The 56,869-nt window shown below is 65.0% G+C and carries 53 protein-coding genes and 1 tRNA gene (2 of these 54 cut by a window edge); 29 read left to right on the top strand and 25 right to left on the bottom strand.

Annotation, left to right across the window (positions count from 1 at the left end; all coding sequences use genetic code 11):
- Positions 1-82 carry the beginning of a large conductance mechanosensitive channel protein MscL gene (gene mscL / locus JI739_RS18225; RefSeq protein WP_201685357.1) on the bottom strand. 350 nt of this gene lie to the left of the window's left edge, so only the first 82 of its 432 coding nucleotides appear in the window; its start codon is at positions 80-82; its stop codon lies off the left edge, out of view.
- 127 nt (positions 83-209) lie between these two features.
- Between mscL and petA the strand changes: the two genes are divergently transcribed.
- The 6 genes from petA (at position 210) to JI739_RS18195 (ending at position 4,407) form a co-directional block, all read left to right on the top strand.
- Positions 210-806, top strand: coding sequence for a ubiquinol-cytochrome c reductase iron-sulfur subunit (gene petA, locus JI739_RS18220; RefSeq protein ID WP_201685356.1), 597 nt, complete (start codon positions 210-212; stop codon positions 804-806).
- A 1-nt stretch (position 807) separates the two neighbouring features.
- Positions 808-2,220 (top strand): cytochrome b, encoded by a 1,413-nt coding sequence (locus tag JI739_RS18215; RefSeq protein WP_201685355.1) that lies wholly within the window; start codon positions 808-810, stop codon positions 2,218-2,220.
- A 30-nt stretch (positions 2,221-2,250) separates the two neighbouring features.
- Positions 2,251-3,006, top strand: a complete 756-nt coding sequence (locus tag JI739_RS18210) for a cytochrome c1 (protein WP_201685446.1) — start codon at positions 2,251-2,253, stop codon at positions 3,004-3,006.
- 108 nt (positions 3,007-3,114) lie between these two features.
- Positions 3,115-3,726 (top strand): glutathione S-transferase N-terminal domain-containing protein, encoded by a 612-nt coding sequence (locus JI739_RS18205; protein WP_201685354.1) that lies wholly within the window; start codon positions 3,115-3,117, stop codon positions 3,724-3,726.
- Between the two features lie 55 nt (positions 3,727-3,781).
- A complete protein-coding gene (locus tag JI739_RS18200; protein ID WP_201685353.1) occupies positions 3,782-4,300 on the top strand; it encodes a ClpXP protease specificity-enhancing factor in 519 nt (172 codons plus the stop codon).
- A gap of 31 nt (positions 4,301-4,331) precedes the next feature.
- Positions 4,332-4,407: transfer RNA gene (locus JI739_RS18195), tRNA-Thr, on the top strand.
- Positions 4,408-4,422: 15 nt separating this feature from the next.
- On the opposite strand, the gene JI739_RS18190 is transcribed toward JI739_RS18195, so the two are convergent.
- Positions 4,423-4,797, bottom strand: coding sequence for a TraR/DksA family transcriptional regulator (locus tag JI739_RS18190; protein ID WP_201685352.1), 375 nt, complete (start codon positions 4,795-4,797; stop codon positions 4,423-4,425).
- A 60-nt stretch (positions 4,798-4,857) separates the two neighbouring features.
- Positions 4,858-5,178 carry a hypothetical protein gene (locus JI739_RS18185; RefSeq protein WP_201685351.1) on the bottom strand — a complete coding sequence of 107 codons (321 nt, stop codon included), beginning with the start codon at positions 5,176-5,178 and terminating at the stop codon, positions 4,858-4,860.
- Positions 5,179-5,358: 180 nt separating this feature from the next.
- Between JI739_RS18185 and secA the strand changes: the two genes are divergently transcribed.
- The gene (secA, locus tag JI739_RS18180) at positions 5,359-8,151 is read left to right on the top strand and encodes a preprotein translocase subunit SecA (RefSeq protein WP_201685350.1); all 2,793 of its coding nucleotides are present in this window, start codon (positions 5,359-5,361) and stop codon (positions 8,149-8,151) included.
- Positions 8,152-8,355: 204 nt separating this feature from the next.
- Entirely contained in the window at positions 8,356-9,675 is a 1,320-nt protein-coding gene (gene cqsA / locus JI739_RS18175) for an alpha-hydroxyketone-type quorum-sensing autoinducer synthase (RefSeq protein ID WP_201685349.1), read from the top strand.
- Here the strand turns inward: cqsA and JI739_RS18170 are convergent.
- Positions 9,660-10,637 (bottom strand): response regulator, encoded by a 978-nt coding sequence (locus JI739_RS18170; RefSeq protein WP_201685348.1) that lies wholly within the window; start codon positions 10,635-10,637, stop codon positions 9,660-9,662. The genes cqsA and JI739_RS18170 overlap by 16 nt on opposite strands.
- Positions 10,634-11,983, bottom strand: a complete 1,350-nt coding sequence (locus JI739_RS18165) for a sensor histidine kinase (RefSeq protein ID WP_201685347.1) — start codon at positions 11,981-11,983, stop codon at positions 10,634-10,636. Before JI739_RS18165 ends, JI739_RS18170 begins: the two co-directional genes overlap by 4 nt.
- A 154-nt stretch (positions 11,984-12,137) precedes the next feature.
- Here JI739_RS18165 and JI739_RS18160 point away from each other — a divergent pair, with 154 nt between their 5' ends.
- Together JI739_RS18160 and JI739_RS18155 are read left to right on the top strand one after the other, a co-directional pair.
- A complete protein-coding gene (locus JI739_RS18160) occupies positions 12,138-12,749 on the top strand; it encodes a helix-turn-helix transcriptional regulator (RefSeq protein WP_236589842.1) in 612 nt (203 codons plus the stop codon).
- 15 nt (positions 12,750-12,764) lie between these two features.
- A complete protein-coding gene (locus JI739_RS18155) occupies positions 12,765-13,535 on the top strand; it encodes a type III pantothenate kinase (protein WP_201685346.1) in 771 nt (256 codons plus the stop codon).
- Between the two features lie 12 nt (positions 13,536-13,547).
- On the opposite strand, the gene JI739_RS18150 is transcribed toward JI739_RS18155, so the two are convergent.
- The gene (locus tag JI739_RS18150) at positions 13,548-14,747 is read right to left on the bottom strand and encodes a M20 aminoacylase family protein (protein WP_201685345.1); all 1,200 of its coding nucleotides are present in this window, start codon (positions 14,745-14,747) and stop codon (positions 13,548-13,550) included.
- A gap of 304 nt (positions 14,748-15,051) precedes the next feature.
- Between JI739_RS18150 and JI739_RS18145 the strand changes: the two genes are divergently transcribed.
- Positions 15,052-16,077, top strand: coding sequence for an aminopeptidase (locus JI739_RS18145; protein ID WP_236589841.1), 1,026 nt, complete (start codon positions 15,052-15,054; stop codon positions 16,075-16,077).
- Here the strand turns inward: JI739_RS18145 and JI739_RS18140 are convergent.
- The 3 genes from JI739_RS18140 to JI739_RS18130 all read right to left on the bottom strand — a co-directional run bounded on the left by JI739_RS18140 (position 16,066) and on the right by JI739_RS18130 (position 17,672).
- Positions 16,066-16,320 (bottom strand): acyl-CoA-binding protein, encoded by a 255-nt coding sequence (locus JI739_RS18140; RefSeq protein ID WP_201685343.1) that lies wholly within the window; start codon positions 16,318-16,320, stop codon positions 16,066-16,068. The two genes, JI739_RS18145 and JI739_RS18140, sit on opposite strands and share 12 nt — an antisense overlap.
- A 49-nt stretch (positions 16,321-16,369) precedes the next feature.
- Positions 16,370-16,825, bottom strand: a complete 456-nt coding sequence (locus JI739_RS18135) for a hemerythrin domain-containing protein (RefSeq protein ID WP_201685342.1) — start codon at positions 16,823-16,825, stop codon at positions 16,370-16,372.
- Between the two features lie 70 nt (positions 16,826-16,895).
- Entirely contained in the window at positions 16,896-17,672 is a 777-nt protein-coding gene (locus JI739_RS18130; RefSeq protein WP_201685341.1) for a tetratricopeptide repeat protein, read from the bottom strand.
- A 316-nt stretch (positions 17,673-17,988) separates the two neighbouring features.
- On the opposite strand from JI739_RS18130, the gene JI739_RS18125 reads away from it, so the two are divergent.
- Positions 17,989-19,152, top strand: a complete 1,164-nt coding sequence (locus JI739_RS18125; RefSeq protein WP_201685340.1) for a glycosyltransferase — start codon at positions 17,989-17,991, stop codon at positions 19,150-19,152.
- Here the strand turns inward: JI739_RS18125 and JI739_RS18120 are convergent.
- Genes JI739_RS18120 through JI739_RS18060 form a run of 13 tightly spaced genes read right to left on the bottom strand, consistent with a single transcriptional unit; the run spans position 19,070 to position 33,880 of the window.
- Complete coding sequence (locus tag JI739_RS18120; protein ID WP_236589840.1) at positions 19,070-20,260, bottom strand: glycosyltransferase family 4 protein; 1,191 nt, start codon at positions 20,258-20,260, stop codon at positions 19,070-19,072. The two genes, JI739_RS18125 and JI739_RS18120, sit on opposite strands and share 83 nt — an antisense overlap.
- Positions 20,260-21,114 carry an NAD-dependent epimerase/dehydratase family protein gene (locus tag JI739_RS18115; RefSeq protein WP_201685338.1) on the bottom strand — a complete coding sequence of 285 codons (855 nt, stop codon included), beginning with the start codon at positions 21,112-21,114 and terminating at the stop codon, positions 20,260-20,262. Before JI739_RS18115 ends, JI739_RS18120 begins: the two co-directional genes overlap by 1 nt.
- 22 nt (positions 21,115-21,136) lie before the next feature.
- Positions 21,137-22,171 (bottom strand): GDP-mannose 4,6-dehydratase, encoded by a 1,035-nt coding sequence (gene gmd / locus JI739_RS18110; protein WP_201685337.1) that lies wholly within the window; start codon positions 22,169-22,171, stop codon positions 21,137-21,139.
- A gap of 16 nt (positions 22,172-22,187) precedes the next feature.
- On the bottom strand, positions 22,188-23,243 hold the full coding sequence (gene galE, locus JI739_RS18105; protein ID WP_201685336.1) for a UDP-glucose 4-epimerase GalE: 1,056 nt from the start codon (positions 23,241-23,243) through the stop codon (positions 22,188-22,190).
- Positions 23,240-24,055 (bottom strand): class I SAM-dependent methyltransferase, encoded by an 816-nt coding sequence (locus JI739_RS18100; protein ID WP_201685335.1) that lies wholly within the window; start codon positions 24,053-24,055, stop codon positions 23,240-23,242. Before JI739_RS18100 ends, galE begins: the two co-directional genes overlap by 4 nt.
- Entirely contained in the window at positions 24,052-24,381 is a 330-nt protein-coding gene (locus tag JI739_RS18095; protein WP_201685334.1) for a hypothetical protein, read from the bottom strand. Before JI739_RS18095 ends, JI739_RS18100 begins: the two co-directional genes overlap by 4 nt.
- A gap of 10 nt (positions 24,382-24,391) precedes the next feature.
- Positions 24,392-26,470, bottom strand: a complete 2,079-nt coding sequence (locus JI739_RS18090; protein ID WP_201685333.1) for a hypothetical protein — start codon at positions 26,468-26,470, stop codon at positions 24,392-24,394.
- The gene (locus JI739_RS18085; RefSeq protein ID WP_236589839.1) at positions 26,467-27,549 is read right to left on the bottom strand and encodes a glycosyltransferase family 2 protein; all 1,083 of its coding nucleotides are present in this window, start codon (positions 27,547-27,549) and stop codon (positions 26,467-26,469) included. Before JI739_RS18085 ends, JI739_RS18090 begins: the two co-directional genes overlap by 4 nt.
- A 27-nt stretch (positions 27,550-27,576) precedes the next feature.
- On the bottom strand, positions 27,577-28,749 hold the full coding sequence (locus JI739_RS18080; RefSeq protein WP_201685332.1) for a methyltransferase domain-containing protein: 1,173 nt from the start codon (positions 28,747-28,749) through the stop codon (positions 27,577-27,579).
- Between the two features lie 13 nt (positions 28,750-28,762).
- Positions 28,763-30,091 carry an ABC transporter ATP-binding protein gene (locus tag JI739_RS18075; protein WP_201685331.1) on the bottom strand — a complete coding sequence of 443 codons (1,329 nt, stop codon included), beginning with the start codon at positions 30,089-30,091 and terminating at the stop codon, positions 28,763-28,765.
- Complete coding sequence (locus JI739_RS18070) at positions 30,081-30,911, bottom strand: ABC transporter permease (RefSeq protein WP_354003751.1); 831 nt, start codon at positions 30,909-30,911, stop codon at positions 30,081-30,083. Before JI739_RS18070 ends, JI739_RS18075 begins: the two co-directional genes overlap by 11 nt.
- On the bottom strand, positions 30,908-32,875 hold the full coding sequence (locus tag JI739_RS18065) for a glycosyltransferase family protein (protein WP_201685329.1): 1,968 nt from the start codon (positions 32,873-32,875) through the stop codon (positions 30,908-30,910). Before JI739_RS18065 ends, JI739_RS18070 begins: the two co-directional genes overlap by 4 nt.
- Positions 32,876-32,887: 12 nt before the next feature.
- The gene (locus tag JI739_RS18060; RefSeq protein ID WP_236589838.1) at positions 32,888-33,880 is read right to left on the bottom strand and encodes a GDP-L-fucose synthase family protein; all 993 of its coding nucleotides are present in this window, start codon (positions 33,878-33,880) and stop codon (positions 32,888-32,890) included.
- A 278-nt stretch (positions 33,881-34,158) separates the two neighbouring features.
- On the opposite strand from JI739_RS18060, the gene JI739_RS18055 reads away from it, so the two are divergent.
- Positions 34,159-35,265: a glycosyltransferase family 4 protein gene (locus tag JI739_RS18055; RefSeq protein ID WP_201685328.1), complete on the top strand. Its 1,107-nt coding sequence runs from the start codon at positions 34,159-34,161 to the stop codon at positions 35,263-35,265.
- A 1-nt stretch (position 35,266) separates the two neighbouring features.
- Here JI739_RS18055 and JI739_RS18050 read toward each other — a convergent pair whose 3' ends face one another.
- Positions 35,267-36,685, bottom strand: coding sequence for a mannose-1-phosphate guanylyltransferase/mannose-6-phosphate isomerase (locus tag JI739_RS18050; RefSeq protein ID WP_201685327.1), 1,419 nt, complete (start codon positions 36,683-36,685; stop codon positions 35,267-35,269).
- A gap of 147 nt (positions 36,686-36,832) precedes the next feature.
- Here JI739_RS18050 and argB point away from each other — a divergent pair, with 147 nt between their 5' ends.
- From argB to JI739_RS18000, 10 genes are all read left to right on the top strand, one after another.
- The gene (gene argB, locus JI739_RS18045; protein WP_201685326.1) at positions 36,833-37,723 is read left to right on the top strand and encodes an acetylglutamate kinase; all 891 of its coding nucleotides are present in this window, start codon (positions 36,833-36,835) and stop codon (positions 37,721-37,723) included.
- A gap of 90 nt (positions 37,724-37,813) precedes the next feature.
- Positions 37,814-38,506 (top strand): response regulator transcription factor, encoded by a 693-nt coding sequence (locus JI739_RS18040; RefSeq protein WP_201685325.1) that lies wholly within the window; start codon positions 37,814-37,816, stop codon positions 38,504-38,506.
- A gap of 64 nt (positions 38,507-38,570) precedes the next feature.
- Positions 38,571-39,977, top strand: a complete 1,407-nt coding sequence (locus tag JI739_RS18035; RefSeq protein ID WP_201685442.1) for a sensor histidine kinase — start codon at positions 38,571-38,573, stop codon at positions 39,975-39,977.
- A 77-nt stretch (positions 39,978-40,054) separates the two neighbouring features.
- A complete protein-coding gene (slmA, locus tag JI739_RS18030; RefSeq protein WP_201685324.1) occupies positions 40,055-40,741 on the top strand; it encodes a nucleoid occlusion factor SlmA in 687 nt (228 codons plus the stop codon).
- 102 nt (positions 40,742-40,843) lie between these two features.
- A complete protein-coding gene (locus JI739_RS18025; protein WP_201685323.1) occupies positions 40,844-41,482 on the top strand; it encodes a TetR/AcrR family transcriptional regulator in 639 nt (212 codons plus the stop codon).
- Between the two features lie 26 nt (positions 41,483-41,508).
- Positions 41,509-43,305: an acyl-CoA dehydrogenase C-terminal domain-containing protein gene (locus JI739_RS18020; RefSeq protein WP_201685322.1), complete on the top strand. Its 1,797-nt coding sequence runs from the start codon at positions 41,509-41,511 to the stop codon at positions 43,303-43,305.
- Entirely contained in the window at positions 43,302-45,707 is a 2,406-nt protein-coding gene (locus JI739_RS18015; RefSeq protein ID WP_201685321.1) for a 3-hydroxyacyl-CoA dehydrogenase/enoyl-CoA hydratase family protein, read from the top strand. The genes JI739_RS18020 and JI739_RS18015 overlap by 4 nt, the downstream gene beginning before the upstream one ends.
- A 223-nt stretch (positions 45,708-45,930) precedes the next feature.
- Positions 45,931-47,136 (top strand): acetyl-CoA C-acyltransferase, encoded by a 1,206-nt coding sequence (locus JI739_RS18010; protein ID WP_201685320.1) that lies wholly within the window; start codon positions 45,931-45,933, stop codon positions 47,134-47,136.
- A 15-nt stretch (positions 47,137-47,151) separates the two neighbouring features.
- Complete coding sequence (locus JI739_RS18005) at positions 47,152-47,919, top strand: enoyl-CoA hydratase (RefSeq protein ID WP_201685319.1); 768 nt, start codon at positions 47,152-47,154, stop codon at positions 47,917-47,919.
- A 134-nt stretch (positions 47,920-48,053) separates the two neighbouring features.
- Positions 48,054-48,500 (top strand): VOC family protein, encoded by a 447-nt coding sequence (locus tag JI739_RS18000; RefSeq protein WP_201685318.1) that lies wholly within the window; start codon positions 48,054-48,056, stop codon positions 48,498-48,500.
- Positions 48,501-48,525: 25 nt separating this feature from the next.
- Here JI739_RS18000 and JI739_RS17995 read toward each other — a convergent pair whose 3' ends face one another.
- Both JI739_RS17995 and JI739_RS17990 read right to left on the bottom strand, forming a co-directional pair.
- A complete protein-coding gene (locus JI739_RS17995) occupies positions 48,526-49,611 on the bottom strand; it encodes an AI-2E family transporter (protein WP_201685317.1) in 1,086 nt (361 codons plus the stop codon).
- A 35-nt stretch (positions 49,612-49,646) separates the two neighbouring features.
- Entirely contained in the window at positions 49,647-50,111 is a 465-nt protein-coding gene (locus JI739_RS17990; RefSeq protein WP_236589837.1) for an acyl-CoA thioesterase, read from the bottom strand.
- Between the two features lie 44 nt (positions 50,112-50,155).
- On the opposite strand from JI739_RS17990, the gene JI739_RS17985 reads away from it, so the two are divergent.
- The 6 genes from JI739_RS17985 to JI739_RS17960 all read left to right on the top strand — a co-directional run.
- A complete protein-coding gene (locus JI739_RS17985) occupies positions 50,156-52,012 on the top strand; it encodes an ABCB family ABC transporter ATP-binding protein/permease (RefSeq protein WP_201685316.1) in 1,857 nt (618 codons plus the stop codon).
- Between the two features lie 228 nt (positions 52,013-52,240).
- Positions 52,241-53,176 (top strand): LysR substrate-binding domain-containing protein, encoded by a 936-nt coding sequence (locus JI739_RS17980; protein WP_201685315.1) that lies wholly within the window; start codon positions 52,241-52,243, stop codon positions 53,174-53,176.
- A 114-nt stretch (positions 53,177-53,290) separates the two neighbouring features.
- Positions 53,291-54,706, top strand: a complete 1,416-nt coding sequence (locus JI739_RS17975) for an aspartate ammonia-lyase (RefSeq protein WP_201685314.1) — start codon at positions 53,291-53,293, stop codon at positions 54,704-54,706.
- A gap of 174 nt (positions 54,707-54,880) precedes the next feature.
- Positions 54,881-55,780: a transporter substrate-binding domain-containing protein gene (locus JI739_RS17970; RefSeq protein WP_201685313.1), complete on the top strand. Its 900-nt coding sequence runs from the start codon at positions 54,881-54,883 to the stop codon at positions 55,778-55,780.
- An 89-nt stretch (positions 55,781-55,869) separates the two neighbouring features.
- Positions 55,870-56,589, top strand: a complete 720-nt coding sequence (locus JI739_RS17965; protein WP_201685312.1) for an amino acid ABC transporter permease — start codon at positions 55,870-55,872, stop codon at positions 56,587-56,589.
- Between the two features lies 1 nt (position 56,590).
- A protein-coding gene (locus JI739_RS17960) for an amino acid ABC transporter permease (RefSeq protein ID WP_201685311.1) crosses the window boundary here: on the top strand, positions 56,591-56,869 show its beginning. The gene runs 390 nt beyond the window's last position; 279 of the gene's 669 nt are visible here — the first part of the coding sequence; it begins with the start codon at positions 56,591-56,593; the stop codon falls past the right edge of the window.

Raw genomic sequence — 56,869 nt, 5'->3', positions numbered from 1 at the left:
CGGCGCCGATGATCACGCCCACCGCAAGGTCGACCACATTGCCCTTGATGGCGAACTCGCGAAACTCCTTGGCGATGCTCATCGTTTTCCTTCGAAGTGGGAAGGTCTGCAGTATGGCGCGGCGCCCGCTTCTCGCGGGCGGAAGGGCGTTGGCGCTCCGCTACAATCGCTGGTTGACCTAACTTCTGCGATTCCCTCGAGGACCCCCCATGAGTGACACCCCAGTCGACGCCAGCAAGCGTACGTGGTTGATCGCGTCCGGCTGCGCGGGCGCGGTGGGCGGCGCGTTCGTCGCCGTCCCGTTCGTCAGTAGCTTCCAGCCGTCGGAGCGGGCCAAGGCGGCGGGTGCGCCGGTGGAGGTGGACATCTCGGCGCTGCAGCCCGGCGAGAAGATCACCGTGGAGTGGCGTGGCAAGCCCGTGTGGATCATGCGCCGCACGCCCGAGCAACTGGCGGCCTTGCCCAAGCTCGATGACCAGCTCGCGGATCCGCTGTCGACGCGCACGGCCTACCCCACGCCGGAGTACGCGCGCAACGTGCATCGCTCCATCAAGCCCGAGATCTTCGTTGGCGTCGGCATCTGCTCGCACCTGGGCTGCTCGCCGATCGACAAGTTCCAGCCGGGTGCCCAGCCCTCGCTGCCGGCGGACTGGGTGGGCGGCTTTCTTTGCCCCTGCCACGGCTCCACCTTCGATCTGGCCGGGCGGGTGTTCAGCAACAAGCCGGCGCCAGACAACCTGGAAGTGCCGCCGCACACCTACCTCTCTGACACGCGTCTGCTGATCGGCGAAGACAAGGCTGCTTGACATGGCTGAATTCAAGGAAATCTCCCCCAACGCAAGCGCCGGCGCCAAGCTGTCCAACTGGTTCGAGAACCGTTTTCCCTCGGCCATCAGTGGCTGGAAGTACCACGTCTCCGAGTACTACGCGCCCAAGAACTTCAACTTCTGGTACTTCTTCGGCTCGCTGGCGCTGCTGGTGCTGGTGATCCAGATCGTCACCGGCATCTTCCTGGTGATGCACTACAAGCCGGACGCGGCCCTCGCGTTCGCCTCGGTCGAATACATCATGCGCGACGTCCCCTGGGGCTGGCTGATGCGCTACATGCACTCGACTGGCGCCTCGGCGTTCTTCGTCGTGGTCTACCTGCACATGTTCAAGGGCCTGATCTACGGGAGCTACCGCAAGCCGCGTGAGCTGGTGTGGCTGTTCGGCTGCTCGATCTTTCTGGTGCTGATGGCCGAGGCCTTCATGGGCTACCTGCTGCCCTGGGGCCAGATGTCCTACTGGGGTGCGCAGGTGATCGTGAACCTGTTCTCCGCCATCCCGTTCATCGGCCCCGACCTCGCGATCCTGATCCGGGGCGACTACGTGGTGAGCGACGCCACCCTGAATCGCTTCTTCAGCTTCCACGTGATCGCCGTGCCCCTGGTGCTGCTCGGGCTGGTCGTTGCCCACCTGCTGGCGCTGCATGACGTCGGATCCAACAATCCGGATGGCGTCGAGATCAAGGGTCCGAACGCTCTCAAGGACGAACAGGGTCGGCCGGTCGACGGCATCCCCTTCCACCCGTACTACACGGTCCATGACCTGTTGGGTGTCTCCGTCTTCCTGATGGCGTTCTCCGCGGTGATCTTCTTCGCCCCGGAGTTCGGTGGCTACTTCCTCGAGTACAACAACTTCATCCCGGCCGATCCGCTGAAGACGCCGGCGCACATCGCCCCGGTGTGGTACTTCACGCCCTACTATTCGATGTTGCGCGCCGTCACGTCGCAGATGGTGTACGCGCTGGTCGCGATCGCCGTCGTCGCGGCCGCCGTCGTGATCCTGCGTGGCCGCCTGCCGGGCCTGGTGAAGATCGGTGTCGCGGTCGTCACGGCCATCGCGATCGCGCTCCTGCTGGCGATCGATGCCAAGTTCTGGGGCGTGGTGGTGATGGGCGGCGCGGTCATCATCCTGTTCTTCCTGCCCTGGCTCGACGCAAGTCCGGTGAAGTCGATCCGTTACCGCCCGGGCTGGCACAAGTGGGTTTACGGCGTGTTCGTGGTGAACTTCCTCGTGCTGGGATACCTGGGCGTGCAGCCGCCCTCGCCTGGTGGCGAGCGCATCGCGCAGCTCGGCACGTTGTTCTATTTCGGCTTCTTCCTGCTGATGCCATGGTGGAGTCGCCTGGGCGAGTTCAAGCCTGTGCCCGAGCGCATCACCTTCGCCGCGCACTGAGCCCCCGAAATCGCAGCCATGAAAAATTGCATCTACTCCCTCATCCTCTCGGTCGCGATGGCGCTGGGCCTCGCCGGTCCCGCTCGCGCAGCCGGCGAGGGCATCAGCTGGGACAAGGCGCCGGCCAGCACCAATGACTTGGCGGCCTTGCAGCACGGAGCCAAGCTGTTCGTCAACTACTGCCTGAACTGCCACTCGGCGGCGTTCATGCGCTACAACCGTCTGACCGACATCGGCCTGAGCGAGCAGCAGATCAAGGACTACCTGCTGTTCGCCACCGATCGGGTGGGTGACACCATGAAGGCGAGCATCGATCCGCGCCACGCCAAGGAGTGGTTCGGGGCCAACCCGCCGGATCTCACGCTGATCGCCCGCTCGCGCTCCAGCCACGGTGGCACGGGTGCGGACTACCTCTACACGTTCCTGCGCACCTTCTATCCGGACGCGACCAAGCCCACCGGATGGAACAACCTCGCATTCCCCAACGTCGGCATGCCGCACGCCCTGTGGGAGTTGCAAGGCAAGCGCGAGCCGATCTTCGAGACGGTGTCCAGCCACGGCCATGACACCCAGGTTTTCAGGGGCTGGAAACAGGTCACCCCTGGCACCATGAGCCCGCGCGAGTACGACGAGGCGGTAGGCCACTTGGTGGCCTACCTGCAGTGGATGGCCGAACCGGCGCAGAACACCCGCGTGCGGGTGGGCGTCTGGGTGCTGCTGTTCCTCGGGTTCTTCACCTTCCTGGCGTGGCGACTCAACGCCGCTTTCTGGAAGAATGTCCGCTGACCGGATGATCTGAGGTCCGCCTTGGCGGGCCAGTTGCGATTGTTCGATACGAGAGTGGGCCGCCCCTGCGGCGGAGCCCACTCTTTCTGATTTCAAGGAGCCACCGCCATGATGGTGCTTTATTCGGGAACGACCTGCCCCTTTTCCCACCGCTGCCGTTTCGTCCTGTTCGAAAAGGGCATGGACTTCGAGATCCGCGACGTCGATCTGTACAACAAGCCCGAGGACATCAATGTGATGAACCCCTACGGGCAGGTGCCGATCCTGGTGGAGCGTGACCTGATCCTGTACGAGTCGAACATCATCAACGAGTACATCGACGAGCGCTTCCCGCACCCCCAGCTCATGCCTGGCGACCCGGTTGACCGTGCACGCGTGCGACTGTTCCTGCTCAACTTCGAGAAAGAGCTGTTCGCGCACGTGAGTACGCTCGAATCGCGTGCTTCCAAGGGCAACGAGAAGGCGTTGGAAAAAGCCCGCAGCCACATCCGGGACCGGCTGACCCAGCTGGCGCCGGTGTTCCTCAAGAACAAGTACATGCTGGGCGAGAACTTCTCGATGCTCGATGTGGCGATTGCCCCGCTGCTCTGGCGCATGGACTACTACGGCATCGAACTGTCGAAGAACGCCGCCCCGCTGCTGAAGTACGCCGAGCGCATCTTCTCGCGCCCGGCCTATATCGAGGCGCTGACCCCGTCTGAGAAGGTCATGCGCAAGTAAGGCAGTCGCCGGGCTGCTACGGCCCGGCGCCCGTCAATCAGCGCGACAGTCCACGATGAACGCACTCGAATCCACGTCGACCCGTCCTTACCTGATCCGGGCCCTCTACGACTGGTGCACCGACAACGGCCTCACGCCGTACATCGCCGTGCTGGTCGATGACACGGTGCAGGTTCCGCGCGAGTACGTGAAGAACGGTGAGATCGTCCTGAACATCAGTTTCGATGCGACCAGCTCGCTCAAGCTGGGCAATGATTTCATCGAGTTCAAGGCGCGTTTCGCGGGCATGGCCCGGGACATCATGATCCCGATTGGCCGAGTGCTCGCCATCTATGCGCGCGAGAACGGACAGGGGATGGCGTTCCCGGTGTCCGCCGCCGCACCTGATGCCACGGCGCCCGCGCGCGGGTCGCCGTTGAGCAGCGTTCCTGCCGCGGGTGGAGAGCAGGACTCGGCCGACCGCACGGTTCAGCGGATTACCGGTGAGGTGGCGCCCCCCGGTGCCGAGACCGAGCCGCCGCCCAAGCCGCCGGCCGGTGGCGGTCCACGTCCGGCGCTCAAGCGCATCAAGTGAGCGGGCGTACCCCGCATAGAATTTCCGGTCTGCCGGTTTAGCTCAGTTGGTAGAGCAACCGCCTTGTAAGCGGTAGGTCATCAGTTCGAATCCGATAACCGGCACCACCCTCACATCCTTCGTCAGGGCGCCGTGCCCGCTCGCTCGCGGCGCTCCTCGTCTTGCACGCAGTAGCGGGTCGCCGGCATGATCTTCAGGCGTTCGAAGCGAATCGGTTTTCCGCAGTCTTCGCACACGCCGTAATGACCCTCCCGCACCCGCTGGCGGGCCTCGCGCACTTCGTGCAAGGCGACCTCGTTGCGCTGCAACTGGCTCAGGTCCAGCGAGGCCATCATGCGAGCGTCGCCGTCCTCCACCGCGTCGCGCACCTCAGGCCAATCGTCATTGCCTGAGGCGGCAAAGCCTTGCCGGGCGGCATGTACCGCGGCATCCAGTTCGGCCTCCTGTCGCTGCAGCATGCCGTCGAGCTCGGCGATCTGATCGTCCTTGAGTGTCATGAAGAACTCCTTGGCCCGACGATAGGCCAGCGCGGCACCCCGCGTGTTGCAAAAGGTGGCTCAGGTCCAGTCGTTCTGGACCTTGATGCGAATCTGGCCGACCTCGCAGCCTTTCGTGCGAAGGTGCGCCTGCAGGGCCGGCAGCAATTGCCGCAACTTCGCCGCGGCCGCGTTGCCGCGCACCAGGAGGCACCACTGGCCATCTTCCAGTGGCCCGGCACTCACCGCCGAACGCAGCGAAGGCGGCAGCTGGCTGCGCACGAGGTCCAGCCGCTGTGAAGACGCCTGTACCAGGTGCAGGAGCCGCGAGAGAGAAGGAGACTGCTCCGCGGCCTGGGCGAGGGTGACCGGGTGGTGGCGGCGAGTGGGATCGTGCGGCATGGAGCGGGCGGGCCTAGGCCGGCCATTATGGGGCGGCCCCGGCTCCTGGAGGCGACGCTTAAAATGCCCGTCTTCGCCATCCGTGCGCCAGTAGGGCATGCGGGTGGCCGTCTCCTTGCACAACGAGAGGATTGCGCTGCCCTGCTGGCCCCGGTGGGCTGGCAGGGCAGCATCGCGTTCATGGCCAAGAATTTCCTGACTCAGATTTTCGGATCTCGTAACGACCGACTGCTCAAGCAGTACCGCAAGACCGTCGAGCGGATCAATGCGCTGGAGGCGGATCTCGAAAAGCTGAGCGACGAGGCACTGCGCGCCAAGACGCAGGAGTTCCGCGACCGCCTGGCCCAGGGGGAGACGCTGGACGACCTGCTGCCCGAGGCTTTCGCGGTGGTCCGGGAAGGTTCCAAGCGCGTCATGCGCATGCGGCACTTCGACGTGCAGTTGCTCGGCGCCATGGCTTTGCACAACGGCAAGGTCGCCGAGATGCGCACGGGCGAAGGCAAGACGCTCACCGCCACGCTCGCGGTGTACCTGAACGCCTTGCCCGGCAAGGGCGTCCATGTGGTCACGGTCAACGACTACCTGGCCAACCGCGACGCCCAGTGGATGGGCAAGCTCTACAACTTCCTGGGCATGTCGGTGGGCGTGAACCTGCCCCAGATGCCTCGCGAGCTCAAGCAGGCGGCCTATCGCAGCGACATCACCTACGGCACCAACAACGAGTACGGCTTCGACTACCTGCGCGACAACATGGTGTACGAAACGCAGGACCGCGTGCAGCGCGGGCTGCATTACGCCATCGTCGACGAGGTCGATTCGATCCTGATCGACGAAGCGCGCACCCCGCTGATCATCAGCGGCCAGGCCGAGGACCAGACCGAGCTGTACGTGGCCATGAACCGCATCGTGCCGCAGCTGACCAGGCAGGTGGGAGAGGCCGATCCGCGAACGGGCGAGGGCGTGATCACACCCGGCGATTTCACGGTCGACGAGAAGACGCGGCAGGTCTACCTCACCGAGCGTGGTCATGAGACCGCCGAGCGCATCCTTGCAGGCCTGGGGCTGATTCCGCAGGGCGCCTCCCTGTACGACCCCGCCAACATCGCCCTGGTCCATCACCTGTACGCGGCCCTGCGTGCGCACCACCTCTATTTCCGCGACCAGCACTACGTGGTGCAGCCGGGAGAAGACGGCACGCCGGAGGTGGTGATCGTCGACGAATTCACGGGGCGGCTGATGTCCGGCCGCCGGTGGAGCGAAGGCCTGCACCAGGCCGTCGAGGCCAAGGAGGCCGTGCCGATCCAGCCTGAAAACCAGACGCTGGCCTCCATCACCTTCCAGAACTACTTCCGCCTGTACGGCAAGCTCGCCGGCATGACCGGCACGGCCGACACCGAAGCCTACGAGTTCCAGGAGATCTACGGCCTTGAAGTGGTCGTGATCCCGCCGAACCGGCCCAGCCGGCGCGACGACCAGTTGGATCGGGTCTACAAGACCACGCGCGAGAAGTACCAGGCTGCGATCGAGGACATCCGCGAGTGCCATGGACGGGGACAGCCGGTGCTGGTGGGCACGACATCGATCGAGAACTCCGAGATCATCAGTCAGCTGCTGCAGGAGGCGGGCCTGCCGCACCAGGTGCTCAACGCCAAGCAGCATGCGCGCGAGGCCGAGATCGTGGCGCAGGCCGGCCGGCCGAAGATGGTCACCATCGCGACCAACATGGCGGGGCGAGGCACGGACATCGTGCTGGGTGGCAACGTCGAAAAAGCCATTGAGGCCGTCGAGGCGGACGAATCGCTGGACGAACCGGCGCGGCAGGCGCGGATTGCCAAGATGCGCGACGAGTGGAAGCGCGACCATGAACTGGTGGTGTCGCTCGGTGGCCTGCGGATCATCGCGACCGAACGCCACGAGTCGCGCCGAATCGACAACCAGCTTCGCGGCCGCTCGGGTCGCCAGGGGGACCCGGGTTCCTCGCGGTTCTACCTGAGCCTGGATGATCCACTGATGCGCATCTTCGCCGGCGAGCGCGTCAGGGCCATCATGGACCGGCTGAAGATGCCTGAGGGTGAAGCCATCGAGGCGGGCATCGTCACGCGCAGCATCGAGAGCGCGCAACGTAAGGTCGAGGCGCGCAACTTCGACATCCGCAAGCAGCTGCTCGAGTACGACGACGTGGCCAACGACCAGCGCAAGGTCATCTACCAGCAGCGCAACGACATCATGGAAGCGGCCGACCTGTCGGCCCAGATCGCAGGATTGCGGGAAGGCTGCTTCACCGACCTCGTCCACCAGTACGTGCCGCCGGAATCGGTCGAAGAGCAGTGGGACCTGCCAGGGCTGGAGCAGGTGCTGGCCGCCGAATGGGGCATCCATCTGCCGCTGGTGCAGCGGGTGCAGGAGTCCGCCGCAATCACCGACGAGGACCTCCTCGAGATGGTGGTCCAGGCCGCGCATGAAGCCTTCGAGGCCAAGGTGGTCATGGTCGGCCTGGAGAACTTCACCCAGTTCGAACGCGTGGTCCTGCTCCAGAGCATCGACACCCATTGGCGCGAGCACCTGGCCGCGCTGGACTACCTGCGCCAGGGTATCCACCTGCGCGGGTACGCCCAGAAGCAGCCGAAGCAGGAGTACAAGCGCGAGGCGTTCGAGCTGTTCGGCCAACTCCTGGACTCCGTCAAGAACGAGGTCACCAAGGTGCTCATGACGGTCCGCGTGCAATCCGGAGACCAGCTCGGCCAGGCGGCGGACGATATCGAGGAGCGTGCCGAGCACATCGCCAACGTCACGTACTCGGCGCCCACGGTCACCGGCGAGGTCGAGACCATGCTGGACGCCCGCACGGCCCGGGGCTTCGCCGGCGCGGCCGCGGGCGCCGCTGTGGCGGACGTGCCGCGGGTTGGTCGCAACGACCCCTGCCCGTGTGGCAGTGGCAAGAAGTACAAGCAGTGCCACGGCAAGCTGGCTTGAGCCGGCGCGCTTGACCAGGCAGCAAACTGCTGCTTGGTGTGTACTTCAGCGGTACCGGGTGCACATCTAAGCGCTGCAGTAGCAGATTTCTTTTGAAACACCTGTAACTGTCGCGCACCTGACTGACAGCAATGACAGGGGTCGACGCCGCTGAACGGGCCCATGACTCTTCAATGGCAGGCTTTCACACCCGAGCGAGCCATCATGAACCGAGTCAATGCAGTTTCCGACGTCCTTCTGACCGCGAATGTTCACACGGGGACGGGCGACGGCGTCGTCGCATCCCCCGCAGCACCGCAGCGCCGCAGCGGCCCCGGGCTGTCCAGCCACCTCAAGCAGCGCATCGCTCGGGACTTCCAGGAACGTTTCCAGCGCGAGTGGGGCGGCAAGTTCGTGACCCAGGGCATCGCACCCGGCACCAACGCCGTGCGCCTGGACGGCAATGACTACCTGAGCGTGACCGGGCACCCCTCCATCGTGCAGGCCCAGGTGAACGGCCTGCGATGCAGCCAGGACTACATCGTGCAATCGGGCGTGTTCCTGGCGGAAGGCAGCCCCACCGGACGCTTCGAAGACGCCTTGTCGGGTTTCATCGGCCACGCTGGTGGCGTGCTGTGCCAGTCCGGCTACACCGCCAACCTGGGCCTGCTGCAGGTGATCGCGGACCGCGAAACGACCGTCTACGTGGACAGCCTGGCCCACATGTCCCTTTGGGAGGGCGTGCGCGCCGCCGGTGCCACGGCCCAGGCCTTCCGTCACAACGATCCCGAGCACCTGGCGCGCATGATGAAGCGTCACGGCCCGGGGCTGGTGATCGTGGACTCTGTGTACAGCACCACCGGTGCCGTCTGTCCGCTGCGTGAAATCGTGGAGATCGTGGAAGCCAATGAATCGATGATCCTGGTGGACGAGTCACATTCGTTGGGCACCCACGGACCTGGGGGGCGTGGGCTGTGTGCCGAGTTGGACTTGACCCATCGGGTGCATTTCATCACCGCCAGCCTCGCCAAGGCCTTTGCAGGGCGCGCCGGCTTCTTCACCCTGCCGGATGAACTGCGCAACTACCTGATGTGCCACAGCTTCCCCAACATCTTCAGCTCTGCCTTGCTGCCACATGAGGTGGCCGGCCTGTCCGCCACCCTCGATGTGATCAAGCAGAGCGACCGGGCTCGTGAGCAATTACGGCACAACACGCGTCGCATTCGCTCCAGCCTGTCGGAACTGGGCTATCCCATTCACCAGGGGACCGAGCAGATCATTTCACTGGAGGCGGGCCCCGAGGTGGACACCCTCGCGCTGCGCGACTCGCTCGAGGGACACGGGGTCTTTGGTGCCGTGTTCTGTGCTCCCGCGACCAGCCGCAATCGTTCCATGGTTCGGCTCACCTTGAATGCGTCGCTGACCGAGGCCGAGATGAGCCATGTCGAGCAGGTGGCTGCCGAGATCGCGCCCAAGATCAAGCCGTGGGACTGGCCCATTGCCCGTCGGCAACGCGGTCGCGAAGCCGATCAATCCTCGACTTGACGAGGCTCCTGCACGTCCAGCCAGCTGCGGTAGCTGGTGATGGGCGCTGGCAGCGCAGAGGACGGCACCGGGAACAAGGCCGCCAGCACGGATGGATCCTGACCTGGCGAGAACGCCGGCAGCAGTTCGCAGGTGCCACTGAGTCCGAGCGCTTGCCGCAATTCGAGGCTGACCAGCTTGCGACCAGCGCGGATGTCCGCAATGCCTTCGCCATCCACGCCTTCGAGTTCCGCGAGTTCGGCCAAGGCGTTGAGTCCTTCGCGCGTCTCGAGCTGGAGCCAGCTGACGCGGCCGTCTTCGTCCAGGCCCAGGATGCCGAAGGGGTCGCCGATGGCGACATGTTCAACCCAGCGGGCCCGGGCGAAATCGGCGAGTGCCTGCTGTACGCCTCCCTGGCGCAACAACTCGTGCTGCTCCGGGCGGAACGTGGCGCGCCAGATCTGCGCGTGGCGAGCGTTTGGCGTCGCCAGGAGCGTTTCGACCGAGTCGACCAAGCGGCGCGCGATGTCCGGCAATTGCTTGGGGATGAACTGGTCGATGAGCCCACGGTTGAAGGCGCGAACCGCGATCTGCTCGTCGGCCTGGCCCGTCAGGAGCACGCGGGCGCCCTGCCATTCCGTCAGTTCGCTCAGCACCTGCAGGCCGTCCATGCCCGGCATCGAGAAATCGACTGCGCAGAGGCGGCTGAGGCCATAGCGGTTGATCGAACGGGCCCAGTAGCCGAGGATTTGCGGAATGAGCGGCTTGCCTTGTCGCCACTGGTCGACCAGCAACTGCTGGTTCCATGCGTCGATTTCCCAAAGTGGGAGCTCGCGCAACAGCTGCTGGATGCATCGGCCAGGACGCAGGTGCAGGCGCACATTCCAGTGCCGCGGCAGGACCATGGCCAGCATCTCGAGGTAGTCGGCGTCGTCATCGAGGAAGACCACCGAGCCGGGGCGTCGATAGAGTTGAAAGCTCATGGGTGTGATCGCTCAAGCGTCCTTGTGGCAATGGGTTCGGGTGCAGCCAGTGGCAGCTCGATCTTGAAGCGCGCGCCTCGACTGTAGCCGGGGTCGATGCGGATGGTGCCGCCGGCTGCGTGGACCACGCGATGGCAGAACGCCAGGCCCAGGCCATGTCCCGTTCCGCTGTGGGTGGATGCGAACAACTGGAACAGGCGCGCCTGCATCTCGGGCTCGATGCCTTGTCCCCGGTCGGTCAGACAGATGAGGCCGCGCCGGCCCGCCACGTCCACGCTGATCACCAGGTCACCCGGACTGGTCGGGGTGGGCTTTGCCGCGAGCGAACGCAGGGCATTCTTCATCAGGTTATCGATCACCTGCAGGAACAGCGACTCGGCGCCCTTGAAGGTGAAATCGGCATGCACATGGACCTGCACGCATTCACGCTCGCGCTCGCTGCGGAAGGGAAAATTCGCCACGGCGGTTCGCGCCAGGGCGGCGGCCGACAGGTGGTCTCCCCCGGTAGGCAGATGCATCAATTGGGCATTGGTCATCTGTGTGTCGATCTGCCGGTTCATGTTGCGCACCAGCAGGTGCAGGCGGCTCGCCAGCTTCTCGATGACCGATGCGTGCGCGGCTGGGAGTGCGTGGGCCTCGCTGCGCATCGCGTCACCGATGAGGGCCATCGTGGCCAGAGGCGTCCTCAACTCGTGGGCCATGATCCCCATGGTGCCCAGTGCCTGCTTCAGTTGCTCGCGCCGCAGGTTCGAAGACGAAATGCCCAGCATGAGCGCCATGTACCAGGCGAAGCAGAACACCACCACGTGCATGCTGAGTTCTTCGGGTGGCGGCAGTGGCAACCCGGTACCGAAGGCTTCTGCAAGCAACCAGCCAAAGGGCAGGCCCGTTGCAATGCCGACGGTGGCGATCCGCCAATCCGTCAGGTGGTAGTAAATCAGGAACATGGCCGCCATCGTTGCGAGCCACACCGCGTTGGCGCCATTGCAAAAATACATCCACGTGAAATAGACCGGCAGGGTGATCCAGAAAATGGTGCTGAATGCGAATGCCGCCCGGCGACCCGGAGGGTGCGCCTTGAATTGCGGGGCGACCAGCAGCACCAGGCCCAGGAAACTCATCAAACCACGTTGCCACAGGCTTTCATAGGGCTGCGGCAGCCAATACGTCCACACCCAATAGAACAGCGGATGGCCGATGGCGGTGGAGAGGCCCAGCGCACGAATCCGCCACTCGGACGGATGCAGGATCGGTTCGACCACCGGTTGCAGCATCGCGCCGGCCACTCTTCGAGGCATGCTCGCCCGCATCAGATTGCCCCGTCGCTTCCAGAACGCTGCCAGCATCGACTCCCAATTCGAGGTGTCCGCGGGCGCCGTTCTATGGCCGAGCGCGGTGGCTAATGATATGGTGTCGGCCGTCGTGGGAGGAATGCCAAAACTTATGGGTGATCCTGTTAACTTTGACAGCGTTAGCCTGGACGCCATCTTGAGTGATTGGATGGCGGCCCTCAAGGAATTCTCGGTCGAGGCCGTTGCAGTTCTCGGGCCCGATCCATTTGGTGGCTATGAGGATCGCCATGTCCTTTGTGTTCACCCGCCGATCGCCAGCGATGCGGCGATGGCATTGGCGGCTAGTCACGATTTCGGTGCCCCCTGGCGCGACTCGGACGCGCCGTTGGTGGCCTGGCAGCACATCGCCAGGAGCGGCCCGCTGGAGGCCAGTCGGTGGCGCATGCTCGCCCTCGCGCATGGCTACCAGACCATGGTGCGGGTGGAGTTTCCGTTGCCAGCGGGTCGCGCTTTCGAGTGCTTCATGTTCAGCCCGCGCGAGCTGGCTGATCGCTCGGAGGCGGCTGCACTGGTTTGGTCCACCTTGAACGTGTGGCCGGTGGTCAAGCGGTGCATCTCGCAGGAACGCTCGACCTTGAGCCCCCGTGAACGGCAGTGCCTGATGCTCGCCTTCAATGGCTTGACCGCGCGCGAGAGCAGCTTGCAGATGTCCTGCACCGAGCGCACAGTCAACTATCACCTCGCCAATGCCATGGCCAAGCTCAAGGTCGACAACAAGCTTGCCGCCGTCCAGCGCGCCTGCTGGATCGGCGCCATTTGAACGCGGGGCGGGCGCATGTTCCTGGGTATCGACGTTGGCAACACGCGGCTCAAATGGGCCCTTTACGAGCAGGCCGAGCCCGGTGCACGGCTGATCACGCAAGGCGCCGAATTCCTGGAGAACATCGACAAGCTCGCAGACGGTGCCTGGGGCGATCTGCCGACGCCCACGCGCATGCTCGGCTGCTCGGTAGCGGGCGACGCGGTCAAGCTGAGGGTTGCGGAGCAGATGGAGGAGTTGTGGGAGGTCGTGCCCCAGTGGGTGCATGCCAGCCCTGCAGAAGCCGGCCTGAGCAATGGCTACGACCACCCGTCGCGCCTTGGGGCGGACCGTTGGGTGGCGATGATCGGCGCATGGCATCGCATGCTGGCCGTGAGTCCGCCGCGACCCTTGGTTCTGGCCATGATCGGTACCGCCGTCACGGTCGAGGCCATCGATGCACACGGGCGTTTCCTGGGCGGATTGATCCTGCCAGGACACGGCATCATGTTGCGCGCGCTCGAATCTGGCACGGCGGGTCTTCATGTGCCCACCGGCGAGGTGCGCGAGTTCCCCACCAACACCAGCGATGCCCTCACCAGCGGCGGCACCTACGCGATCGCGGGGGCCATCGAACGCATGATCCAGCACGTGCGGCAGCGCTGTGGCGCCGAGCCTGCCTGCTACATGACCGGCGGCGCCGGATGGAAGATGGCGCCCTTCATGTCGGTGCAGATGGAACTCGTCGACAGCCTGATCTTCGATGGCCTGCTCGAGATTGCCGAGCGGCGCGCACGGCAGGCTTGATCCCAAGCCGACTCAGCCGCGCACTTGTGGCGCGAGCCAGGCTTCGGCCAGCTTGACCCAGTAGGTCGCCCCCAGGGGGATCAGTTCGTCATTGAAGTCGTAGCTGGGGTTATGCAGGGCGCATGGGCCTTCGCCGTGTCCGCTTGCACGATGCTCGCCATCGCCGTTCGAGATGAAGCAATAGGCGCCCGGCTTGGCCTGCAGCATGAACGCGAAGTCTTCCGCTCCCATGGTGGGCTCCTGCGTGTCCACGTTCTCCGGGCCCACGATGGACGTCATCACCTGTCGTGCCAATTCGGCTTCGGCCGGCGAATTCACCGTGGGTGGGTAGCTGCGAGTGAACTCGAACGTGCAGCTGGCTTCGTGCGCTGCGCTGACATGCTCGGCCACCTGGCGCATGCGCCGTTCGACCAGGTCCAGCAGCTCGGTGGAAAAGGTCCGCACCGTGCCTTGCAGTTCGCACGACTCGGGTACCACGTTGGTGGCCTCGCCAGCGTGGATCATGGTCACGGAGATCACGCCCGGATCGAGCGGCCTTCGATTGCGCGTGATGATCGTCTGGAACGCCTGGACCATCTCGCATGCGATGGGCACCGGGTCGACGCCGTTGTGCGGCAATGCGGCGTGGCTGCCCTTGCCGCGAATGGTGATGCGGAACTCGTTGGCCGACGCCATGACCGGTCCTGCGCTCACCGCGAACCGGCCCACCGGCGCCCCCGGCCAGTTGTGCATGCCGAACACCGCATCCATCGGGAACTGCTCGAACAGCCCGTCGCGCATCATCTCTCGCGCGCCGCCGCCACCTTCTTCGGCAGGCTGGAAGATCAGGTAGACGGTGCCGTCGAAGCAGCGGGTGCGCGCCAGGTGCTGTGCCGCCGCCAGCAGCATGGCCGTATGGCCGTCATGGCCACAGGCGTGCATGCGGCCTTCATGACGGCTGGCGTGGGAGAAGCGGTTGATCTCCTGGATCGGCAAGGCATCCATGTCGGCGCGCAAACCCACGGCGCGCGTGCTGCTGCCGTGGCGCAGGATGCCCACCACCCCTGTGCGGCCCAGGCCGCGATGCACGGGAATGCCCCACTCCGCCAGCCGTGCGGCAACCACATCCGACGTGCGCCGCTCCTCGAACGACAGCTCCGGGTGGGCGTGCAGGTCGCGGCGGATCGCGGCCAGGGAAGGAGCCTCCGAGAGAATGGAATCAATGATGTTCATACGGCCTCGGCGGTGATCAGCGGGTCCAGTCTATCGGTGTGCGCGCAGACGGGCAGGCGCTGCCATCTGGTCCGGGAAACAGCCGACTGGACGGCGGCGCGGGTCCGGGTCGATGATCGCACCGGTGCAGGGGAACTTCCCCGTCGCGGCAGCCTCAACAGCCCACCGGCAGCGGGTCACCATGAGGCTCGGCGCAGCGGCGGGTCGCAACAAACAGACGGGAACGCAGGTGAGATCGGGACGCAGGCGATTGGGGTTGGCGGTAGCGGTTGCGCTAGGGGGAGTCGGCTGTGCCAGCCTGGACATGGAGTACTACTGGCAGTCGGCCAGCGGGCACATGGCCATGCTGAACGCTGCCCGATCCGTGCCGGAGTGGTCACGGGCTGATGAGGCGGCGCCCCGGCTGCGCCAGCGCCTGGAGCTGAGCCAGCGGATCCGCCGCTTTGCCAGCGATGAGCTCGGGCTGCCGGACAACGCCAGCTACACCCGCTACGCCGACCTCGGCCGCCCGGCCGCCGTGTGGAACGTGGTGGCCGCCCCCGAGTTGTCGCTCAAGCTCAAGACCTGGTGCTTTCCCGTCGTGGGCTGCGTGGGCTACCGCGGCTACTTCGACGAAGCGGCTGCCCGTGCCGAGGCGGCCCGCCAGCGGGCGAACGGACTCGAGGCGAGCGTCTACCCCGTGCCGGCTTATTCCACGCTCGGGTGGATGAACTGGGCGGGGGGTGACCCGCTGCTCAACACCTTCATCAACTATCCCGAAGGCGAGCTGGCCCGGCTCATCTTCCACGAGCTGGCCCACCAGGTCGTCTACCTGAAGGGCGACACGACCTTCAACGAGTCGTTCGCGACCGCGGTCGAGCGGCTGGGCGTGGCCCGCTACCTCGTTCACGCGCAGACCGAAACGGCCTCGCAGGACTATGCCCACTTCCTGGAACGCCGGCGCGTCTTCCGGGCCTTGGTGCGGGCCACGCGGGAACAGCTCAAGGCCATCTACGACGGCGACTTGTCCCCGCAGGAGCAGCGTGTCCGCAAGGACGATGTGATGCGGGTATTCAGGGCCGAGTACGCCCGCATGCGCGCGGGTTGGCCAGGTGACCCGGCGCGGTTTCGCACCACCGACCGGTGGGTGGCCGAAGCCAACAACGCGTCCTTCGGCGCGCAGGCTGCCTACGATGAACTGGTGCCTGGCTTCGAAGCCTTGTTCGACCGCGAAGGACAGGACTGGCGCCGCTTCTACCAGGCGGTCCGAGGGCTGGGCCAGCTGACCAAGTCCGAACGCCACGCCTTTCTCAAGGACCTCGGCTCGACCTGGACACCCTCACTCCAGTGAGTCGATCAACTCGACGTATCGTCTTTTCGCCTCCTCGGGCGGCGTGCCCCTGAGGGTGCTCCACGCGTCCCATTTGGCCCGACCGACCAGGTCGCCCATGCCGGGCTTGGGCTGGTCCACATCCCCGAGCGTCGCCTGCTTGTACAGGCCGTAGATTTTCAGCAGGGTGGCGTTGTCGGGACGCGCGGAAAGCTGGCGCGAGCGCACCACGGCTTGATCGAATTCGGAGGACAGGTCGGACATGGGGCGGTGACTGCGAAGGGGCTGGGGGCCCATCGTAGCCGCCGCATCCTCAAGAGGCTTCCGACTCCTTCTGTATCAGGCGATCGAACTCTTCACGGTACTGCAGGGCCAGCCCGATCTTCTGCTCCGCCGACAGCACGCGACCGGCGGCCTGGAAGAACTTGTCCTCCTCTTCGGCGAGGTGGTGCTCGATCTTGTGCACGAGCTTGTGCGCAAGATCGCTCCAGGCGTCGGATCCTTCGTCCAGCCCTTCAAGCTCTTCCACCATCTCGTCCATCTCGTGGTGCTCGGCGATGGCGTGGCGCGACGGATCCACGGTCTCATCGTGCTCCCACAGCGGGATATAGAAGAAGCGCTCTTCGGCCGTTTCGTGGGCGGCGAGCTCGGCTTTCAGGTCCAGGAAGGCTTGATGGAGATCGCCTCGGCCTTCGTCGGCGGCAATCAGGCGGCGGCTCAGCTTGCGCTGTTGATCGTGGCTGACCCGCAGGGCGTCAAAGATGTTCATGGCCGGCAGTCTTGCCGAGCGGGGCGGTCGGGCCTGTAGTCAACCGAGGCCAGCACTCGCAGGACGGCGGCTACTGGTCCCGCAGTTCCTGCCGCGCGCGTTCGACGTTCAGGCGTTCGAGGGCATCCAGCGGCTCGCAATTGGCGGCCTGCTCGTACAAGCGGGTCGCGCGGGGCAGGGCGGCCTCGCCCTGGAGCATCAGCAGCCCGCTGGCGACTTCGATCATGGCGATGGCAGAGCCTGGATTCAGGCGCAGGCCTTCCTCGAACATGCGCAGGCCGACTTCGCGTTTGGCCCCGTAGGTCATGCCGCCGATCAGCTCACCGACCTTGTCGATGACTTCGGCGTGGAAGGTGCCCAGGGCGATGTGGGCATCCGCATGGAGGGGCTGCAGCTCGATCACCCGCTCGAGGGATGTGCGCACCTTGCCGCCAAGCCCTTGCGCCAGCGCCTTGGCCACGCTCACGCCTTGGCTGTAGCGGCCGAGGCAGTAGGCGTGCCAGAACCAGGCGTTGGGGTTCTGGGGGTCTTGCTGGGCTTGTGCCCAAGCGCGCTCAGCTGTCTGCAGGAACAACTCGAGGCGAACATCCTCGCGGTTCTCGAGGTGCGTGGCGTGAACGGCGGATGCTTTGTTCGCGAGCGTGATGCCGGCGCCGCCGGCGGCAAGGCCGACCTCGACGGCTTTTGCGAACTCGCCTCGGTGGAACAGCACCCAGCCGGCGAGGACCGCCTCGGATTCAGGAAGTGGCTCCGCATCCCCCGCGTGCAGACGGGACCAGAGCTCTAGCACGCGCTTCTCATCGAACTGGTACTCGCGTCCGTATGGATTGACATTCCATCCTGGCATCGGTGCTTCCTACCCTGGCTCCTGCCAACGAGATTACCAGCAGATGTCTCATGCACCTAACGAGCGGACACCGATGCGATATCCGTCCGAACGACCGATGCCGAACAAGAAGCCGGCGCGGGCGCTTAGCGAGCGGTCGGGCATAATTTTCAGTCGCCGACCACGACCCGTCCCAGTGGCGACTGCTTCGTCCGAGGCTCTATCAGAGTAGACGATGCAGCGTTCGGCGCAGCAGCTAGCCAGAAGTTTCGAAGCTTTCCCCGTTTTCTCGCACACAGATGATTCAGACCTCGCTTTGGAACGCTGATCCAGTCCTATGAATGGTGCGCTACCGCTGGAGCGGCCGCTCAGGGTGCTGCACGTTTACAAGAGCTACTACCCTGACACCGTGGGCGGAATTGAACAGGTGATCGCGCAGCTCGGCAGGGGGCTGAACGGCCTTGGCGTGGAGAGCCGCATCTTCACTCTCAGCCGGGATCCTCAGCCGCCGGTGATCGAGTTGCCCGAGGGAAAAGTCCATCGGACCCGGCAATCGTTCGAGGTCGCATCCAACAATGTCTCGGTCTCGGCGCTCCGGGACTTTGGCCGACACGTGGATTGGGCTGACGTGGTTCACTACCAGTTTCCCTGGCCGTTCGGCGACGTTCTGCACTTGCTGGCTGGCCATCGTAAGCCCAGCATCGTGTCCTACCAGTCGGACGTTGTTCGGCAACGATGGCTCATGCGGGCTTATCGGCCATTAATGAACCGATTCCTGGGGTCCGTCGACCGTGTGGTCGCCACCTCGCCTGAGTATTTGCGCAGCAGCGCGGTCCTCGCCAACCTCTCCACGCCCGTCACAGTCATACCCAACGGGGTGGACGAGGGCGCCTACCCCCAACCCGATTCACAAGCCATTGGCCGCTGGCGAGCTCGGCTAGGCGAAGGGTTCTTCCTCTTTGTGGGCGTGCTTCGCTACTACAAGGGCTTGCACGTGCTTGTCCAGGCTGCGCGGAACTTCCCAGGTCGGGTGGTCATTGCGGGTGAGGGGCCGGAGCGCCCAGCGATCGAGAAAAAGGTCCGTTCGCTCGGCCTCGACAATGTGACCCTGCTTGGCCGGGTGAGTGATGAAGACAAGATGTGCCTGCTACAGCTTTGCCGGGCCTTCGCGTTTCCTTCGCACCTTCGGTCCGAGGCATTTGGCATGTCGCTCGTTGAAGCAGCCATGTGCAGCAAGCCCATGATCAGTTGTGGCATTGGCACGGGCACCAGCTTCATCAACCTGGACGGTCAAACCGGGTACGTGGTGGAGCCTGAGAGCCCGCAGGCGCTTCACGATGCCCTGGTGCGCCTGCAGCAGGATGCATCACTAGCAAGCGCGATGGGAGCGAGGGCGCGCACGAGGTACGAAAACTTCTTCACCGCGTCAGCGATGGCGACCGCCTATCTGGAAGCGTATCGGCAGGTCTTGCCGGCGCCAGCGCCAGCTGGTACGCGCTGACCGTCTCCTCGACGCATCGGGTCCAGCTGAACTGCCGGCTGCGCGCCAGCGCGCGAACCGACAGGGTTTGTCGCAACTCGGGGAGCGTGAGCAGGTCCTGCAGGTGGCGGTTCAGCGTGTCTATGTCCTGCGGCGCCATCGTCAAGGCCGAGTCCCCGACGACCTCGGGAAGCGACGAGGTGTTGGAGGTGACCGAGGGCACGCCGCAGGACATTGCTTCGAGCGGCGGCAGGCCGAAGCCTTCGTACAGTGAGGGATAGACCAGTGCCAACGCGCCGGCGGTGATCAAGGCCAGCTCCTCGCGCGGCAGGTATCCGAGCTGGCGAACCTCGCCGGCGTCTACCAGCGGCGCCAGCTCCTGTTCGAGACCACTTGTTTTCCAGCCTCTCATGCCGATGACCACCATGGGGTGGCGCGCACGCAGCGACGCCGGCAGGGCACGGTACGCCTTGAGGGCGGTGGAGAGGTTCTTTCGCGGCTCCAGGGTGCCTACGGCCAACAAGTACTGGCCATGGATGAGCCCCAAGGTCTCGAGCACGGGACGTGTCTGCTCGGCACTCCTCGGCGAGAATAAGGCTTCAACGCCGAGAGGTATGGCACGGATGCGATCGGCCGGAAAGCCGAACTCCTGGATGATCTCGTGCCGCACGAACTCCGAGTCCGTCAGCACCACCTGGGATCTCCGCAGGCCAGGCTCGAAGTGCCGATCCATCGTCCGAACTCGTTCGTCAGGATGCGACTCCGGATGGCGGATCCATGACAGGTCGTGCACCGTCAGGACAGTGGGCCCATCGAACGGTAGCGGAAGAATGTTCGGTTCGTGGTAGACCTCCACGCCCCGTCGCCTGGCCTGCGCCGTGAAGCGACTTGCCTGTAGCAGGCGCCGCACCGCATACGCGCCAGGAATCCAACGTCCGACAGCTGCCAGGCGGCCGATACTGGCTGCCGTGCGGGTAGGTTCTGGAACGCTCTGGCTCCAGCGCCCGCCCAGGAAAAGGAGGGGGTCGATATCTTCGCGAGCCGAAAGGCCAAGTGCCAATTGCCGGGTGTAATGGCCGATGCCGGTCAGGGGTGACAGAAGGCAAGTGGCGTTGAGGGCAACACGCATCACGAATCCATGGCCCCGAGCATCCAAGACAGCGTGTCTTCGATGCTGAAGCGTGGCAGCCCGCTCACCGTGCGCGCCAGCTTGCCGGGGTCTCCATACAGGGACCGAATCTCGTTCGGCCGCACGAGGGCGGGTTCTATGGCCAAGGCGATTCGGTGATTGCTCAAACGCTCGAGGACTGAAATCACATGCTTGACGGTGAGCGCCTGCCCAGTACAGATGTTGTACGTCTCGCCGGGCTCGCCGTGATTCAGCAAGCCGATGTAGGCCTCGCTGACGAACCTCACGTCGTTGAACTCGCGCTCCACGTCCAGTTTGCCCAGCTTCAGTTGAGCAGCGCGGTGGTAGAAGTGCTCGACCAGCTTCGGAATGAGGAACTCCGTGGACTGGCCGGGGCCCGTGTAATTGAACGGCCGAGCGATGACGATGGGGAGCCGATCAGCGAATGGGCGAGCGGCAAGTTCCATCGACAGCTTGCTGATGGCGTAATGATTGCTCGGGTCGCTCCGTTGGTCCTCCGAGATCGGCGAGTCCGCATGGGCGCCATAAACCGTCGCACTGCTGGCGAGCACCACGCGCTGGGGCGTGATTGGCAACTGGCACAAGCCCTCCAGAAGATGAATCGTTCCGAACAGATTGACATCGTAAAAGGCCTTGAGGTCGGGATGCCCGACTTGGCTGATAGCGGCCAGGTGGATCACATGCGTGGGCGCGAGTGCCCTCAACTCCTCGGCGACAGCCGAGCGCTGCATCACGTCGGCCTCCAGGGCCGAGACCTTGATGCCGCGCCCAAGAGCTGCCTCGATCAGATGCCGGCCGGTGAAGCCGCTCGCACCCGTGACCACAAGATTCATTGCTTGTCTGTCCGTCGCGTCGTCAGAACGACGTGCCCGCCTCGACGCGACGAAGGTCGGCTTTCACCATCATGTTGCAAAGCTGCTCGAGGGTGGTCCTCGGTTGCCAGCCGAGCTTGTCCTTTGCTCGCGCTGGGTCGCCGATCAGGAGGTCCACCTCGGCCGGCCGGTAGTAGCGCGGGTTGATTCGCACCACTGTCTTTCCGGTGGCCTGATCGACGGCCGCCTCGTTCTCGCCTTCGCCGCGGAACTCGAGCTGCACGTCCGCGGCTGCGAACGCCATGCGCACGAACTCGCGGACCGCCACCGTCCTGTTGGTGGCCAGAACGAAGGTGTCCGGCTCGGGCGCCTGCAGCATGCGCCACATGCCTTCCACGTACTCCTTGGCAAAGCCCCAATCGCGCTGCGCATCCAGGTTGCCCAGTTCCAGGCAGTCGAGCTTGCCGAGCTTGATGCGGGCTACGCCGTCGGTGATCTTGCGGGTGACGAACTCGCGGCCGCGCAGCGGGCTCTCGTGGTTGAAGAGGATGCCGCTGCTGCCGAAGATGTCGTAGCTCTCGCGGTAGTTCACCGTCATCCAGTGCGCATAGAGCTTGGCCACGCCGTAGGGGCTGCGCGGATAGAAGGGCGTCGCCTCCGTCTGCGGAATCGCCTGGACCTTGCCGAACATCTCCGAGGTGGACGCCTGGTAGAAGCGGATCTTCCGGTCCAGCAGGCGAATGGCTTCCAGCAGGTTCAGCGCGCCGAGTCCCGTGATCTGCGCCGTCGTCGTGGGCTGCTCGAAGCTCACGCCGACAAAGCTCTGCGCCGCGAGGTTGTAGATCTCGTCAGGCTGGGTCTGCTGAACCAGGGCGATGCTTGCACCCTGGTCCGTCAGGTCGTACTCGACCAGCTTGAGATTCGGGTGGGCATCGATCCCGAGCTCCTCGATGCGCCAGAAGTTCACCGAGCTCGTTCGACGGTATGTGCCGAAGACCCTGTACTGCTTTTCGAGCAGCAGTTGGGCGAGGTAGGCCCCGTCCTGCCCGGTGATGCCCGTGATGATTGCCGTCTTCACTGTGTTTCCCTGTAGTTCATGACGCACGGCCGCGCGGCGTTGGCGCGCTGCCTTCTTGTTGATGAGATTCCTTATGCTGCTGCCATCGCCATTGGTCGGCGCACATCCTATCGAGTGGCAACCGGGCGCTCCATCCCAGCAGCTCTTGGGCTGCGGTCGGGTCGGCAAAGCACTCGGCCACATCTCCCGGGCGTCGTGCCACGATCTTGTGCGGAATCGGACGGCCGCTTGCGCGCTCGTACGCCCGGATCACTTCGAGCACGCTATACCCCCTGCCGGTGCCGACATTGAGCGTAAAGCCGGGGTTGCCGCCGAGCAAGTGTTCGAGCGCTGCCACATGGGCCTCCGCGAGGTCCATCACGTGAATGTAGTCCCTCACCCCGGTCCCATCGGCCGTCGGATAGTCCCCGCCGAATACGGAAACGTACGGGCGCAAGCCGACAGCTACTTCGGCGATGTAGGGCATGAGGTTGTTCGGTGTTCCCTTGGGCTTCTCGCCGATCAGTCCACTGCTATGCGCGCCAACTGGATTGAAGTAGCGGAGCACGCCGATCGACCATGTGGAGTCACTCCGGTGAAGGTCGGCGAGTATTTCTTCGACGAACAGCTTGGATCGCCCGTACGGATTGGTGACGCTCACGCGTGCCGACTCTTGGATCGGCACAACTTCCGGTTGTCCGTACACCGTGGCGGATGAACTGAAGATGAGTCGTTTGACCTGGGCCAGCGACATCGCCTGGAGCAGTGTCACGGTGCCGTGCACGTTGTTGTCGAAGTAGGACAGCGGTTGTGCGACGGATTCACTGACCGATTTGAGACCCGCAAAATGCAACACCGCCTCGACCCGTCGGCCCGCGAGCACCTCGGAAAGCGTGCGCGTATCCCGCACGTCGGCTTGCATGAAAGGAATGGGGCGCCCCGCGATCTCGCGAACCCGCTCGAGTACATCGACGGTGCTGTTGGAGAGGTTGTCGAGGCCGATGACCTCGAAGCCACGCTGGAGCAGCAGCACGCAAACATGCGAGGCGATGTACCCAGTTGCGCCGGTGACCAGCACAGTCCTCTGGTTCAAGATGCTGCCCCGTCGCCGGCCTTACCGCGCAAGGGCGCGCGCCAGAGCGAAATGGTCGCGAACGACAACTTTCGTCCGACCGCGCTGTCCCAGAAGCAGCGATCCAGACCGAACATGGTTCGCACCAATGCCTGGCCGCCTCGATTCAGCGCCGGAAATGCGTCCGGGTTGTACCAGAGCACGTATGAGATCAAGCCTGCGGCGATTTCGTCGATTTTCTCGTAGCCGGCCTTCTGGAAATGGGCCAGCAGGTCTTGGCGCTCGTAGCCCTGTTCGGTGTCGACGTCGAACAGGGGGTTGCTCGCATAGATTCGCTGGCGCGTTCGGCGAGCGAGCCAGTTGTCGTGGGTAGGCTCGAAACTCAGGAAGTAGCCGCCTGGCTTGAGTGCTGCCGTAAGCGTCTTGATCGCTTCGCCGGTACGGGAGTAAACGTGGTGCAGTCCGCCGATCAGTACGATCAGATCGACGGGGGGAATTGGGGAGCTAAAGGTGGTGACATCGCCTTGCTCGATGCGCAAACCCGGCCGAGCCTTGCGAGCGATCTCGACCATGGCCTCGCTGTAGTCGAACCCGAGATAACTGAAGCCAGCGATTCCGGCATAGCGGCTTACGATGTCATAGCCCTCCGCCATGCCGCACATAGGTTCAAGAACGCTCTTCACTCCATTCATCAGCGGCACATGCCGCTGGAAAAAGTGCGTCCAGATCAGCCGCTTTAGTTCCAGGTGGTTGGGGTGCTTTCTTGCCGCGAAGTACTGCTCCGCGATGGAGTTGAAGTGCTCCCGCTGCTGTTCCAATAGGTCGGTGGTCATGCGTTTCTCCCCATCGCCGTAAAGTAGATACCGAGGATGATCAATGCAGCGCCGCTCGTTTGCATGAGCGATATGCGCTCACCGAGGAAGACCCTACCCGTCAGCATCGTGCAGACGATGAGCCCACCGGCTGCTATTGGGAATGCTAGCGAAAGTGGCAGCAACCGAAGCAACACGAGCCACAGCACCGCACCAGTGCCGTACAGCGCGACGCCGGTCACGAACCCGATCGACTGCCAGACATTGGCGGCTTTGATCAGGTAGAGGCCCAGGCAACTCGTCAGGACATAAACCACGACCAGGAATGCGGATAAGTAGCCTTTCATGGTGTTCCAGTCATGGTGTGGTCTGCCGCGCTGGATCGGGGCTGAGCGCAATTCGGGCGGCTAGTCGCCTCTTATCTCTATTGATGTTCATCTCCTTGGGAACAAAGGAGCGAGACACGTTGAATTTCCACTCCGTGTCGCCCACGGAGTCGGCGGCGGCCAGATTGATCACCAGTTCGTCCGGTGTGCCGACCTCGATCGTTTTGAAGGGCTCATCGTTCCGCGAAATTGCCAGTGTGACCGGCAAGGTGTGGGCCGGTACACTGAACTTCACCGAGAGTGGCGCGGCAAATCGATCACTCACGACCAGGCTGGCAGCGGGGCCGATCCATCCATCGGGAAAGCGGCCTTTCCAGAAAAACCTGGGTTTGTCGTCTTTGACCTTGTACAGCTTGTATCCGACTGACGAGTGCTCGACCGCAGGCCGGTGATGCCACACGTGCGGAAACCAGGCGGGAAAACGGATTTCGCTTTCGGCGACCACATCCATGTCGTACCAACCTTGTGCTTGCAGCAGCGACGAATCGTTGTAGAAAGGCGCGACGCCTCGGAGAAACCATAAACCCATGAGGCGCCCGGTAAAGGATAGGACGTAGTCTCCGCTGTTCGGGAGCGACCTCGTGTTCGAGTCGACCGCTGCGGGGTCGATACCCAATATGTCCATGACGTCCTTGTTCAATACGGCGGGATCGGTCAATTCCCCGATACCCCGTACCTCAAGAGGAACCCCGAGTTGTGTTTTCAGGAGCCGCGATGTACCGCCAATCTGTTCGGCAAAGAAGGGATAGGTATCGAGGATCAGTCTTGAGCGATCAATTCCAGGCAGCGTTGCGACCTTGTGCAAGGCGGCGGTGTAGATACGTGAGTACGCGATCTGGCTTGCCGTCACGTAGTAGATTTGCGCTGCGCTGTACACGAGCATCGCGACCGTGAACAGGACGGCAGTCCGGTAAGCCAGCCCGGAACCGTACGTGCGCCTGATCTGAACCAGGGCATAGATGGCGCAGACCTTGAAAGCAACACTAGGCAGTAACAAGTAATAGGTCATCGGCCAGCGCCAGATCAATAGAGCAAGCCAATAGCCCCACCCCAAGGCGCAGAGACTGGAAACAAAGATGAGGTCTTTCTGAGCTTGCGCCTCAGTGGCGGCGACCCTGAGCTGGCGTTGCCAAAGTATCAAGAGTGTCCCTACGCTCAAGACACCGAAGAACAAAATATCGGGATGCTGCCAGAGGTAGAAGCGGAGGTTCTCCTCGATGAGTCCCCAGGAAACCTCGTAAGACGTGTACGACTTGCGCACGTCGGTCCTGGGAAATAGGAGGTATGGAAGTTTGGCCAAGGCGAGTCCTGCGGCCAACCATCCGAAGAACCATAAATATTGCCGGGTTTCTGATTCGATCTTTCGACCTGTCGGCTCTATTCGGTTGGCCATCCATGAGAGCGCAGCACCGACACCCGCGAAGCCCAGGAGGACCATCGATGTCTCCTTGGTCAGCATGGCAATGGCGAAGAGAACTGCAATAGCTAACCCACGCCGGATCGAGAGCGCTTCCTGCAGCATCTGGATGCGCGCAAGCATCAGCACGCACACCACCAGCACAAACGACAGCGGCTCCGCCTTGCCCACGGTCGTCAGGTTCTCTCCGATCGAAGTACCGAGATAGATTGCCCCGAACACGACGGCCCCTGCCATCGTGCTGCGCGACAGACTGGTGGTCAGGCGACTTGCAATTAGCGTTCCAGCGAGGAAGAGGAGGCTTTGCGTCAGCAAGTAGGCGCCTGTCCGAGAACCAAACAGTGGGTATTGCAGGCAGTGGTACAGCCAGTAGACCGGAAAATATCGTCCCGATCCGTTGTACGGGGAGATGATCCAGGCAAGCCGCTCTTCAAGGTTTTCGCCCATGAAGAAAAGCTCGGGCAGGTCCAGGGGAAACCATCCGCTCAGGAAAACGGCCGGCAGGTTGATCGCTGCCCAAACCAAGGCCAAGGCGATCCCGATCCCCACCAAGCGCGTACTTGAACGTTTGGTGGAAACGCCGTTTCGGCCCCGATTTCCGGCCAGGGAGTCGAGCTCCAGTGAGCTGTTCATGGCAGCAGGTCGTCCGCAACTTCGTCGACCAGGAACCGCGGACGCTGCTTCACTTCGACAAAGATCTTCCCAACGTATTCACCGACCACCCCGATCGACAGCATCAGCAGGCCTCCCAACAAGTAAAGCGGGACGGTAATAGATGCCCAGCCGGGCAGGGTCTGGCCAAGGACGGTCCTGACAAGCGCTACACCCGCGAACACCACTGAGATGGCGCAGACGATTGCGCCAGTCCAGGAGATTAGGCGAAGCGGGACGGTGGAGAAGGATGTAATCCCGTTCCAAGCAAGCGACAGCATCTTCTTCAGCGGGTACTTGCTTTCACCCGCAAGCCGCGGCGAGAGGTGGTAGTGAACCGTCGCGATGCGGCCGTGGACCAAGGGCTGGAGCCCCCGCAGGAATAGAAGTCGCTCGGGAAACTGCGCAAGATTTGTTAGAGCACGAGCCGAGAGTAGGCGGCAATCCGCATGGTTTTCGACGAGATTGACTCCCATCAGCTTCATCAGCTTGTAGAACGCGGCGGCAGTTACCTTTTTCATTGCCGGATCTACGGTGCGCGATTCCTTCACGCCGAGGACGATTTCCGCGCCTGCCCGATGGGCGGCGATCATCTTCGGCAGCGCATCAAGGTCATCTTGAAGATCGGCATCGATGCTGATGACGGCATCGCAGCGGTTGGTGACGTATTCCAGCCCCGCCAAGAGGGCATATTGGTGACCGGCATTGCGTGCCAACCTCAGTCCGCGGATTTTGCCGGGATGCGCTTCCGCGGCTGCCTTGATCAGCGGCCAGGTCAAATCCCGCGAACCATCGTCGATGAGCAAGACATAGCTGTCGCCGCTGCATCCGTGGATCTGCTCTAATTCTGATAGCAGTGCAAGCAAGCGGGGGATGGAAAGTGGCAAGACTGCCTGCTCGTTGTAGCAGGGTGAGACGATGGCCATGCGAAGCGAGGGCGCGGCTTCCTGCCCTGTGGCTTGGGCGCTAGGCGACGGAGCCGCGCTGCCGCCGTCCTTGAGAAAAGCCGCCGGTGTCGGCATCTGACTTTTCGAGTCAATGGTCGAGGTGCTCTCAAGCATAAAAGGGAATCCGCGATTGAGGTCAGATCAGGCCAGTCGTCGGCCAGAGCCAGATTCGATCGGGCGGGACACGAAGTGGAACCCTTCTGACGGATGAAGTGCGTAATTGTGGAAGTCCTGGAACCGCGGGCCGTTACCCCGGCAGAACAGGCGTAAGTCCCACGGATGCTGCTCGACCATCGCGAGCCCCGCACGGCGAAAGGTCTCATGCCACCAAGTACGCGGGCGCAGCGTGACGTGATAAGGGCGCCCCGCTGAGTCCGTGTACTCCAGGAGGGAGATCGATCCGACAAAATAGCCGTCGGGCGCCAGATGGCTGCGGATCTGCTCCAAAGTTGTCGGCAGGTCTGTTTCCGCGATGTGTTCTAGCACCTCCCACATCGTGACCAGATTGAAAGCGACCTGCTGCCGGGTTTCGGCATGGCTTACCCTGTATGGCTTGGTGACATCACAAGTTCGAAGATTGTCCGGAAGCATGGGCCAATAGCCGATGCGATGCCTGCGGCAGTAGTCGGAGCCGTCGATGCCCAGGGCGGTGACACCGTTCATGGCGAACTCGTAGACCAGTCCGGCTGCACCAGTGCCGATGTCCATGGCCAGGAGGTCGGGGCCTAGTATGTCCACGCAGTGAATGACGAAGGGCGTCGGTCGAGACAGCCCTTCCATCGTGGACTGCGGCACCAGATGATCATGGCTATCGTTAGCCACCGGGTGCGCCGTTTCCAGGACAAGGTCCTTGGCGGCTCGCCTGGCCCGCTCAATCGGTGACTCCGTTGCCAAGGCGCCAGCCTCGGCGTACCACCTCTGCGAAAAGTCGACCTGGTGCTGCGTGGACATCAGCACCTGCTGGAGCTGGTGTTCGAGCGACCGCGAGCGTTCTTCCGCTATCTTCAGTAGCGTGTGCATGTTCAACAGCTCGTGCTCATGAGACCTCGACCGTTCTTCCAGCACCTGCACGAGACCTGCCGTCGAGGAGAAGTGGCCAACCACCGTCTGCAGCGAGTGCAACTGCTCCTGGCTGGTCTCGAGCAGCGCCGCTGATTTCGCCAGCGCATGTTCGAGCGTTCGTGACCGCTCCTCCGTGATCCGGGTCAATATCAGGAGCTGCTCCATCTGTTGCTGGAGGGACGCTATAGGCGGCGCGGCTACCCGGACGCGCCGAAGAAATTTACTCAACACGTTCGCAGTCTTGGCGGGCATGAGCCGTCTCGCATCAAACCGCCGAAGAGGCCGCGGTGTCGACCAGCGCGTGACCGGTCGGTTCGACCGAGACGATGGGTCGCATATTGAAGATGCCTCCATAGGCTGGCGCGGCGGCTGCTTCCGTCACCTTGATGTGTTCCACGTCATGCATCAGCAGGCAGGTTTCTTCGAACTCGGTCCGTGCGTATCCGCGATTGGCAATTCCGATGGAGAAGAAGTAATTGCCGGCGCGCAGGTTGAAGTCGAATGTGAATCGCGCGACGACTCGTTCGCCGCTGCCCATGGATGCCAAGGACTTCCCCATGGCGAAGGTGCTGACCTCGTAGATCGATTTGCCGAAGCGGTCCCTCACGATGAGTCCGAATGCCGGTTGGTCCAGAGCTCGGCAGATGAGCGCTTCGTATTCGACGGTAAGGAGGCTCTCACTTTCGACTTCTGTCACACGGTCGCCGCGAGCGTCCAACAGGCGGACGTCCAGTAGCCGCACGTCGCCATTGGTGGTTACCGTGGTCGCCTTTGGCCAGACCCCGTCGCCGTCCTGCGTGACGGCGAGCGGCTTGGTACCCATATCCCCCTTCTGCGTGATCAGCCCCTGGTAGAGGTCGATGATTTCGCGCGAAGTGCCAACGCCCACGAGCTTGCCGGCGTTCAACAGAACAGCCGAATCGCACAGCTGCTTGATCACCTCGGCGTCGTGGGAGACGAATAGCAGCGTGCCACCCGTGGCCTTGAATTCGGCCAAACGGTGGAAGCACTTGCGCTGGAAGTAGGCATCACCGACGGCCAATGCCTCATCGACGATGAGGATGTCGGGATCGAACGCCGTCGCGACAGCGAACGCGACGCGCATTTGCATTCCGCTGGAATAAGTGCCGAGCGGTCTGTCAAAGTGCTCGCCGATGTCGGCGAACTCCTCGATGCGTCGCATACGCTCGCTGATCTGTGTGGGAGTCAGGCCCAGCAGCGCGCCGTTCAACCGGACGTTCTCTCGACCGGTGAACTCCGGATTAAACCCGGAGCCGAGCTCCAGCAGGGCCGTCACCCGCCCTTCGGTCCTGACCGTCCCGCTGGTCGGAGTGAGCGTTCCGGCGATGATCTGTAGCAGGGTGCTCTTTCCGCTGCCGTTGAGCCCGACGATCGCGCACGATTCACCGCGACGCACCGTGAGCGAAACCTCGGACAAGGCCCAGAACTCCCGGAAGTACTGACGCGCCGGCTTTCCCAGCATTCGGCCCAAGCGAGGAACGATGAACTGCTTGAGCTGGTCGCTGGGACGCTCGAAGAGCTCAAAGCGCTTGGAGACCGCGCTGACCTCGATGGCGACGCTGTCAAAGGACATTCGCGAAGCCTTTCCGGGTCTTCTGGAACCAGGCGTAGCCGATCCAGGCGATGATCAGAGCGACGGCGCCATAGATGCCCAGCGCGCCGAAATCCGGCATTCTGCCAAGCATCAACACCGCGCGCGATTGCTCGATGATCAACGTGAGCGGATTCAGGAACAGCCATTCCCGCAAGGACGCCGGCAGGGCGGACACAGGGTAAAAGACGGGCGAAGCAAAGAGCAAAGCGGTCACGATCATTCCGATCGGATGCGCGACGTCCCTGACAAACACCCCGAGAGACGCAAGCATCCATGCCAGCCCGAGGGCCAGCGTCACCAAGGGGAGCCAGACGAGCGGTAGCAGGATGACTGACCAGGGCAAGCCGCCATTGGTGAGCATCAGGGCGACCAGCAGGACGCCCAAGCTGAGCACCGAATGGAAAAGAGCGGTTCCCATCGCAACCACGGGTAGAACCTCGAGGGGAAAGACGACCTTCTTGACGAAGTTCACCTGGGAGACCACAAGTCCCGGCGCCCGAGAAATGGCCTCGGCAAAGAGTCCATGCACGATCAGGCCCACGAACATCATCGTTGCGAATTGAGCCTTGTTCTGCGGAGTGTCCTGGCCCCACCTCGCCGTGAAGACGACTGAAAAAAGGAAGGTGTACATGGCCAACATCAGGATCGGGTTGACCAGCGACCACAGGATGCCCATCACCGAACCCTTGTAGCGGCCGGTGACCTCCCGCCGCACCAGCTGGAGAATCAAGGCACGATGTCGATGCAGGCTTCGCGGAAGCGAGAGCAGCGAAACCGGAAAGGGGGCATGCGGATTCACGCCAGTCCGAGCCTCCGACGCAGGGCAATCCATCTGGCCGCGGCACCGTGCTGGCGCAGAGCGTGGTATTGCAGTCGCCACCAGTCCGGCCGACAAGCTTTCACCAGCAGCCGGAACACAGACTTCGGCTCGATCGACATCGGGCTTGCGCTGCTGGCCAGTGGTTCAGGCCGGGTGCCGAACCCGAACCGAGGTTCCAGTGCCGCCGCCGCGAAGTCGCGCACGGCTTCAATGTCGGCGACGTGGGTGGCCGCGTCGACGGGCATGGCATCGTCGGGAAGGATGGTGATGCTGGCGGGCAGCTGCTGGGCAAGGCGGCCCTCGCCCAGCAAGGCAGCCGCGACCAGACCATCTACGTGGCGCAGCACGATCGCGATATCGGATGGAATCGCTGAGCGGCGGAAGATGAAGCGGCCCAGCCCCGTCCGGTCTCGACCTGCGGGCGAGCCGAACACAATGCACTCATGCACGTCATGCACGGGTGCACTGCCCGACTGCAGCACCGCGGCGGTCGCGGCCGCGGCCAGGGAGGGATCTCGCTCCAGGGCCCCGGCCAGCACCTCGATGTGGTTGGACCAAAGCCGCTCGTTCGGTGCCACCAGCACGAGGGCATCCGCTTCCGACAGCTCAGGCAGCAGTTGCAGGACGACAGCACCCAGCCGGCGCTTCCTGCCAATTCCCGACTCGGGCTCAATGTGTTGGAAATCGGCATGCACCAGCCCGATGCGGTCTTGAAACGCGCCCAGCGCCTGGGTGATCGCGGCCAGCTCGCGCGGCGGCAGGTTCGCGTCGACCACCAGTCGGGCCTGGACGCCCGTATGGCTCTGAATGCGCGCGCTCTCTAGGTGCGCCTGTAGCACGTCCGGACGGTACTCCGGCATCAGCAGCAGTAACTGCACGCGTAGGGCACCTGTCGATGCGGGATGACGCCGCTCGAAGAGGGCGCGATGTCGCGCAGGCAGCCCTTCGTAAAGGTCGCGAAGGTTGTGCAGCAACGTGAACCGTTCGCGAAAGATCTCCTGAGCGCGCGTTGCCTTCGCCAGAGCGGCTGATGGGTTGGCGCGTGCCCACTGCAGGTGGGCACGGATGTCCTGTTCGATCTGCTCGGCGGGACTGCGGCCATCGATGTAGAGCAGCGCGTCGCCGAAGTGCCGCCTGGCAAACGGGTTCTCGTCACAAATCACCAGGGCGCCAGCTGCGATGCTTTCGAACAGGCGGTTGGACATCAGCTCGGAATCCTTATGCGCCTGCGAGGAGAGCACCAGGGCAATGCCGGCCTTGGCAATCTCGTCAATCATCGAGACACCGTCGAACGGGACCTCCCCGACGTAGCTGCGATAGCCGGCCCAGACGCGCACCCCTTGAAAAACCGTCGGTCCGTAGATGCGCAGGAGTCCCGTGTCGTCGAGGCGCTTCAGAACCTCCTGGTGACGCGACTTGCCTCCACCCAGTGCCTCCCAATTGATGCCTGCGTAGAACAGCTGGCCTTCTCCAAGGCTGGGTGGGTGCACCACATCGGCCGTCGAATGGAACAGCCGGAAGAGGGGCGGCAAGTGCGTGGCCTGTCCGCGAATCATCCGCGCCACATGATCATCCGCAGCGATCGAATCGCAGCTCACGAAATCGTCGTGCGTGGTCAGGTTGCGTGACGTGCGCTGGTATCCCCACTCGAAGTAGAAGCGCAGGGGATTCCACAGCGCGACCAAGGAGAAGGCGTCGTAGAGCTTCGGGGTGTCGTAATGCAGATGCAGGACGAAGTCGACGTCCGCGCGCGTGATCCGTGTTTCAGGAGCTTCGATCAGGCGCCCATCGGCGTGAACTTCCACGCACTCGATGCGTAGCATACGGGCGGCGATCTTCAGCCTGGCGATGCACTCGTCCTCGGCCGTCTTGATGGCAGGCCAGAGCTTTACCACCGCGAACCGACCGCACATGCCGGGGGGCAGCTGGAACCCTTCAGTCATGACAAGTCGCATTTACAGCCGGGCGCCGGCGTTCGGGTTCTCAAGCAGTGCCAGGAAATCCTGGTAGGCCGATTGCAGGCCGCTACGTTCATCAATTCGAGGCTTCCAGCCCAGTTCACGAATCCGGCTGCTGTCCAGGAGCTTGCGCATCGTGCCGTTGGGCTTGGCGGTGTCGTAGCGGATGGTCCCCGTGAAGCCGACCACCTCCTGAATGAGCGAGGCGATCTCCGAAATTTGCAGGTCGTGCCCGGGCCCGACGTTGTACAGGTCGTGGACGGTTGGCGACCGCATCAGGCATTTCATGGCGTCGGCCAAGTCGTCGACGTGCAGCAACTCGCGACGAGGCGTCCCATCGCCCCAGACGAGCATCTCGGATGCACCTCGCGCCTTGGCTTCATGCGTGCGTCGCAGGATGCCCGCTACCACGTGGCTGTGCTGCGGATGGTAGTTGTCACCCGGCCCGTACAGGTTCGGCGGAATGATCGACAGGAAGTCGCAGCCGTACTGGCGTCGGTAGGCGCTGCATAGTTCGATACCCGCGATCTTGCTGACCGCATAGGCGCGAATGTTGGCGTCAAGTGGGCCGGTGAGAAGCGCCGTTTCGGCGATGGGCTGCGGCGCCTGTGAAGGGTAGGTGCAGTTGGACGCGACGAAGAGCAGCTTGCGCACGCCAGTGCGGTGGGCACCGACGATCACATTGGACTGGATGAGGAGGTTCTCACGCAAAAAGTCCGCCGGAAGCGTGGCGTTCGCGTGAATGCCTCCGACCTTGGCGCCGATGTGGAACACCAACTCCGGCCGGTTCTCGTCCATCCAGGCGAAAACGGCGGCCTGGTCGGTGAGGTCCAAGTCTGCGCGAGAGGTGAGCAGCAGTTGAGCCTCTTCGCGCTCGAGGCTCCGTACCATGGCCGAGCCGAGCATGCCGCGGTGCCCCGTGACCCAGACGCGGCGCCCGGCGAATGAATCAATCATTCGGCCAGAATGATTTTTCTCTTGGTAGCTCATCGTTGTCTATTCACTAAAGGGAACTCGCAGCATCCGCGTACCCGTTACCGTTCATCGGATTGGCCCGGACCGCTTGGTTCGTGCGCTAGGGGCAAGTGAATGGTTGCCGGCACTCAGGGCGTGGAAGACTGGCTGAGCCATCTCGCCAGCCATCGAATCCCGACCGGCGATTCTATCCGGGGGCGAAAGACGCTCTCCCTGGCCCAGCAGAGCCCTCTCTATAATCCGCGCCGCCGCCATCCCGATCGCTCCAGCGAGCGCCCGCTGCGGCTTATCGGATGCTTGCACTATTGGTTCTTTGTGGCTGCGCCTCGTTCGTAGGCTGTGGATTGTTGGTCCGATTAGGTCGCCATACGGCGCGCCGCTATCGAGACGACATGCCGCAGCGTTTTCACGTCGGACATGTTCCTCGACTGGGCGGCGTGGCCATGTTGGTTGCGTGTTTCATCGGCTGGGTTTGGATGGCTGTCGCCGAACCTTACCTGGGCGTTGTCAACGGGATCCGCTTCCGGGCTAGTGAAGCTGCCGTGTGGTCCGCTATCGTGCTGCTCGCCGGAGGTGGCGGCGTCCTCGAAGATCTGATTCACCGCTTGCGCGCGCGCTGGCGTCTGCTGTTCACGATCAGTGCGGCAGTGGTTGCGGCCGTGGCTTTCGACCTCCGGGTCCCCAGTCTCGGAATTCCGGCGCTCGATAGGTACTGGATGACCTCGCCGCTAGCCGGCGTCCTCCTGGCCATCCTGGCTACGGCCGGCCTGCCACATGCGTTCAACCTGATCGACGGCTACAACGGCCTCGCCGGGATGGTGAGCCTGATCTGCTGCTTGGCGCTAGCCTACGTGGCGCTGCTGGTGGGTGACCGCGCACTTGCGGCGGTTGTGCTGGCTCTCGCCGGATCGACTGCCGGTTTCCTGGTCTGGAACTATCCTCGGGGACTTATTTTTGCGGGGGACGGCGGTGCCTACCTGTGGGGTACCGTCATTGCGATCGCCAGCGTGGTGCTGACTCAGAGAAACCCGCAAGTGTCCCCCTGGTTTCCTATGCTCTTGCTGGCGTATCCCGTCATGGAAACCGTCTTCTCCGTCTATCGCAAGGTCGTGAGAGGGCAGTCACCAAGCTTGGCAGATGCGCTTCACCTTCATCAGTTGATCTACCGACGGATTGTTCGAGGTGTCTTTGACGAGGACAGCACCCGCCGGATGTTGATGCGCAACAACCGGACATCACCCTACCTGTGGGCATTCGCCGTACTCACGGTCGTGCCGGCTGCACTTTTCTGGCAGCAGACCCGTGTCCTGATTGCGTTTCTGATGCTGTTTGTCCTGTCGTACATCTACGGATACTTCAGCATCGTCCGGTTCAAGGTGCCGCGCTGGCTGCGGCGCTGAGCTAGACCCTACCGTAACAGTCGGCCAGGCGGACGATGTCGTCTTCACCGAGGTAACTGCCGCACTGCACCTCGATCAACACCAGTTCGTCGGAGCCCACGTTGGTCAATCGATGCTTCTCCCCCTTCGGGATGTAGCGAGACTGCCCTGGCTCAGTCAGGAACTCGCGCTCGCCGATCTGAACGCGCGCAGAGCCTTGCACCACGACCCAATGTTCGGAGCGGTGGTGGTGGTACTGAAGCGAAAGGGAGCCCCCCGGACTCACCGTGATGCGCTTGACCTTGTAGCCCTCTTCTTCCTTGAGCGTGGCGTACGTCCCCCAGGGACGGTGAACGGATGCGGGCAAATGCGTGCTTGCGTGTCCCCGACTCTTGAGGATGTCGACGACGCGCTTCACGTTTTGCGCTGAGGCCTTGTGTGCAACCAGGAGAGCGTCTGGGGTGTCGACGACGACCAGATCCTTGACCCCCACCATCGCGACGACCTTGGTGCCATGGCTTTCCACCTGCACGTGACTGCCTGTGGTGTCGAGTGCGACGACGTCCGTTGCGAAGGTATTCCCGACACTGTCGGCCGGGTGTGCATCCGCGACGGCGGGCCAGGAGCCGACGTCGCTCCAGCCGAATCGGGCCGGCACCACCCAGGTGTTGCGCGCCCTTTCCATGACTGCATAGTCGATGCTGATATCGGGCATGGTTCCGAACAGCGCGTTATCGAAGTGGGTGGCGTCGCCATTCGAGGACGCATGGTCGAACACACGCCGAGCGCTGGATGCGGTTTCGGGCGAGTGCTGCGATAGGGCATCCAGGATGGACCTGGCCGTGAAGCAAAACATCCCGCTGTTCCAGTAGAACCGGCCAGTCGCGAGATAGGACTGGGCGGTCGCCAAGTCGGGCTTCTCGACAAATTTCAGGATCGGTTGGCTTTTGCGCGACACATGTTCGACTTCGATGTAGCCAAAAGCCGTCTCAGGCGACGTCGGTCCAATTCCGAACACCACGAGATTCTTCTCGCGAGCCAGCGCCGCGGCTTCCAGGGCATTCGCGACAAAGGCTTCATTGTCGGGAATCAAGTGGTCGGCAGGCAGGACCACCATCACGGTGTCCGGCCCATAAGTCTTATCGCAGTGCATGGCGGCCAGTGCGATGGCGGGCGCGGTGTTTCGGCCGACCGGCTCCAGCACATAATGAACCCTGATCGAGGGGGAGGCCTGTTTCAACTCGGTCCGGGTTAGGTGCACGTGCTCCTGATTGGTGACGATCACCACGTCGTCACTGCCGCAGGCATGGCCTCGTTGAACCGCTTGCAAGAGCAACGAGCTTTCTCCAAGTCGCATGAATGGCTTGGGATGCGCCTGCCGTGACGCCGGCCAGAGGCGGGTTCCGGCTCCACCGGATAGCACGACAGCGACGATCTTCAAGATTGGGCTCCCATTCAAAGGGGCTGTATCTTACCGGCGGCTCGGCAGAGCCCCGCCTGCCGGTGTCTTCGCTGCAGAGGGCGACGCCTGGCGCGTCTCGTGGCAACCGCGGTGCGGCACAATTTCCACCTCCAATATTGCCGCGCCATGTCCAACGTCCCCCCCATCTCCCCCCGCGACAAAGCCGAAATCCTCGCCCAGGCCCTGCCGTACATCCGCAAGTTCCACGGCAAGACCATGGTCATCAAATACGGCGGCAACGCCATGACCGATCCGGAGTTGCAGGCCGATTTCGCCGAGGACGTCGTGTTGCTCAAGCTCGTGGGCATCAACCCGGTGGTGGTGCACGGTGGCGGCCCGCAGATCGAGACGGCGCTCAAGCGCCTGGGCAAGACGGGGCACTTCATCCAGGGCATGCGCGTGACCGATGCCGAGACCATGGAAGTCGTGGAGTGGGTGCTCGCCGGCGAGGTGCAGCAGGACATCGTGGGCCTGATCCACCAGGCCGGGGGCAAGGCGGTGGGGCTGACCGGCCGGGACGGCGGACTGATCCGCGCCCGCAAGCTCAAGATGGTCGACCAGGCCGACCCCTCCAAGGAGCACGACGTGGGCCAGGTGGGGGACATCGTCGCCATCGATCCCGCCGTGGTGAAGGCGCTTCAGGACGACCAATTCATCCCCGTCATCAGCCCGATCGGCTTCGGCGACCAGAACGAGAGCTACAACATCAACGCCGACGTGGTGGCGGCCAAGCTGGCCACGGTGCTGCAGGCCGAGAAGCTGCTGATGCTGACCAACATCCCCGGGGTGCTGGACAAGCAGGGTGAGCTGCTGCCAGAGCTCACCATGGACCGCATCGACGAGCTGATCGCGGACGGCACCATTTCAGGCGGCATGCTGCCCAAGATCGCGGGCGCCCTGGACGCCGCCCGCAGCGGCGTGAACTCGGTGCACATCGTGGACGGCCGGGTGCCGCACGTGCTGTTGCTGGAGATCCTGACCGAGCAGGCCTTCGGAACCATGATCCGATCGGCCTAGCCGCTGACGCGACCGCTGATACGTCGGTATTCACTCTCTTCCACGAAGGGGAAGTGTCTGCTAAGTTAGTTCGCAAGGATGGAACTGGCTATGAGACTCTTGCTCGTGGAAGACGACCTGATGGTGGCCAGCGGCATCAAGCTGGGCCTGTCGGATGCCGGTTATGCGGTGGACTGGGTAGGCAGCGGCGAGCGCGCCGAAGAGGTGCTCAAGAAAGAGACCTTCGACGCGGCGATCGTCGACATCGGCCTGCCCAGCATGAACGGGCTCGAACTGACACGCAGGCTGCGCAAGGATGGCTCGGCGAGTGCCGGCATGCCGGTGCTGATCCTCACCGCCCGCGACGCCCTCCATGACCGGGTCCAGGGGCTGGACCTCGGGGCCGACGACTACATGGTCAAGCCGTTCGAGCTGCCCGAGCTGCTCGCCCGGTTGCGGGCCTTGCTGCGCCGGTCGCAGGCGGCCACTTCCGCGGTGCTGACCTTCGGGCCCCTCGAGCTGGACACGGCCAGCCGGCGGGCCGGGGCGCGCCGCGGCGATGAACTCGTGCTGATCGAGCTCGGCCCGCGCGAGTGGACGGTGATGGAGTACTTGTTGCTGAACGCACCCAAGCCGGCCAGCAAGGACAAGTTGCTGCAGGCATTGACCGGCTGGGACAAGGAGATCACGCCTAACGCGGTAGAGGTGTACATCTCTCGCCTGCGCAGCAAGCTCGAGCCGTTCGGCGTGGCGCTTCGATCGATCCGGGGGTTCGGCTATCGCCTCGAGATGATGGGGCCCTGACGTGCAGGCATCCCTGCGCCTTCGGGGTGCGGAGCGGCTGGCCGGCCGGGCCAAGCCGGGCACGCTGCTGATCGGGCTGCGGCGGCGCCTCATGGTCATGCTGATGGGGCCGCTGCTGCTGCTGTCGCTGGTCAACGCCTGGCTCGAGTACCGCGCGGCCGGAAATGTCGCCACGCTGCAGGACCAGCAGCTCCAGGCCCTGCTGCCCCTGCTGGCCGACTCCCTGATCGCGGACGACCAGGGCACGCTGCACCTGCTGGCCGCTCCCGGACTCGACCGCTTCCTGCAAAGCCGCCCGGAGACGGCGGCGTACGGCTTCAGCGATTCCGAGGGGCGCCTGCTCCACGGCGCTTCCTGGCTTGCGGCCGAGCCGCTGGCCCGCCGCGACACAGCGTGGGAAAGCGTCGAGCACCGCGGCATGACCTGGCGCGTGGTCCGGCAGCGCCAGAAGACGGTGCTCGGCGACACCTGGGTGGCCCTGGCCGATGCGTCCGATCCGCGCCAGCAGTGGGTGCGTGCGATCGCCATCAAGGTCCTGCTGCCCAACCTGTTGATCATCCTTGTGGCGGCGGTCGCGGTGCATTGGGCCGTCGGGCGCGCCTTGCGGCCGCTGCTGCAGCTCACCGAAGCGGTGGACCGCCGCTCCCCCGGCGATCTCCATCCCATCGAACAGGCATCGTCACCCGAGGAGGTCCGGCCCCTGGTGGCCGCGCTGAACCGGCTGTTCGCGGTGGTCAACGCGCAGGCAGAGAGCCAGCGCCGCTTCATCTCCGACGCCGCGCACCAGCTGCGGACTCCGCTGGCCGGACTGCAGGCGCAGGTCGAGGCCTGGGCGCAGGCGGCCCGACGCATCGCTCCGCCGGGTGGGCCGGGCACCATGCTGCTGCCGGTCGAGCAAATCGAGAAGTTGCGTGGTGCCACCCGGCGCACCACCCAGCTGGCCAACCAGCTGCTGGCGCTGTCACGGGCTGATTCGCGCAGCATGAGCGCCCAGCCCATGGTTCCGGTCGACCTGAAGCAGCTGTGCGAGGCCATGCTCGAACAGCACCTGGACGCGGCCGGCCAGCGCGGCATCGATCTCGGCGTCGAGACTCGCGTGGGCAGCGTGCCCGGTTACGAGTGGCAGCTGCGCGAACTGCTGTCGAACCTGGTGGACAACGCGATCCGCTATACGTCCTCGGGTGGCTGCGTCACCATCCGCTGCGACGCCGACGACGGTGGGCCCTTCATCGAAGTCGAGGACGACGGCCCCGGCATCCCCGAATGCGAGCGCTCACGGGTGCTCGAGCGCTTCTACCGAGTCAAGGGCACGCAGGGGGAGGGTACCGGTCTGGGGCTGGCCATCGCCGAGGCCATCGCCCGTGCACACGGCAGCCGCCTGGAGCTGCGCAACGGCGGCAGCGGGCGAGGCCTGAAAGTGCGCCTGACCTTGGCCGGCCTGGGTGCAGGGGTGAGTGCGCACTCGGCCTGAGGGCCGCGCCAAGACGCGATCAGCTCAACAGTGCTGTGCCACAATGGTCCGCTCCCACCAGCCCTCCAGCCCGCCACATGCCCGACGCCGAGCAGCAGCCCCTCACGCGCGATGTCTCCTCGGATGCCGACCTGCCGGCTGCATCAGGAGAGCGCCCCAGCCGCAAGCGGCCCAAGCCGGGCGAGCGGCGCGTGCAGATCCTGCAGGCCCTCGCGACCATGCTGCAGCAGCCGGGGGCCGATCGCGTCACCACCGCTGCACTGGCCGCCCGGCTGGACGTGAGCGAAGCGGCCCTTTACCGGCACTTCGCGAGCAAGGCGCAGATGTTCGAGGGGCTCATCGACTTCATCGAGCAGAGCGTCTTCACCCTCATCAACCAGATCACCGAGCGCTCCGCGCCGCCTGGCGACGATGCCGGCCGCACGCCATTCAAGCAGGCAGCGGCCATTGCCGCCATGCTGCTGCAGTTCGCCGAGCGCAACCCCGGCATGTCCCGGGTCATGGTGGGCGACGCCCTGGTGTTCGAGAACGAGCGCCTGCAGCAGCGCATGAACCAGTTCTTCGACAAGGTCGAGGCGGCGTTGCGCCAGTGCCTGCGGGCTGGCGCAGAGGCGGCCGGCTCGGCGACGCCCACGGTCGATGCCCAGGTCCGCGCCTCCATGCTGATCGCCTTCGTGCTGGGCCGCCTGCAGCGCTTTGCCCGGTCCGGTTTCAGCCGGCCGCCCTCCGAGCACCTGGACGCCTGCCTCTCGCGCATGCTCTGAGTTTTCCGCAGCCGCAGGGAAAGTCGATTCATCCAGGCGCGAGGGGCGCCCCTGGCGTCTGCGTTTGGCCGCAAAATAGAACGACCGTTCGTTTTTGCGCTCATGCCCTCTCATCCCTCCAGCTTCCCCTCCTCCAGCCGTTCGCCGCGTGCCCTGCCCAAGGGCCAGCAGACGCGCGCCGCCATCCTGAACGCGGCTGTGGCGCTGGCAGCGCAGGCGGGCCTGGAGGGGTTGTCCATCGGGTTGCTGGCCGAAGTCACCGGAATGAGCAAGTCCGGCGTGTTCGCGCATTTCGGCTCACGCGAAGAGTTGCAGATCGCGGTGATCGGCGAATACCACGCCCGCTTCGAGGACGAGGTGTTCCGCCCCGCGCTCGAGCAGCCGCGTGGGCTGCCTCGCCTGCGTGCGCTGCTGGCCAACTGGATGCACCGCACCTCGCTGGAGATCGACTCCGGCTGCCTGTACATCAGCGGTGCTGTCGAGTTCGACGACCGACCCGGCCCGGTGCGCGATGCGCTCGTGGCCTCGATCGAGACCTGGATGGCCGCCGTCCGCCGCGCCATCGCCTCGGCCCGCCAGGAGGGCCACCTGCGGCCCGAGGCGGACGAGGACCAACTACTTTTCGAGATCCACGGCCTTGTCCTGGCCTTGCACCACGAGGCCCGCCTGTTGCGGCGCCCGGACGCCCGGATCCGGGCCGAGGCCGGACTGGACAACCTGCTGCGACACCGGCTCATCTGAAGCATTTCCGACCTCCAGGAGAAAACATGCCCATCTACCACCCGCCCCTGCGCGACATGCGCTTCGTGCTGCACGAAGTGCTCGGCGTCACCGACGTGCTGCGGCACATGGCGCCGCACGCAGAAACGGACACGGCGACGTTCGACGCGGTGATCGAGGAAGCCGGCAAGTTCGCCGCCGAGGTGGTGCTGCCGCTGAACGCCGTGGGCGACCGCGAAGGCTGCCGGCTCGATCCGCAGACCCACGAGGTGAGCACGCCCAGTGGCTTCAAGGAAGCGTTCGCCCGGTACGTCGAGGGTGGCTGGCCGGCCCTGTCCTGCGACCCGGCGTTCGGCGGGCAGGGGCTGCCGCTGGTGCTGAACCAGTGCCTGTTCGAGATGCTCAACTCGGCCAACCAGGCGTGGACCATGTACCCCGGTCTGACGCACGGCGCGTACGAGGCCCTTCAGGCCCACGGCACCGACGAACAGAAGCGGCAGGTCCTGCCCCGCCTGACCAGCGGCGAGTGGACCGGCACCATGTGCCTGACCGAGCCGCATTGCGGCACCGACCTCGGGCTGCTGCGCACGCGCGCCGAGCCGCAGGCCGATGGCACCTACCGGCTGACCGGCCAGAAGATCTTCATCTCCGCCGGGGAGCACGACCTGGCCGCCAACATCGTGCACCTGGTCCTGGCGCGCCTGCCGGATGCACCCGAAGGCAGCCGCGGCATCAGCCTGTTCATCGTGCCCAAGTTCCTCATCAACCCGGACGGCTCGCTGGGCGAGCGCAACGGCATCCACTGTGGAGGGCTCGAGGAGAAGATGGGCATCCATGGCAATGCCACCGCGCAAATGGTGCTCGACGGCGCCGTCGGCACGCTGGTGGGCAAGCCCAACAAGGGCCTGCAGGCCATGTTCGTGATGATGAACGCCGCGCGCATCGGCGTGGGCACGCAGTCGCTGGGCCTGACCGAAACGGCCTACCAGAACGCGCTGGCTTATGCCCGAGAGCGCCTGCAGTCGCGCAGCCTGAGCGGCGCCAAGGCCAAGGACCAGCCGGCCGATCCCATCATCGTCCATCCGGACGTGCGCCGGCTGCTGCTCACGGCCAAGGCGTATGCCGAGGGCGGGCGCGCCCTGGCCCTGTACAGCGCCTTCCTGCTCGACCGCGAGATGCACGACCCCGACGAGGCCGTGCGGCGCGACAGTGCCGAACTGGTGGCCCTGCTCACCCCCATCGTCAAGGCCTTTCTCACCGACAACGGGCACATCGCCACCAACGCCTGCCTGCAGGTGTTCGGCGGGCACGGCTACATCCGTGAAACAGGCATGGAGCAACTGGTGCGGGACAACCGCATCAACATGATCTACGAAGGGACCAATGGCATCCAGTCGCTGGACCTGCTGGGCCGCAAGGTACTGGGCGACAACGGCGCGGCGCTCAGGAAGTTCGGCAAGCTGGTGGCGCGGCTGGTCGAGGAGGAAGGCGTGAACGAAGACATGGCCGAGTTCATCAACCCGCTGGCGTACCTGGGCGAGCAGATGACCCGGCTGACCACCGAGCTGGGCTTTCGCGCGCACCAGAACCCCGATGAGGTGGGCGCCGCGTCGGTCGACTACCTGCGCGCGGCGGGGCACCTGGTGTTCGGCTACCTGTGGGCCCGCATGGCCCAGGTCGCCCTGCGGCAGATCGCGGCCGGCAGCGACGACCCCTTCTACACGGGCAAGCTGCAGACCGCCCGCTTCTACTTCGCGCGGCTGTTCCCCGAGACCGCAGCGCTGATGCGCACCGCGCGCAGCGGTGCCAAGGTGCTGCTGGACACCGAGCAGGCCCTGGCATGAGCGCGGACCCATTCCTCGTGCGTCGCGTCGCAGTCCTCGGAGCCGGCGTCATGGGCGCGCAGATCGCGGCTCACCTGGTCAACGTGAGGGTGCCGGTGATCCTGTTCGATCTGGCGGCGCGCGAAGGCCCGCCCAACGGGATCGTCGACAAGGCCATCGAAGGGCTGAAGAAGCTCAAGCCCGCGCCACTGGGGCTGGCCGAGGAAGCCGCCCTGGTCGAGGCGGCCAACTATGACCAGCACCTGCCCCGGCTGGGGGAATGCGACCTGGTGATCGAGGCCATCGCCGAGCGCATGGACTGGAAGCGCGAGCTGTATGCGCGCATCGCGCCGCACCTGGCACCGCAGGCCATCCTGGCGACCAACACCTCGGGCCTGTCGATCACCGGCTTGTCGCAGGCGCTGCCCGAGCCGCTTCGCCCGCGCTTTTGCGGCATGCACTTCTTCAACCCGCCTCGCTACATGCAGCTGGTCGAGCTGATCGCGACGCGGTCCACCGACCCGGCCATCCTCGACCGGCTGGAAACTTTCGCCACCCGCACCCTGGGCAAGGGCGTGGTGCGGGCCAAGGATTCCCCCAACTTCATCGCCAACCGCGTCGGCATCGCCGGCATGCTGGCGACCTTGCGCGAAGTCGAGCGTTACGGCCTCGGCTACGACGTCGTGGACGATCTCACCGGCCGCAAGCTGGGCAGGGCTTCCAGCGGCACCTTCCGCACCGCCGACGTCGTGGGCCTCGATACGCTGATGCACGTGGTCCGCACCATGCAGGAGCAGCTCGACCCGGCGCTCGATCCGTTCCACGACAGCTACGCCACGCCCCCCGTGCTGCAGGTGCTGCTGGACCAGGGCCGGCTCGGCCAGAAGACCCAGGCCGGCTTCTACCGCAAGGCCGGGCGCGACATCCTGCGGTTCGATCCCGCCCGCGGCGAGTACGTCCCCGCCGGCGAAAAGGCCGACGAGGTGTACGCCCGCATGCTCAAGAAGCCGCCGGCCGAGCGCCTGGCGTTGCTGCGACATGCGAAAGGCCCGCAGGGCCGCTTCCTGTGGGCCGTGCTGCGCAACAGCTTCCACTACGCGGCCGTCCACCTGCAGGGCATCGCCGAGACGGCAGCGGACGTCGACCTGGCCATGCGCTGGGGCTTCGGGATGAAGCAGGGACCGTTCGAGCTGTGGCAGGAAGCCGGCTGGCTGCAGGTGGCCCACTGGGTGCAGGAGGACATCGACGCCGGACGTGCGCTGTCCGGAGCGCCGCTGCCGCGCTGGGTGTTCGAGGGGCCGGTGGCCGACGCTGGCGGCGTTCACACGGCGCAGGGCTCGTGGAACCCGGCGGCCGGCCGCTTCGAGCCGCGGCGCGTGCTGCCGGTGCACCAGCGGCAGCTGTTCCCTGAGGCGGTGTCGGGCACCGCCGCGCCGCGCCCGCGGTCGGCCGGTCGAACCGTGCACGAGGACGCTGGCCTGCGCCTGTGGACGCTCGACGACGAGGTGCTCATCGCCAGCTTGAAGACCAAGATGCACGTGATCAGCCCCGAGGTGGCCGAAGGGCTGCAGCGCGGCATCGAGTGGGCCGAGCAGGACTTCCAGGCGCTGGTGCTGTGGTCGCCCGACGAGCCGTTCTCGGTCGGCGCCGACCTGCAGGCCATGCTGCCGGCCTACATGGCGGTGGGTGTGGCCGCCATCGAAGACGCCCAGCAGCACCTGCAGCAGACGATGCTGCGCATGCGCTATGCCGCCGTGCCGGTGGTGGCGGCGATCCGCGGCATGGCCCTGGGCGGCGGCTGCGAGCTGGCGCTGCACTGTGCCCGGCGCGTCGCCGCGTTCGAAAGCTACATCGGCCTGGTCGAGGTGGGCGTCGGTCTCGTTCCAGGGGCGGGCGGCCTGACCTACATCGCGCGCCGCGCCGCCGAGAACCAGCGCTCGTCCACGCACAAGGACCTGCTCGCCTTCTTGACCGAACCGTTCACCGCGGCCGCCATGGCCAGGGTGGGCACCAGCGCGCTCGAGTCGCGTCAGCTCGGTTACCTGCTCGACAGCGACGTCATCGTGCCGCACCGCGACGAGCTGCTGTGGGTGGCGATTCGCGAAGCCGGGGCGCTGCATGACGCCGGCTGGCGCCCGCCGCTGCGCCGGCCGTTCCCGGTGGCCGGGCGCAACGGCAAGGCGACCATCCAGGGCCAGCTGCTGAACATGCGCGACGGCGGCTTCATCAGCGTCCACGACTTTCGCATCGCCAGCGCCATGGCGCATGTGGTCACCGGCGGCGACGTGGATGCAGGCACGCTGGTCGACGAGGCGTACCTGATGAAGCTGGAGCGCGAGGCCTTCTGCTCGCTGGTCGAACATCCCAAGACCCAGGAGCGGATCCTGGCCATGCTGAACACCGGCAAGCCCCTGAGGAATTAGATGCCCCCCGAAGCGCCTTCGGCGCCCCCCCAGGGGGGCACAACCATCGGCCCGGCAAAGCCGGTTCCGCGGTTGCCGCTGGAAGGGCCTACCGCTGCGCGGTGGCCTCTGTGGGGCCCCTGCTTGCCAGGGGCTGGCGAGGGCTGTTCCGCAGTTGCAGCTGGGATGGCCTTCAGCTGCGGTGGCACGGCCCGGTGATTCAACGCATCGTGAGTAACTGACCATGAAAACTATTCAAGACGCCTACGTCGTTGCCGCCACCCGCACGCCCATCGGGCGTTCCCACCGCGGCTATTTCCGCCACATGCGGCCCGACGATTTGCTGGCCACGGTGCTGCGCGCGGTGCTGGCGCAGGTGCCTTCGCTCGATCCGCAGGCGGTCGAGGACGTGGTCTGCGGCTGCGCCATCCCGGAGGCGCAGCAGGGGCTGAACATCGCGCGCATCGGCGCGGTGCTGGCCAAGCTGCCCAAGACCGTGGGCGGAATCACGGTCAACCGCTTCTGCGCGTCGGGCCTGTCGGCGGTCCAGATCGCCGCCGACCGCATCCGCGTGGGCGAGGCCGACGTGATGATCGCCGCCGGCGCCGAGAGCATGAGCATGGTGCCCATGATGGGCAACGCGCCTTCGCTGTCGCCGTCCATCTTCACCAACGTGGACGACATCGAGAGCTACGGCATCGCCTACGGCATGGGCCTGACCGCCGAGAAGGTGGCGCAGCGCTGGCGGGTCAGCCGCGAGGACCAGGACCGCTTCGCGTGGCAGTCTCACATGCGGGCGGTGGACGCGATGAAGGGCGGCGAGTTCGGCGACGAGATCACGCCGATCGAGGTGGCCGAGCGCTCGGTCGACCTGCCCTCATCCGAGGTGCGGGTGAGCACGCGCACCGTCGGACTCGACGAGGGAGCGCGCCCCGACACCACGCCCGAAGCCCTGGCGCGGCTCAAGCCCGCGTTCGCCGCGCGCGGCACGGTCACGGCCGGCAACAGCTCGCAAACCTCCGACGGCGCCGGCGCGCTGGTCCTGGCCAGCGAAGCGGCGCTGCGCCGCTTCGGACTCACGCCACTCGCCCGCTTCGCGAGCTACGCCAGCCGCGGCGTGCCCCCGCATGTGATGGGCATCGGGCCGGTCGAGGCCGTGCCGGTGGCCTTGCGCTTGGCGGGAATCGGGCTGCAAGACCTCGACTGGATCGAACTCAACGAAGCATTCGCCGCGCAGTCGCTGGCCGTCATCCGCGAGCTCGGCATGGACCCGGCCAAGGTCAACCCGCTCGGCGGAGCCATCGCGCTCGGCCACCCGCTGGGTGCCACCGGCGCCATGCGCGCCGCGACCGTGGTCCATGCGCTGCGGCGCAAGCAACTCCGGTGGGGCATGGTCACCATGTGCGTGGGCATGGGGCAGGGCGCAGCGGGTATCTTCGAGCGGGTCTGACCACCGGAGAGCACCTTGAGCGACGACATCCTCATCCATCGCGAGGCGGGCGTGACCACCCTCACGTTCAACCGCCCGGCCCGCAAGAATTCGATCACCGGCGCCATGTACCAGAGCCTGGCGCAAGCCCTGGAGGCGGCGCAGGCCGCGGACGACACCCGCGTGGTGGTGCTGCAGGGCCACGAGACCGTGTTCTCGGCCGGCAACGACATCGAGGACTTCATGCAGCGCCCGCCCACCGCTGCGGACGCGCCGGTGTTCCGCTTCCTCCAGGCCCTGGCGAACTTTCCCAAGCCGCTCCTGGCGGCCGTCTGCGGCCCGGCCGTTGGCATCGGCACCACCATGCTGTTGCACTGCGACCTGGTCTATGCCGGCGACAACGCGGCCTTTTCACTGCCCTTCGTCAACCTGGGGCTGGTGCCGGAGGCTGCGTCCAGCCTGCTGGTGCCGCAGCTGATGGGCCATCAGCGCGCGGCCGAGGCCCTGCTGCTGGGTGAGCCCTTCATGGCCGAGGCCGCGCTGGAGGTCGGCTTGGTCAACCGCGTGGTCCCACCCTCGGAGGCGAACGCCTTGGCTCAGGCCCAGGCGCGCAAGCTCGCGGCCAAGCCGTCGGTCCCGCTGCGCGAGACCAAGCGCCTGATGAAGCAGGCTCGGCAGGCCCTGGTGCTGCAACACATGCAGGACGAAGCTGCTATCTTTGCCCGGATGCTCACCGAGCCGGCCGCACGCGAAGCGTTCGGCGCTTTCATGGACAAGCGCAGGCCCGACTTTTCGAAGCTCTGATCGTCGCTTCGGGATGCGCTTGTCGCCGAGGGACCGAAGCGCCGCGTCAGGCCGCCGGCCCTCGTCCGCTCACCGCATCCAAGGAGACCCGTCGTGAATTTGCGTGGCGAACTGCCGCCCAGCCCGGAGCAGCCGTGAAGCGCCAGCTCTTCGTCAACCTGCCGATCCGGGACATGGCCCGCAGCCGGGTGTTCTTCGAGCGCCTGGGCTTCGAGTTCAATCCGCGCTTCTGCAATGAGCAGGGGGCCTGCATGGTGATCTCGGACGGCAGCTACGTCATGCTGCTGGTCGAGCGCTTTTTCCAGACCTTCACGCGCAAGCCCGTGGCCAATGCGCACGATTCGACCGAGGTGGTGGTGGCCCTGTCGTGCCGCAGCCGCAACGAAGTCGACCAGCTCGTCGCCAAGGCCGTGGCAGCGGGCGGCGCCGCGCTCAATCCGCCGCAGGACCATGGCTTCATGTACGGCCATGGCTTCACCGACCTGGACGGCCATGCCTGGGAGCTGGTCTACCTGGATGCCGATGCCCTGGAGCCCCCTGCGACGCAGGCGCCGCCACCCGGCGCGGCAGCGTCGGATTGAAGGCTTCGGCGCCCGGGGCCTGTCCCTAGTCGTCCAGGGCCGATTGCTGCTGCCGCATGGACGTGAGGAGATTCCAGGCCACCAGGAACATCGCGGCGATGACCGGTCCCATCACGAAGCCGTTGATGCCGAACATGGCCAGGCCGCCCAGGGTGGACACCAGCACCAGGTAGTCCGGCATGCGGGTGTCCTTGCCCACCAGGATCGGGCGCAGGAAGTTGTCCACCAGCCCGATCACCAGGGTGCCCCAGGCGATCAGCGCGATGGCCTGCCAGAACTGGCCGGCACTGAACATCCAGATCACCACCGGGCCCCAGACCAGGGCCGCCCCCACCGCCGGAATCAGCGAAGCCAGGGCCATCACCCCGCCCCACAGCAGCGGCCCGGGCAGCCCCAGCGCCCAGAAGGCCAGCCCACCCAAAGTGCCCTGCACCAGCGCGATCAGGAGGTTGCCCTTGACCGTGGCCCGCACCACGGTGGCGAACTGGGTCAGCAGCCGCTCGGCCTGGAGCTCTTTCAATGGAATGGCGACCGCGATCCGGCGCGAGAGCTTGTGCCCGTCGCGCAGCAGGAAGAACAGCACGTAGAGCATGACGAACAGACCGAGCGCGAAGTCGATCGTGTACTGGCCGATGCTCAACAGGCGTGTGGCGATGGCCTGGCCGCTGCTGGCCAGCAGCACCGCCAGCTGGTTCAGCAGGCCGGGCAGGTTGTCCAGCCCGAAGCGCTCGAGGATGTTGCGCAGCCACAGCGGCGAGGCGTCGAACACGCTGCTGACGAACTGGCCCAGCTCGAGCTGGCCGGCACGCACCTTCTGCACCACCACCGCAATCTCCTGCACGATGGCCACGGTGACCAGGATCAGCGGCAGGATGACGATCACCAGGATCAGCAGCAACGTGAGGAAAGCCCCCAGGTTGGGCCGGCCGCCGACCTGGGCGAGCACTCGCGCCTGCAGCGGCTGGAACACGATCGCGATGAACACGGCCCACAGCACGGCCCCGATGAAGGGCCAGATGACAAAGGCGAACGCCGCCGAAATGCCCACGACCAGCCACAGCAGGCTGCGATGTTCGAGCAGGGGCGGGCGCAGCGGATCGTTCGGGTGCATGGGGCAGCGCAGGACAGGACGGGCTGCCGAGGTTATCAGGCGCCGGCGGCCGGCGCTGGCGCTGGCGCTGGCGGCGCCGGCAGTGGGCGAGGCAGGCCGCGGTCGTCGATGGCCACGTAGGTCAGCGAGGCCTCGGTCACCCGGATGTAGCGACCCTGGCTGCCGAAGCGTTCGGCATACACCTCGACCTGCACCGTGACCGAGGTGCGGCCGATGCGGGTGACGCCGGCGTAGAAGGACAGGATGTCGCCCACGCGCACCGGGTGCTTGAAGATGAATTGGTTCACGGCCACCGTGGCCATGCGTCCCTGAGCCAGCCGGGCCGGGATGACCGAGCCGGCCAGGTCCACCTGCGCCATCACCCAGCCGCCGAAGATGTCGCCGTTGGCGTTGGTGTCGCCTGGCATCGGGATCACCTTCAGCACGAGTTCCTTGTCGGTCGGCAACGCCACCGGCTCGGCGCTGCCGCGACCCGCCGCCGCGCCTGGGTTCATGGACATGGGCACAATCTCCTGTCTCTGGACTGAGCCTTGGATTCTCCCCGATGCGCCGAAGCGGCGAACTCGCATCCCCATCCCCCCTGACTCCCGCGCCATCGCAGCCCGCGTCGCAGCGCCGTAGCGACTGGGGCACGCTGCGGCGCCTGCTGCCGTACCTGTGGCAATACCGCTGGCGCGTGTTCGCGGCCCTGCTGTTCATGGTGGTGGCCAAGCTGGCCAACGTGAGCGTGCCGCTGGTGCTCAAGGAACTGGTCGACGCCATGACGCCCTCGCGTGGGCAGCTGCCCACGGGCGGCGATGCGACAGCCGTGGCAATGGCCGTGGTGGCCGTGCCGGTCGCGCTGCTGGTCGGCTACGGCCTGCTGCGCCTGTCCACCTCCCTCTTCACCGAGCTGCGCGAACTGGTCTTCTCCAAGGCCACGCAGGGCGCGGCTCGCAGCATCGCGCTGCAAACCTTCCAGCACCTGCATTCGCTCAGCCTGCGCTTCCACCTGGAGCGCCAGACCGGCGGCATGACGCGCGACATCGAGCGGGGCGTCCGTGGGATCGAGTCGCTCATCTCGTACTCGCTTTACAGCGTGGTGCCGACGCTGATCGAAGTGGGCCTGGTGCTGGGCATCCTGGCGGTGAAGTTCGACATCTGGTTCGTCTGGATCACCGCCGCGGCCCTGGTGGTCTATGTGGGCTTCACGGTCAGCGTGACCGAGTGGCGCACCAAATTCCGGCGCGAAGCCAACGAGTTCGATTCGGCCGCCCACACCAAGGCCGTCGATTCGCTGCTGAACTACGAGACCGTCAAGTACTTCAACAATGAAGGATTCGAGGCACGTCGCTACGACCAGAGCCTGGAGTTGCTCCGGCGTTCGAGGCTGAAGTCGCAGACCACGCTCTCCATGCTCAACACGGGGCAGCAGCTGGTCATCGCCATCGCCCTGGTGGCCATGCTGTGGCGGGCTACGCAAGGGGTGGCGGAAGGCCGCATGACCTTGGGTGATCTGGTCATGATCAACGCGTTCATGATCCAGCTCTACATCCCGCTGAACTTCCTGGGCGTGTTGTACCGCGAGATCAAGCAGAGCCTGACCGACCTCGACAAGATGTTCACGCTGATGGAGCGCGAGCGCGAGGTGGCCGACAAGCCGGGCGCACAGCCCTTGACAGGGCAGGAGCACCCAGCGGTTCGGTTCGAGCATGTGACCTTCGGCTACGAGCCCGCCCGCGTCATCCTGCACGACCTGAGCTTCGAGGTGCCGGCGGGCAAGACGGTGGCGGTGGTGGGGCCGTCCGGATCGGGCAAGTCGACCCTCGCGCGCCTGCTGTTCCGGTTCTATGACGTGCAGCAGGGACGCATCACCATCGCCGGGCAGGACATCCGCGAGGTGACCCAGGCCAGCGTGCGCCGGTCGATCGGCATCGTGCCGCAGGACACCGTGCTGTTCAACGACACCATCGAATACAACATCGCCTACGGCCGCGCCGGCGCCAGCCGGGCCGAGGTGGAGGCCGCGGCCCGGGCGGCCCGCATCCACGACTTCATCGAGTCCACGCCCCGGGGCTACCAGACCATGGTCGGCGAGCGGGGACTGAAGCTGTCGGGTGGCGAAAAGCAGCGCGTGGCCATCGCGCGCACGCTGCTGAAGGATCCGCCCATCCTGATCTTCGACGAGGCCACCTCGGCGCTCGACTCGGCCAACGAGCGGGCGATCCAGGCGGAGCTGCGGAGCGCGGCACAGAACAAGACCGCACTCGTGATCGCCCACCGGTTGTCGACCGTGGTCGACGCGCATGAGATCCTGGTGATGGATGGCGGACGCATCATCGAGCGCGGCACCCATCTGCAACTCCTGGCGCGCGGTGGACGCTACGCCGCCATGTGGGCACTGCAGCAAAAAGAGAGTTGATCCGGTCCCCCCCGAAGCGGCCTTCGGCCGCCTCCCCCCAGGGGGCGCCACCGGCGGCCCGGCGAAGCCGCTTCCGCGGTGGCCCTGGAACGGGCAGCGCCTGCGGCGGTTGCCCTGGCGAGGCACGCACGCCGGCCACGCCGGTTCGCGGTGGGCCTTGAGGGGCTTGGCGCTTCGCGCTGGCCGCTGGTGCCGCTCGATGGCGTCTGCCTGTGAATAATCCCGGTCATGGAAACCAAGTGGCTGGAAGACTTCGTGAGCCTGGCGGAGACGCGCAGCTTCAGCCGATCGGCCCAACTGCGGCATGTGACCCAGCCGGCGTTTTCGCGTCGCATCCAGGCGCTGGAGGCCTGGGCGGGCACCGACCTGGTCGACCGCAGCGCCTATCCGACGCGCCTGACACCGGCCGGCGAGACCCTCCACGCCCAGGCGCTGGAGGTCTTGCAGGCGCTGCAGAGCACGCGGGCCATGCTGCGGGGGCATTCGGCGGCCGCGCACGACGTGATCGACTTCGCTGCGCCGCACACACTGGCATTCACCTTCTTTCCGGCCTGGATCGGCAGCCTGCGGGAGCGCTTCGGCCCCATCAAGAGCCGGCTCATCGCCCTGAATGTCCATGATGCGGTGCTGCGGCTGGTCGAAGGCGGCTGCGACCTGCTCATCGCCTACCACCACTCCGCGCAGCCGCTGCAGCTGGACCCCGATCGTTTCGAGATGGTGGTGCTCGGTCGGGAATCGGTGGCGCCCTACTCGCGCCCGGACGGCCACGGCCAGCCCTTGTTCCGCCTGCCCGGATCGCCCGCCCGGCCGCTGCCCTACCTGGCGTATGCGCCCGACGCCTACCTGGCGCGGATCACCGAGTTGATTCTCAAACAGTCCCCCACGCCCATCCACCTGGACCGGGTGTACGAAACCGACATGGCCGAGGGGCTCAAGGTGATGGCGCTCGAAGGCCATGGCGTGGCGTTCCTTCCGGCCAGCGCGGTGCGGCGCGAGCTGCGGGCGAAGCGCCTGGTGCCTGCGGCCACCGCCGACGAGCCTGGCGGCATGGAGGCCGTCATGGAGATCCGGGCCTACCGCGAACGGCCGGTGGGCCGCGAAGCGCCGAAGGGCGCTGCGCAGGCCTTGTGGGCGTACCTCCAGTCGCAAGCGCCGACCCAGTAGCGCTGGCGCCGGCGGCGTTCCATGCGTCCGTTGCATGCGCCTGCCGAAAATAGGCATTGGCAGTTCAGCGCGTGCGTGCCTACATTGCGTCATCCTCGTTACACGCCCCGACGCATGCCCGACTCCCAACGCATCGAACACGATTTCCTCGGTGAAAAGCAGATCCCGGGCCACGCCTACTGGGGGGTGCACACCGCGCGAGCGGTCGAGAACTTCCCGATCTCGGGGACTCCGATCTCGGCCATGCCTGACCTGATCCGCGCGTTCGGACACGTCAAGAAGGCCACCGCGCGCGCCAACCTGCAGCTGGGCGTGCTCGATGCCAAGCGGGCGCACGCCATCATGTGGGCCTGCGAGCAGCTGATCGGCGGCCGCTTCCACGAGCAGTTCATCGTCGACGTGATCCAGGGCGGCGCCGGTACCTCGACCAACATGAACGCCAACGAGGTGATCGCCAACCTGGCGCTGGAACGCCTCGGGTTCGAGAAGGGGCGCTACGACGTGCTTCATCCGAACGACCACGTCAATGCATCGCAGAGCACCAACGACGTGTACCCCACGGCGGTGCGCCTGGCGCTTTGGTCAGGCATCGACGGGCTGCTCGGATCCATGGCGATCCTGCGCGCGGGGTTCGAGGCCAAGGCCGAGGCCTTCCAGTCGGTCCTCAAGATCGGCCGCACCCAGCTGCAGGACGCGGTGCCCATGACGCTCGGCCAGGAGTTCTCCACCTACGCCGTGATGATGGAAGAAGACGAGGCCAGGCTGCGCGAGGCACGCGCCCTGATCCAGGAGATCAACCTCGGCGCCACGGCCATCGGCACCGGTATCAACGCGCCTGCCGGCTACGCCGACCTCGCGTGTGCCTTGCTGGCCGAAGGCAGCGGCATTCCCGTGGTGAAGTCCAAGAACCTGGTCGAGGCCACCCAGGACACGGGGGCCTTCGTGCAACTGTCGGGGGTCCTCAAGCGAGTCGCGACCAAGCTGTCCAAGACCTGCAACGACCTGCGGCTGCTCTCCAGCGGTCCGCAGGCGGGCTTCGGCGACATTCGCTTGCCGCCGCGCCAGGCGGGCTCGTCGATCATGCCCGGCAAGGTCAACCCGGTGATCCCGGAGGTGATGAACCAGGTCGCCTTCGAGGTGATCGGCAACGACATGACCGTGACCATGGCCTCGGAGGCGGGGCAGCTGCAGCTCAACGCCTTCGAACCCATCATGGGCTGGAGCCTCTTCAAGAGCATCACGCATCTGAGCAACGCGTGCCTCACCTTGCAGGCCAATTGCGTGGCCGGCATCGAACCCAACCGCGAACTGCTGGCACGACGCGTGCGTGAATCGGTCACGCTGGTGACTGCGCTCAATCCCATCATCGGCTACGAGAAGGCCGCGCTGATCGCCAAGACCGCAATCGCCAGCGGTGCGCCCATCGAAGATGTGGCCGAGTCCCTGGGCATCCTCACCCGCGAACAGATCGATGCGCTGCTGGTTCCTGAGCACCTCACGCAGCCGTTGCGGCTGCAAGCCGAGGGCTGAGGCTGGCTGGCTCAGGCACGGACCGTGCTTGTTCCCGGACGGATGCGGTCTTTTCGTTCAGGCTTTTGCAAGCAGCCTAGGGTTTGCGAGTACCCAGTCAAGGGTATTCCCGGAGGGGCTGATCCGTAGAATTTTGGTCTCACCACTTGTATCGTCATCAGTCAGGAGACACGAATGAAGAAGCAGCTATTGGCCATGGCCGTCCTCGCCGCCACCACCGGTGCGGCGTTCGCTCAGGCCAACGACACCCTGGCCAAGGTCAAGAACTCGGGCGTCATCACCATGGGCGTTCGCGACTCCTCCGGCGCGCTGTCGTACACCCTGGGTGACGGCAAGTACGCTGGCTACCACGTCGATGTGTGCCAGCGCGTGATCGACAACATCGAAAAGGCCGCCGGCCGCAAGCTGCAGGTCCGCTACCAGCTGGTCACCTCGCAGAACCGCATCCCGCTGGTGCAGAACGGCACCGTCGACATTGAATGCGGCTCCACCACCAACAACGCCACGCGCCAGAAGGACGTGTCCTTCCTGCTCACGACCTTCGTCGAGGAAGTGCGCATCGCAACCCGCGCCAACTCGGGCATCAATTCCATCAAGGACCTGGACGGCAAGACCGTGGCCACCACCACCGGCACCACGTCGGTGCAGCACCTGCGACGCCACGAGCGCGGGCAGAACGTGAACTTCAAGGAAATCTACGGCAAGGATCACGCCGACAGCTTCCTGCTGCTCGAGTCCGGCCGTGCCGACGCTTTCGTGATGGATGGCGCCATCCTCGCCGGCAACATCGCCAATTCCAAGAACCCTGGCGACTTCAAGATGGTGGGCGAGGTCCTGAGCGTCGAGCCCATCGCGATCATGGTTCGCAAGGACGACGCGGCCCTGAAGAAGATCGGCGACGACACCATCCGCGAGATGGCCAAGTCGGGTGAGCTGGCCAAGCTCTGGGACAAGTGGTTCATGCAACCCATCCCCCCGAAGAACACCAAGGTGGGCTACCCGGCTAGCGAGAGCACCAAGCAGGCTTGGGCCAACCCGAACGACAAGCCCATGGAAGATTACGCCAAGAAATAAGCAGGGCGTTCAACATGGCAGCAACCCCGCCACGGCACTGCTGAGGCGGGGTTTGCCATATCAAGACAGCGATTTCAGAGGAACAGAGCATGACGTGGGACTGGGCGGTCTTCCTCGGGGACGACGGCAGCGGGCGAACCTATCTCGAATGGTTGTTCGAGGCCTGGCAGTGGACGCTCGCCGTGGCCGGCGGTTCGTGGGTGGTGGCGGTCGTGGTCGGTGCCTTCGTGGGCACGCTCCGGACGCTGCCCAACAGCCCCTGGTTGGTCCGTGCGGGCAATGCCTGGGTCGAGCTGTTCCGCAACATTCCCATCCTGGTGCAGTTGTTCATCTGGTACTTCGTGGTGCCCAAGGTCTTCCCGCCCTTCAGGGAGGTGCCGGGATACCTGCTCGTGGTCTTCGCGCTGGGCTTCTTCACCTCGGCCCGGATCGCCGAGCAGGTGAGGGCGGGCATCCAGTCGCTGCCGCGCGGCCAGCGCAACGCCGGCATGGCGATGGGCTTCAGCACATGGCAAACCTACCGCTACGTGCTGCTGCCCATGGCGTTTCGCATCATCCTGCCGCCACTGACCAGCGAGTCCATGAACCTGCTGAAGAACTCGTCGGTCGCCTTCGCAGTGTCGATCCCCGAGCTGACCATGTACGCGATGCAGGTGCAGGAAGAAACTTCGCGCGGCATCGAGGTGTACCTGGTGGTGACAGCTGCTTATGCGGTGTCGGCTTTCGCGGTGAACCGCGTATTCGCGTACATCGAACGTCGAGTGCAGATCCCGGGCTTCATCGCGGCCGGCGGCGCGGGGGCACATTGAGATGGGCAACCTCGACCTGAGCTTCGTCAGCTGGGACATCTTCCGCAACTACGTCTTGAACGGGCTGGTGTTCAGCCTTCAGCTGACCGCCATCGCCACCTTGGGCGGCGTCTTCTTCGGCACCTTGCTGGCCTTGATGCGCCTGTCCGGCCGCAAGGCCCTGGTGGTGCCCGCCACCATCTACGTGAACGGCATGCGATCGGTGCCGCTGGTGATGGTGATCCTGTGGTTCTTCCTGCTGGTGCCGCTGCTCATCGGGCGGCCGGTAGGCGCCGAGTAC

Origin of the sequence: Ramlibacter aurantiacus, assembly GCF_016722895.1 — a bacterium.
Taxonomy (GTDB): domain Bacteria; phylum Pseudomonadota; class Gammaproteobacteria; order Burkholderiales; family Burkholderiaceae_C; genus Ramlibacter; species Ramlibacter aurantiacus.
This window is presented reverse-complemented; position numbering and strand designations above follow the sequence as displayed.

Coding starts and splice junctions, on each gene's coding strand:
- JI739_RS18190 (WP_201685352.1), bottom strand. CDS start 4,797: ATGACACTCAAGGACGATCAGATCGCCGAGCTCGACGGCATGCTGCAG.
- JI739_RS18100 (WP_201685335.1), bottom strand. CDS start 24,055: ATGACCACCGACCTATTGGAACAGCAGCGGGAGCACTTCAACTCCATC.
- JI739_RS18135 (WP_201685342.1), bottom strand. CDS start 16,825: ATGAACATCTTTGACGCCCTGCGGGTCAGCCACGATCAACAGCGCAAG.
- JI739_RS18150 (WP_201685345.1), bottom strand. CDS start 14,747: ATGAACATCATTGATTCCATTCTCTCGGAGGCTCCTTCCCTGGCCGCG.
- argB (WP_201685326.1), top strand. CDS start 36,833: ATGTCCAACGTCCCCCCCATCTCCCCCCGCGACAAAGCCGAAATCCTC.
- JI739_RS18065 (WP_201685329.1), bottom strand. CDS start 32,875: ATGACTGAAGGGTTCCAGCTGCCCCCCGGCATGTGCGGTCGGTTCGCG.
- JI739_RS18095 (WP_201685334.1), bottom strand. CDS start 24,381: ATGAAAGGCTACTTATCCGCATTCCTGGTCGTGGTTTATGTCCTGACG.
- JI739_RS18085 (WP_236589839.1), bottom strand. CDS start 27,549: ATGCTTGAGAGCACCTCGACCATTGACTCGAAAAGTCAGATGCCGACA.
- JI739_RS18160 (WP_236589842.1), top strand. CDS start 12,138: ATGGCGGCCCTCAAGGAATTCTCGGTCGAGGCCGTTGCAGTTCTCGGG.
- JI739_RS17980 (WP_201685315.1), top strand. CDS start 52,241: ATGGAAACCAAGTGGCTGGAAGACTTCGTGAGCCTGGCGGAGACGCGC.
- secA (WP_201685350.1), top strand. CDS start 5,359: ATGGCCAAGAATTTCCTGACTCAGATTTTCGGATCTCGTAACGACCGA.
- JI739_RS18205 (WP_201685354.1), top strand. CDS start 3,115: ATGATGGTGCTTTATTCGGGAACGACCTGCCCCTTTTCCCACCGCTGC.
- JI739_RS18015 (WP_201685321.1), top strand. CDS start 43,302: ATGAGCGCGGACCCATTCCTCGTGCGTCGCGTCGCAGTCCTCGGAGCC.
- JI739_RS18115 (WP_201685338.1), bottom strand. CDS start 21,114: ATGAATCTTGTGGTCACGGGTGCGAGCGGCTTCACCGGCCGGCATCTG.
- JI739_RS18025 (WP_201685323.1), top strand. CDS start 40,844: ATGCCCTCTCATCCCTCCAGCTTCCCCTCCTCCAGCCGTTCGCCGCGT.
- JI739_RS18075 (WP_201685331.1), bottom strand. CDS start 30,091: ATGTCCTTTGACAGCGTCGCCATCGAGGTCAGCGCGGTCTCCAAGCGC.
- JI739_RS18040 (WP_201685325.1), top strand. CDS start 37,814: ATGAGACTCTTGCTCGTGGAAGACGACCTGATGGTGGCCAGCGGCATC.
- JI739_RS18080 (WP_201685332.1), bottom strand. CDS start 28,749: ATGCCCGCCAAGACTGCGAACGTGTTGAGTAAATTTCTTCGGCGCGTC.
- JI739_RS18215 (WP_201685355.1), top strand. CDS start 808: ATGGCTGAATTCAAGGAAATCTCCCCCAACGCAAGCGCCGGCGCCAAG.
- JI739_RS18060 (WP_236589838.1), bottom strand. CDS start 33,880: ATGAGCTACCAAGAGAAAAATCATTCTGGCCGAATGATTGATTCATTC.
- JI739_RS18200 (WP_201685353.1), top strand. CDS start 3,782: ATGAACGCACTCGAATCCACGTCGACCCGTCCTTACCTGATCCGGGCC.
- JI739_RS18185 (WP_201685351.1), bottom strand. CDS start 5,178: ATGCCGCACGATCCCACTCGCCGCCACCACCCGGTCACCCTCGCCCAG.
- JI739_RS17985 (WP_201685316.1), top strand. CDS start 50,156: ATGCGCCGAAGCGGCGAACTCGCATCCCCATCCCCCCTGACTCCCGCG.
- JI739_RS18120 (WP_236589840.1), bottom strand. CDS start 20,260: ATGCGTGTTGCCCTCAACGCCACTTGCCTTCTGTCACCCCTGACCGGC.
- JI739_RS18140 (WP_201685343.1), bottom strand. CDS start 16,320: ATGTCCGACCTGTCCTCCGAATTCGATCAAGCCGTGGTGCGCTCGCGC.
- cqsA (WP_201685349.1), top strand. CDS start 8,356: ATGAACCGAGTCAATGCAGTTTCCGACGTCCTTCTGACCGCGAATGTT.
- JI739_RS18165 (WP_201685347.1), bottom strand. CDS start 11,983: ATGCTGGCAGCGTTCTGGAAGCGACGGGGCAATCTGATGCGGGCGAGC.
- JI739_RS18020 (WP_201685322.1), top strand. CDS start 41,509: ATGCCCATCTACCACCCGCCCCTGCGCGACATGCGCTTCGTGCTGCAC.
- JI739_RS18125 (WP_201685340.1), top strand. CDS start 17,989: ATGAATGGTGCGCTACCGCTGGAGCGGCCGCTCAGGGTGCTGCACGTT.
- JI739_RS18170 (WP_201685348.1), bottom strand. CDS start 10,637: ATGAGCTTTCAACTCTATCGACGCCCCGGCTCGGTGGTCTTCCTCGAT.
- JI739_RS17975 (WP_201685314.1), top strand. CDS start 53,291: ATGCCCGACTCCCAACGCATCGAACACGATTTCCTCGGTGAAAAGCAG.
- JI739_RS18145 (WP_236589841.1), top strand. CDS start 15,052: ATGGAGTACTACTGGCAGTCGGCCAGCGGGCACATGGCCATGCTGAAC.
- JI739_RS18055 (WP_201685328.1), top strand. CDS start 34,159: ATGCTTGCACTATTGGTTCTTTGTGGCTGCGCCTCGTTCGTAGGCTGT.
- JI739_RS18155 (WP_201685346.1), top strand. CDS start 12,765: ATGTTCCTGGGTATCGACGTTGGCAACACGCGGCTCAAATGGGCCCTT.
- JI739_RS17965 (WP_201685312.1), top strand. CDS start 55,870: ATGACGTGGGACTGGGCGGTCTTCCTCGGGGACGACGGCAGCGGGCGA.
- JI739_RS17990 (WP_236589837.1), bottom strand. CDS start 50,111: ATGTCCATGAACCCAGGCGCGGCGGCGGGTCGCGGCAGCGCCGAGCCG.
- JI739_RS18090 (WP_201685333.1), bottom strand. CDS start 26,470: ATGAACAGCTCACTGGAGCTCGACTCCCTGGCCGGAAATCGGGGCCGA.
- JI739_RS18130 (WP_201685341.1), bottom strand. CDS start 17,672: ATGCCAGGATGGAATGTCAATCCATACGGACGCGAGTACCAGTTCGAT.
- JI739_RS18010 (WP_201685320.1), top strand. CDS start 45,931: ATGAAAACTATTCAAGACGCCTACGTCGTTGCCGCCACCCGCACGCCC.
- JI739_RS17995 (WP_201685317.1), bottom strand. CDS start 49,611: ATGCACCCGAACGATCCGCTGCGCCCGCCCCTGCTCGAACATCGCAGC.
- slmA (WP_201685324.1), top strand. CDS start 40,055: ATGCCCGACGCCGAGCAGCAGCCCCTCACGCGCGATGTCTCCTCGGAT.
- JI739_RS17970 (WP_201685313.1), top strand. CDS start 54,881: ATGAAGAAGCAGCTATTGGCCATGGCCGTCCTCGCCGCCACCACCGGT.
- petA (WP_201685356.1), top strand. CDS start 210: ATGAGTGACACCCCAGTCGACGCCAGCAAGCGTACGTGGTTGATCGCG.